We start from the raw sequence: 57671 nt of genomic DNA, 5'->3' as shown, positions 1-57671 counted from the left end.
CATCCAAATTTCAGGTTTTCTTGCCTTTACTGCCTCTATATATTGAGCACCTGTACGGATTCCCATAATCATTTCTCCTTATATGCGTATTTAATAGCATTGATACCTTTTGGTTTTCATTAGCATATCTTCACTATCTACCCATTTCTAAAACACGATGGACTTCATCGACATGTATTTCTTTAATTTTTTATCACTCTCCCTCAAAGTTATTTTGAATATCATCGTTATTGATTCAATCTCTTTAGTTGATAATAAGCCCAAATCAGTTGTATCCCTGTAAACCATTTAACATTTTTTGAATTTTTTATATATTCCTAAAAAAATGTTAAAAAAGGCATCCATGCTAAATTAACAGTAAAAATCCAGCTAATACAGGAGTTCCGACCATTGTCACTTTCAAAAATGATTGGGGTGCGAAGTTTGTAAATTTTGCTCCTACATAGGCTCCAAAAATGGTTCCTACTAAAACTTGAAACAATAATATTAAATCCAAATACCCTTCCGAGATGTACCCGACTCCTCCCCCTATTGCAATTGGAACAATCACTAACATCGTAGTGCCTACTGATTGACGAATCGATAGTCCTAGCAGCGTGTATAAGCCAATTTGAATAAAAGGAGCACAACCAATTCCAACTGTTCCGGATACTATTCCGAAAATTCCTCCTAATACTGCCGCCCTACCTAAAAGGAAAGAGAAATTCCCATTTGGATTTTCCTTCCTATTTTTCACCATGAATAAACGAGTTAACAGCAAGAAGGATGACAGGAATAACATACCTGCCGTCAACCACGGTAAAATGTAACTTGGAAAGATAAAAGCGATTTTGGATCCCATAAAAGCCCCTAAGGCCCCAAATCCACCTGTGATCAAACCGACCTTGAGCACAACATTTCCTTCCCTAAAATGGCTATAAGCACCTGACAAACTAGTAAAAATCATGGCCGCTAGAGAGGTCCCCAATGCTTGATAGATGGGAACTTTAAAAACTAACGTTAAAATAGCTATAATGAATCCAGCCCCGCCCGCACCGACAAACCCAAGTAAGGTCCCCAATGCAACCATCGTTAAAATAATAGCCAACTGAGCCCCTCCATTCACCTTAAACTTTTTGATAGTATCACAAATAGATTCATACTTTTCAGAAAAGTATGAATCTATTATTAATCTTAAATAAATTTATACTTAAACTAGTGTAAAGTATTTAACATTAAAAAAGCTTTTTCGTCGCTGCCATAAAAGAGTCCTAACTTAAAAAAGATCATTAATCAAACACCCGAAAAGAAAGCGCTCCCAATTATGTTTGAAGAAAATTCTTCATCAAACTATTAAACTCTAAGTAATTCCTCGTAAGAAAACATAACAAAGTTAATATAATCGTAACTATTCGGCACAGTGCTAGATAGTTTATGAGAAAGGCAACAAAAGGAGGCAAGTGACTATTGGTGCTGTTTTTTACCTTGTGCTTCGAATACGTGTCATCGCCATGTTTCACCTCCTGTCCTTTATGCTAGTACCATTCTTTACAGGAAAAGGAGGACTTTACTAACAGCCTTTCTAATGACTGTCTGCAAAGTACAGATAATTATTTTCGCTTTGTATTGTGAGGATGTGTGGTATAAGGAAAGACTTCCCGCTTTCCAACACATATCCGGAAGGTTTAACCTAGACTCAACGCAAACCGCGTTGGGCTAGGATCGGCAATACCGTGTCGCGGAAATAAGGAAACTCAGCGTTGTAATCAACAAAGGATAGCGTAGTTCCCCGAAAGCCGGCCTCGGCTAGTGAGATAATCCCGTCTGCCACTTGCTGCGGTGTGCCAACCAACGGAAACCCACCGTGTCCAGAAGCAAAACGATCACGGATTAATGCTAACAGATCATGAGGAAATGAATGAGCATGGGCGAACTGCAGCCTGACGAGGTTATCTACGGCTTCCCAGTCAGCATTGGTCTTGGCGGTGTGCTCCAAAAACTTGAGCGCCTCTTCTTCAGTAGGGCGACAAACAACGTGTGAAAAGGTAAGGACATCAACGCTATGACCAGAGCGCGTCGCCTGAGCCTTCAGATCGGAGACCTCGTCTTTAGATCGCGACACGTCGATTGTCGGAGTAAACAAGAAGTTAGCGTTGCGGACCGCGAATTCGCGCCCCTGGCTAGACCCAGCAGCATTTAGTATCGGTATATCGCCGGCGGGACGTGGTTCGCCCTTCACCTGCTTGAGTTTGAAATAGTCGCCATTCCAGTCAAAGCGGCTCTCTTCTTTCCAGAGTTTATTAACAATGTTGAACCACTCTTGTGCATAGGCGTAACGAGTTTCGTGATCGTTAGGTAAATTCAGGCCTAGTGCTTGATATTCCGGCTCGTTCCAACCGGCAACGATGTTTAGACCAGCACGTCCTTGTCCGATCTGGTCCAGGGTAGCGAGTTGTTTGGCCACTACAACCGGATGGTTAGCGACCGTATGGATTGTCGAAAAGATCGAGATATTTCGGGTTTGCGCCAAAAGACCAGCTGCCCAAGCGATTGGTTCAAGTACAGAACTATGAAAGTCGGTCTCGCCTCTATAGCCGATCCAACGCGCAATCGGCAGCATAAAGTCGATATCCGCGTCATCTAGCATCTTCGCCAGCTTAAGGTTGTTCTCCCATGAGTTTTCCCACCGCTCCGGTATCTTAGTAACTGTCATGCCCCCAGAGCAATTGGTAGCAAAGGTGCCGAGTAGGAAACGGTCTTTTTTAAACATTGTATTGATTGTATTGCTCATTGATATTCCCCCTATTTTTAACATTAATTATAGTCACGCGTTGTTTTGATCTGTCATCCAAGGAAATCTCTACCGCTTCCTATGGAAGATAGAGACTTCTTTTATGGATGAAATGAAACAACGCCTAAAACACAGAATTTTCAGTAAATTAAACTTACAACCCTTTTCTTTTTAGGGTGTAAGTTTAATTCGACTTTGTGCTTTCCATAGTTTTTCTATGCTAAACCCACTAAATCAATTTTTAGGTACTAACGCAATTACTCTAAGGGGGCTACCACTTCCTCCTGTGATTTTAAGAGGATTAGTAATAATAACAGCTCCTCTTGCTGGAAGTTTATCAACGTTTGCCAACTGCGCTAATCCGTATTTATTTGCTCCATGCATATAATGGTGATTAGGAAACATTGGATCAAACGTAGCTGCAATCCCGGCATCTGTTCCTACCGTTTCTACCCCTACACCTAGCACATCACGTTCTTCTGCTAAGAAAATTGATGCTTCTTTTCCAATACCAGGGGTATGAGACATTCCATCCTCGCCTACATTAAAATATTTTTCATGGTCTTTTGAATAATTTCCCCACCCAGTGTGCATGATGACCCATGAATGTGGCTGAATTTTTCCGAACTTTTCTTCATAGGCAAGAATATCTCCAATAGTTAAGCAGTAGTCTGCATTATTGAAGCTTTCCTGTGTTACATTGATGACACAAGCTTCAGCTATCATATTTTTCACCGGCATGGTATCCACACCATTTTTTCCTTTTCCAGAAACCCAATGATTTGGCGCATCGAAGTGTGTACCAACATGTTCCCCGGCTACGAAGTCATTCCAATACCATCCTAGTCCATCTTCATCATACTTTGATAAACGATTATACTTAAAGCCGCCTGTAGTTTTAAAAGGCTCTGGTAACGCAATAACTGGGGTTTCTTCGTTTAGCTCTTGAGACAGATCAACGACTTCAATATCACCGGTTACAATATTTGATATTAAATCCTTCAGCGTATCATTAACTTTTAAAGGCATTCTTTATTCCCCTTTTAACAACTTTAAATTTTCCCCTCTATTTCCATTTTGCGATTTACCGTTACTATTATTTCCAAGTGGGGTCATCTGTGTCCAAGACCATTTAGGAGTTGTCCCGCTTCGTTGAACACCAGTATTCATGTAAGATTCATTATCGTAGCAAAGATTAATGATGAGAACTAACTTTTTATTCAAACATAAGTTCTTTAAGCGACAGTTCGATTTTTGAAGTAGTCGAGGGACACTAATATCTTTTTAATCATCTGATTATACAAACCTCGCTAAATCCTCGCTCTACAACTTTCAACTTTTTTCTCAATAATTTTGATTATTTATAAAATCCAGCTGGTGGCAAATTGTATGCCGCAACAATCGTCTTCGATTGAGTATAGTTATCCAATGCTTCTTTACTATATTCTCTTCCAACACCACTGTTCTTAAAGCCACCAAATGATGCACCGGACTGAAAGTTAAAGTATTGGTTAATCCAAACACTTCCTGCCTGTAGTTTATTCGCAGTCTTTAAAGCGTTTTCGAGGTTGTCAGTCATGATACCAGCCGCAAGACCGTAGTCAACATCATTTGCCATCTTGATGACATCATCTACATCGCTCCAACGCGTAACAGTAGCTACAGGCCCAAAAATTTCCTCTTGAGCAATTCTCATGTCATTTGTAGCTTCAATGATGGTTGGTTCAATAAAATATCCATGTTCGTTACCCGGAACAGTGACACGTTTGCCTCCGTAAAGAATTTTAGCTCCTTCTTCCTTTGCGATATCAAAATATCCGAGAACACGCTTTCCTTGTTTATCATTAATGAGAGAACTTACTCTTGTGGATGGATCCATGGGATCACCAATTTTAACTTCTTTTGCTCTTGCAATTAATTTTTCAACGAACTCATCATAGATATCATCATGGATAAAGAGACGCGTTCCAAGAATACAGCTTTGTCCGTTAAAGAAAGTGTACCCGAGTGTCGCGTTTTCCACAGCACGATCAATATCTACGTCTGGGAAAACAATGTGTGGTGCTTTACCGCCAAGTTCCAGTGTTACGGGCAAGATTCTTTCCCCAGCTGTTTTACCAACCAAGCGTCCTACACCAACACTTCCTGTGAAGGCAAGCTTATGTACATCCGGATGATCGATAAGTGCTTGCCCTGCTTCTGTACCATAACCTGGAACAATGTTAACTACCCCTTTTGGTAGAATTTTTTGTAGCAGTTTAGCGAATTCCATAGTGGATAGGCTTGCATCTTCTGCAGGCTTTAATACTACTGTGTTACCTGCAGCAAGCGCCGGAGCCAGTTTAAAGGAAACCATAATCATTGGTACATTCCAAGGAATGATTTGCGCACAAACACCAAGAGGCTCTTTCTTAACAATCAGTTGGCCGTTCTGAACGGATCTAGAAGCACCCTCATAAGTTAAAATGGCAGAAGCGAAATAACGGAATTGATAAATAGCAAGCTGATAATCCAGGTCGAATTCGTGAATAGGGCGGCCTGTGTCTAAACATTCAATCTTTTTCAGACGGTCTTGGTTTGCTTCGAGTACATTAGCAATTTTATGAAGTAAAGCCGAGCGCTCTTCAATAGGAGTATTAGACCAACCTTCAAACGCTTCGTTGGCAGCTTTTACAGCAAGGCCAACATCTTCTTTTCCTCCTCTGGCAATTTTCGAAAGTAATTCCCCGTTTGCTGCGTTGATAGCATCAATATAGCCATTGGATGGTTCTACGAATTCACCATTAATAAATGGGCCGTAGCTTTCATCGAGCTTAAGGTCTATAACAGTTTTTTGACTAGTAGTTTCCATTAAATCTACCCCCAATTTACAATTTATGATATATCAATAAAATATTTATAGCTTGACTATTACAAAAATCATCGGCATCGAATCTCCTCCATCATGATCTCTACAGAGATTCAACGATTGGTACGTCAAAATGAGTTCCGCAATGTTCACCCGTTACAGAGTCATTACAATAAAAAATTGGTTCCTTTTCATTGTATTTTGACAATTGCTTAAACTTAAATCCTGCCGTATTCTAAAATGATTCTGGCGGCTTCATCACAAGGTGTTTCATCATTGAAAATCTAGGGCAGATCAATAATCTCTATTCGCTTGCTAATGGCTCCATTTAGCATTTCACCTAAAATATTTGTTTTAATACTCATTTTCCTATTTCCATTTTCACTTTTTTATTTTCATTTGAATAAACATGAGGAATGCAAACATCTATTACAGTAGAACGACCCTCTTTAACAAGTTTCATTCCTTCTTTTAGAGCATCTTTTAGTTCTGATCGTTGTTTTACCTTTATTGGATGAGCATCACCGGCGGCCTCAGCGATTTTAGATAAATCGGATGGTGGATCAAAATTCACCCAAAACTGTTCCGTTTCATTGGCAACACCATGCGGATGAACACCTAAAGTTGAAAGTTTTGGTGCCTTCCAGCCAGAATTATTGTAGACGACCTGTAAAAATGGGGTGTTATATCGTTTAGCAATCCAATGCACAGTAGAAGGAATACTAAAAAAATATGAACCGTCCCCAGTGAGACTGACAATCGTTTTGTCAGGCTTAGCTAATTTCATTCCTATTGCTGCGCCACCATTCCATCCTAAAGAACCGGCACCACTTCCATAATAAGAGCCTGGTGTATTTACTCCAATATGATTAGAAATTACTCCATAATTTGTAATACCTTCATTCAAAACAATCGTATTTTCATCGATAACTTCTCTAACACAAGCTGTCAGATACTCTGGTGTAATGACATCGCTCTCTGCTTGTTCGATACGGTATTTTTCTTCATTCTGTCGATCATGAATATCAGATAATTTTTCCCAGCGCTTCGATACCCTGTCTTTATCTATTGCGCTATTATCTTCTAGGTATTGATTTATCTGCTGAAGAGCTATATATGAGTCAGCTTTAAAGAAACGCTTTGAAGGTATATACCACAAAGGCATTTGTTCCTTTAACGGATCGACGTCTATATAATATATAGTTGTTTCATCCGACGGCTTGTTTTTCGTTGGTATCCATGGAACATCACTATCTAATACAAGTACAAAATCTGCTTCAGCAAGCAATTCGTTCTGCTTCGCAGTATTCCAATAGGAACCACAATGCATTGGGTGGTTAGCTGGAAAATTCATATGATGTGGTATCGATTCAATAACAGGAATTGCTAAATATTCACTTAAACGGATAAGTTCTCCGACAGCTTCAGTATTTCTACCCAGATAGGATGTTACAATAAGTGGATTTTTGGCTGATAACAAATCATTAGCTAATTCTGCAATATTTTGCGGCGGAACTGCCCCTGGTGAGATAGGTTTCCAAAGTTCGCTATTAATAGTGACAGGTTCAACCTTCTCTTCCATAGCTTCCCGAGGGCCCATCAAATAAACTGGTCCCATCGGATCGCTTTTCGCAATTTGCAGAGCACGATAAACAAGCTGCTTCACATTGGCACCTGTTCTAATTTCGTTATCATATTTTGTATACCCACGTACAATGCCGCGTTGATCAAAAACATCTTGAATCCAGTGGATGAATTCATTCCGGCTTCCGGCTAGCTCATTTTCTTGTGTGTATGGAGATGCACCAGCAAAAATTAAAACAGGAACCCTACTTTTAGCTGCGTTATGGATCGCTCCCCCTAGGTTTTGCGTTCCGCACTCCACATGAACCATTACTGCCTGAGGTTCACCCGTCGCTTGGGCGTAACCATGCGCAGCACTTAAAGCTACAAATTCGTGAGGGCACGTGATAACAGTTGGTAATTTCTTATTTTCTTTTTTAGCTACTGCCAAACTTTCGATGATAGCTGGATGATCACTCCCTAAATTAGCAAAGATATAGGAAACACCCGCTTCTTGTAATGCTTCTAAAAATGCAGTGCCAGTTGTATACAATACAAAACCCCCTTAATATTAGTTCCTTAATGAAATTTCTATTACCTTACAACTTATCTATCTTTTTACACCTTCATTTTAAAGTGAGTTAGTGATTAAATATATTGCATGGTTAACAAATATTCAAAAAAGTTATTCCGCCTCATTGTGCACTTTATTATTGATCTTTATCTAAATGAAAGAGAGGCTGAGCCCTTAAGTAAAAGTCTACTTTAAGCGTTCAACCTCTTTTAAAAATTAAATTTTGAATATGCACCTGTGAGTCGCCGGTGTTCCCATTTGAACGAATTTTGATTTCCCATACTGATCATGCCCTTTTTTAGAATAAAAGTATCAGTATGTCCAAGATTTATAGATTTCCAATATCCGGAATTTTTTGCTATGATAAAATACGTTCTTGAAAAAAAAATTAAAATACAATATAATTTCTCATTATTATTCTATATTTTCTGTTAATTACATCAATCATTTTCCTTAATTTTCTTTCGAAAGGGTGAAGAAATGGAATACCTACTTCGATATCAATGGAAACCTTATCTAATCTATGGTCAAAAGCGTGACCTTAAAAAAAATCACCTATTATATCAGCAAGGGGAGCGTGGAAAAGGTTTTTATTATTTAGCTGAAGGTAATATAAACATTAAAACTCTTTCTAATCAAGGATTTGAGAGAATCGTCGACTATATTCCTGAAGGTTTTCTGGTTGGTGAGCAGGGAATTGTAGAAAAGCCCTATATGACAACTGCCATTACTGAAACAAAGTCCGTCCTTTATTACTTTTCAAACGAAACCTTCCAGAAAATTTGCAAAGAGCACCGAGATATAGAAACACTGTTTATGAATTCGCTGATTCAAAAGATTCGTTTACTTGCAGAAACCGTCTCCTTATTAAACAGCTCCGTGGAACTGCAAATGGCACATTTTCTGCATAAGCTTTACAACAAATACGGAAGTTCCCTAATACCCATAAGTCAAACTTCTCTAGCCCAATACACTGGAGCTTCTCGTACCAGTATCTATAGGGTCCTGCAACAGTGGCGTAAAAAGGATTTAATTGACATCGGCAATCGATCCATATACCTTCTTGATATCAAGCAAATTGAATCTATTTTTAAGAATGATTCCATAGTATCTTTTTAAAGCAAATTTCTCTATCGAATCCTGATTCCTTTTTATACCGTGATATTCCACCAAAAATCCATATTGTTACAAAAAATCCAACTTATTATAATTTAATAATTATTTATTATTGCCCTAAATCTTACATAACAGTTCTGAAACAACAGACTAAGGAGGTTATATAGATGCATGCCATCCCGCAACAAAAAAGCTTGAGCTTACATTCCTGGGAGTCCTTTTTAAAATATGGGGAAAGGCACTTCCTAAAAAGAAAATCAATTCTATATAAGCAAGGTGATAAGGGAAAAGGTTTTTATTATATAAGTAAAGGACTAATCAAAATTATAAAGCCTACTTCAGAGAGAGGAGAAAGAATTCTAGATATTAAAGGATCAGGATTCTTGATTGGTGAGCAAGCAATCGACCAAATACCTTACTTTTCTTCGGCCATAGCCATGAAAGACTCAGTCGTCTATTATTTTTCATTTGATAAATACAAGGATTTAATGAAAAAGTACCCTGATTTCGTTCTTCTTTTTGCTAACTCAGCTATTCAAAAAGTACAAACGTTATTGGACGGAATAAATTTGAAAACGGTTACATCTGAACACCAAGTAGCTTTTTCACTTCTTCAGCTGATGGTTTCCTTACAAACGAATGAAATCTGCCTTACTCAACAGGAATTGGCTGATTATACAGGTTTGACTCGAATCACTATTTATAAAATTATTAAGAAATGGAAATATGATCAATTGATTGATGTTAATAGAGGAAGGTTTATCATCCTCAGGCCTGATATCCTAAATAAATACACACAATAGAAATCACCAAATAATTACATCGTATATCTAAATTAGAAATACAATTTTACTAGTCCATTTCATAATCATTTACTTGCATGCTATTTAAAACTAATGCTACTACTAGGGGCATTGATAATATTTTCAAGATTCCATCAAAAACTATTCATTGAAAATTACTATTCTAGGAGTGATTACTATGATTATTTTCCAATACACTTACATAAATTGGGAAAATTATTTAGAATTTGGAATCAGACAATTTTTCAAGGAAAAAACAGTGGTATATAAACAAGATACTATTGGAGATGGTTTTTATTATGTTCATAAGGGCTTAATTAAAGTTAGTACCTCAACAACAAAGGAAAAAGACCGTATGTTAAACATTGTCGTTCCTGGTCAACTATTAGGTGTTCAAACCATGGATCAACAAGTTCACTTTACAACGGCTGTAACAGCGAAAGACTCCATACTCTATTACTTTCCTTATAAGAAGTTTAAAGAACTCATAAGGTTACAACCAAAGTTTTTAAAACTTTTTACAAAAACAGTAATACAAAAAATACACGGGCTTGCTGGGCTAATTAATTTGAATTCTCACTCTGCAGAGAGTCAAATTGCCTTGATACTTCTAAATATTTGTTATGATTTTAAAGATTATGAAGTTCATCTAACCCAAAAAGATCTCGTAATGTGTACAGGCTTGACACGGATAACTATATATAAAATATTAAAACAATGGCAGGAAGAAAATTTAATCGAAATACAAAGTCGAAAGCTTTTAATTAAAGATCCCGATCTGTTAAAAAACTATGTTATTAATTCATAGAAGATGGTGCTTTAAATCTAATAAATATACCTTTAAGAAAAAACATATTATTTATCAGGAATGGTGATAGAATGTTAAATCTTCGTTATACATGGAGTCCATTTTTGACATATGGACAATTGATTAAGGTGAAAGAAAATACAGTTATTTATCACCAGGGAGAGGACGGAAAAGGGTTTTATTACTTAAGCAATGGAGAAATACAAATTACTATTCTATCCGATAAAGGAGAAGAGCGTACTGTTAATTATGTTCCGGAAGGTATGTTATTTGGGGAAAATGGAATTAATAACGAACCCTATTCCACTACCGCTATTACAGCCTCCCCTTCTGTTTTGTATTATTTCTCCGATGAAGCATTACTAAAAGTATGTAAAGAGCACCCAAATGCAGCAACCATATTTACAAATTCCCTAATTTATAAATTTAGATTATTGGCAGAAATAATTACTTTGCTTGATAGCCCTATTGAACAGCAAATGGCACACTACTTATTAAAGCTTGTTAACGAAAACGGTAAGTTTGCTATTAATCAAACAGCATTTGCCCGTTACGTTGGTACGTCCCGCATTACCGTAAATAAAATTATCCAAAAATGGGTTAAAAACGATATAATCAAACTCTCTAGTCAAACAATTGATATTATTGATATAAATAAGATTAGAGAAATCCAACGCTCTGATATAAAAAATTTGCCAAACTTGGACATGCTCATACTATCCTCATCTCAAAAACAATAAAAAAATGCTACCCTTTCTATATAATTCTACAGAAAAAGTAGCATTTTCTTCATTTTGAGTACAAATTCACCTTAGCTTGCTAGCGATGTGGTAGGACCTCTAAAAGAACTTGGATTTAATCCAAGTTCTCCCAAATTCAAATAATATCTGCTTCTAATGCTTCCGCTTCAGAATTATATTTTTCCTTATCTAAATCGCCAGTTATGCGACTAGTCAGTACACCTGATGTCATACTTCCGCTGACATTCAAAGCAGTGCGTCCCATATCAATTAGCGGTTCCACCGAAATTAATAAGCCAGCTAAAGCAACAGGTAAGTTTAATGCCGATAGTACGAGAAGAGCTGCAAAAGTTGCCCCTCCACCAACGCCTGCAACACCAAATGAACTAATGGCAACGACTACAATGACGGTCGCAATAAACGATGGTGTGAACGGATCGATTCCAACAGTCGGAGCAACCATAATAGCAAGCATCGCTGGATAAATACCCGCACAGCCATTTTGTCCAATAGACAAACCAAATGATCCTGAGAAGTTCGCAATCCCATCTGAAACACCCATTTGTTTCTGTGTTTTAATGTTCATTGGCAGTGCTCCTGCACTTGTTCTAGAAGTAAAAGCAAACACAAGAACTGGGAAAGCTTTCTTCAAGTACTTCATCGGGCTTAACCCACCGATGGCTAGTAAAATCAAGTGGATGAGGAACATCACAAGTAAAGCCGCATAAGAAGCAACAACGAATTTACCTAGTTTAACGATTGCATCAAGGTTACTTGTTGCCACCGTTTTAGTCATAATCGCTAAAATTCCGTATGGAGTTAATCGTAAAATTAATGTCACGACTCTCATAATAATCGAATAAAATGCCTCGACAATTTTAGCAAATAACTCCGCTTGTTCCGGTTGTTTTCTTCTCACACCAAGGTAAGCAAAGCCTAGGAAGGCAGCGAAAATCACAACTGAAATAGTCGATGTTGGACGAGCTCCTGTTAAATCCAAAAATGGATTCGCCGGAATGAGTTCAAGAATTTGCTGCGGCATCGTTTTCCCTTCCACAGTCGTACCATATTTCTCTTCAAGCTCTACGCCTCGTACATTTTCTGCTTCACCTTGTTCAATTTGAACAGCTTCTAAATCAAAAGCAAACGTAGCTGTAATTCCTACAGCAGCTGCAACCGCTGTTGTTCCAATTAAAATTGCAAGAATCAACGAACTAATCTTTCCAATATTGTTAGTCAGTTTTAATTTTGTAAACGCCGATAAAATCGAAATAAATACAAGCGGCATAACAATCATTTGTAAAAACTTCACATAACCGCTACCGACAAGATTGAACCAATCAACGGTCGTAAGCAGCGCTTCTGAATCAGGTTCAGTGAAATATTGAAGAATAAATCCGTAAATAACCCCAATTCCTAAGCCTGTAAACACCCTTTTTGTAAACGAAATATGTTTTCTCTGCATAATAAATAGAACAAGAATAAATATTAGCATTATAGCAACGTTAAATAAAACAAACCCTGTCATATCCACAATTTCCTTTCATTTTTAAAATATATTTTAAACTTATGTGTTAAGTCGGTTTTTATATATTACTATATTATTGTTTTTTTGTCACTGTGAACACATTATTAGTTTGTGAATACTTCCTCCTTCTATTCTTTAAATAAAAAATACCCTTGCAGAAAGCACTCCTTACAAGGGTTTGAATGTATATCCTCTTTAATTTACCCACAGTTTATCCACAACACCTAAAGTCACTGTGACTCCCATGTAATCCAATTTTGCACTTCAAGGATTTCTAGAAATTTAGCTAGGCGTGGTAGGGCTGGTTCAGCCGCTTCTCCAAAATGAGCAATCATCGCTTCAGAGATATCATGGACATTTTTACGTTGTTCGATTTGCTGAATAACAAAAGCCCCGAATTGATCAAGCTTAATTCGACGAACAGCAGGCTGTTTGAAGAAACGAATAGAAAATCGTTCCAAAGCATTTGTCCGCTGAATGATTAAATAACTCCCTTTAACATTATCTCGTTCTAGGCTAACGCTTTCTTTTAAAAGAGGAACCATTGTTAACAGGTTCCTCTTTTCAGATTGGCGCTTATGAAACATTTCGTTTTTTCCCTTTATTCGATATATACCAAAGCACTCCGGCGAGCACAAGGAATAATAAGAATGGGAATAAATCACTTGCAATCACAACGGCATCCGGCATTTGAAGACCAAACGCAATTAAAATTGCAATCAGAACACCAACTAACGATTCTCCAGCAATTAAACCTGAAGCAAATAATGTTCCTCTATCTACACGTTCTTTACGTACTTCTTCTGTTTTCGCACGACGTTCAACAAAGTAACGGACAAATCCACCAATCATAATCGGCGCACTCGTATGAACTGGCAAGTAGATACCAACTGCTACAACTAATGAATTTAACCCGCAAAATTCTAATGTAATCGCAATAGCTGCACCAATAAAGATTAACGTCCATGGTAAGTCTCCACCAAGAACACCTTCAGCCAAGATTTTCATAAGGGCTGCCTTCGGTGCAGGAAGTGCTGCAGAACCCATCGTGTAGGCTCTATCCATAAGAATTAAAATAAACCCAATAACAGAAGCAGAAGCCAAAACTCCAATCATCATAGCGATTTGCTGTTTCCATGGCGTTCCACCTACAATATAACCTGTCTTTAAATCTTGTGAGATATCCCCCGCTACCGCAAGTGCTGTACAGATGATAGCTGCAACTGTAATGGCAGCGATCATACCACTTGTCCCCGTAAAACCAGTTGCTTTATATGTAACAGCAACAATTAATAAAGTAGCGATGGTCATTCCAGATACAGGAGAAGATGAACTCCCAACAACCCCAACAACTCGAGAAGCAACCGTTACAAATAAAAATCCAAAAATAGCAATGGCAACTGCCCCAATAATCCCTACATCTGTTAGAGGGCTAAAAGCAATAACTAAAATGACAATAATTGTTCCCAACCAAACATATTTTGCTGGCATATCTTGTTCCGTACGAAGAGGACCTGCTGTCAATTTTCCTTTATTAGCTTGTAAACTTTTCGCAGTAGCAAACAAAGAACTAAATAGAATCGGTAACGTTTTAACAAGCGTAATTAATCCACCCGTTGCTACAGCTCCGGCCCCGATATAGCGGATATAGGAATCCCAAATCCCCCATGCATCTAATTCACCAATTGGTACATCAGAAGGGAAAATAGCGATCGCACTACTACCTCCAAAGAAACTAATCATCGGTATAATGACAATCCAAGCAAGCAATCCGCCACCAAGCATTTGTCCCGCAACACGAGGACCAATAATATAGCCTACTCCTAAAAGAGCCGGAAAGGCATCGAGTCCTACTACTGCATTTTTAAAATTCGTAATCCCTGTTTCCACTTCTGTTTTAAACAGTTTAAATCCATCGCCAAGCGCTTTAATAACCCCGCCGATTACTAAACCGATCCCAATTAATTTAGCACTCGTTCCACCCTTTTCACCTGATTTCAATACTTCAGCACACGCTGTCCCTTCAGGATAAGGTAATGTTTCATGCTCTCTTACAATTAAAAGCTGACGAAGAGGCACCATCATAAAGACGCCTAAAAACCCTCCGGTTAATACAATGAAAATAATAAACCCTTGCGTAATCTCCATATCCCACAAGAATAGTGCCGGAATAGTAAATACAGCACCGGCAGCAACTGCTTCCCCAGCAGTTGTCATCGTTTGTACGATATTATTTTCTAAAATTGATTTTCTACGAAAAATCCCTCTTAAAATCGCCATCGAAATAACTGCTGCGGGAATCGAAGCAGATACAGTTAAACCAATAAGCAAACCTAAGTAGGCATTCGCTGCACCAAATACAATCGCAAGAATAATCCCAAGAACAATAGCCGTAACCGTTAATTCTGGAAGAGATTTAGATGCGGGTACATAAGGTACAAATTTACTCTCTTTCGAATTATTTGACAACTTATTCACTTCCTATATTCACTTATAAAATCACGCATAATATTATATCACTGTAATTTAATAACTTACAAACACAACGGATTTTCCACTTTATTCGTACAATAACGAAAATTCAAACTGATAAATTATTTTATCGATATAATTAAGTGTATAGTTCATATACCTATCCATATAGACTGACTAATTCGCTTGTATACAAAGCCACTCATTGCTATCATTTCCTTCAGCTGTATAGAATGCTCCCCACTAAAATACAACAAGTTGTTCTATTTTCTCTCATCTAGCAACCTTTATGTATAAAGTGAAACTTCCATCAGTGGGGGGTTCCTTCATCCCCCACTGATGGTTAGTTGAACCAATCGGACCTTTACGGGCAGTTGTCCTCCACCTATCTTCTTTGTTTTCTCATAAACTTGAGGTGGGGGTCTTACTGCCCGTTAAGTGTGGGATAAAAATAAAAACAACAAAAAACGTATAGAAAACTAATGACAATCACTAGCTTCTATACGCCTTTTTCATTTTGATACTTTTTTATTCAACCTAAATCCATAATAGCATGCTACAAGCAAGATAATCCAAATTGGTCCAACAATCAGGGCAATTATTGTATTTTTAGAAAACGCCAGCAGAACAACGACAAGTGCTAAAAAGGCAAGGGCAAAATATGAACTGAATGGGAACCACGGCATTTTGTACTCCAACCGCTTCTTTTCTTCTTTTGCCATCTTTCCTCTATAACGAAGGTGGGAGATTAAAATCGTCGCCCATGTCCAAATAGCTCCGAATGTAGCAATACTCGTTACCCAAACGAATACCTTTTCCGACACAATATAATTCAAATAAACACCTATCAATAAAGCAACTGCGGATGCGATAATCGCAATTCCTGGGATGCCCCTTTTAGTTGTGCGACCAAAGCTTTTAGGTGCTTCATTTTGCTGAGCGAGATTAAATAACATTCTTGCTGTACTGAAGATTCCGCTATTACAAGAAGAAAGGGCAGCAGTCAAAACAACAAAATTAATGATTCCAGCGGCCTCTTTAATCCCAATCTGTTCAAATGTCATAACAAATGGGCTTTGTTTAGGACTTATCTCGTCCCAAGGATAAATCGACATGATTACCGTCAGTGAAAGAACGTAAAAAATCAAAATACGCCAGAATACCGTATTAATTGCACGTGACAACGCTTTTTTCGGATCTTTAACTTCTCCAGCAGTTATCCCAAGCATTTCAACTCCCAAATAAGCGAACATAACCATTTGGAAGGACATCAATAAGCCGCTAAATCCATTTGGGAAGAAACCGCCATGTTCAAATAGGTTCCCAAAACCAATGGCTACTCCACCATTTCCAATTCCCAAAAGAATGATTCCTAATCCAAGAACAATCATAAATATAATGGTAACGATTTTTATTAATGCAAACCAAAACTCTAATTCACCATAAGCTTTAACTGCTAAGAAATTCACAGACGCCATAATGACTAACGCTCCTAGAGCCCAAGCCCATTGCGGTGTACCAGGGAACCAGAACTGCATATAGATTCCGGCGGCTGTGATTTCCGCCATACACGTAACAATCCATAAGAACCAATAATTCCAGCCAGTAATAAATCCAGCAAGCGGTCCTATGTAATCTCTAGCATAGCGGCTAAATGAGCCAGCCACCGGATTTTTAATTGCCATTTCCCCGAGCGCTCGCATAATAATATAAATGACTAGACCGCCTAAAGCATAAGCTAGTAGAATACTGGGACCTGCAAGCTTAATGGCATCGGCAGATCCAAGAAAAAGGCCTACACCAATCGCCGCACCCAGTGACATTAAGGTAATATGTCTTTGTTCTAATCCTCTATGTAATTGTGACTCTTCTACACTGTTTTTCATACCGTTCTCCTTTGCTTTAGTAGTCAATGCCTAATCTGTATGTTACAAGCACAACAGAAAGCGTTTGCACTAATCTATTATACTAAAAAAAGGATTTTCACAAATAGTTTTTTTACTATTTGTAATATAAATAATATTAGTTAAGCTTTCCATTAGTAAAGTGCCTATAGATCGTTAGACAATTATCGAAGTTCCATGTAAAAGAAGCAGGAAATTTTAAAGATTTCCTGCTTCTTTTTTATATCAAAATGAATTGCACTACATACTGAACATTTCCTATATAGCAATAGATATGGTGTTTGCTATAACATCAATAAAATTTCCATGTCTACCTAAAGAACCTTACTTAAGAACGCTTTAGTCCGTTCATGTTGCGGGTTACCGAATAATTGATTCGGTTCATTCTCTTCAACAATATATCCCCCATCCATGAAAATAACACGATCCCCTACCTCTCGAGCGAAGCCCATTTCATGGGTAACAACCACCATTGTCATCCCTTCTTCAGCCAGCTGCTTCATTACTTCTAAAACATCTCCAACCATTTCAGGGTCTAGAGCTGATGTCGGCTCATCAAATAACATAATTTTAGGATTCATTGCCAGCGCTCTTGCTATGGCAACCCTCTGCTTTTGGCCTCCAGATAGTTCTCCGGGATAGCTATTGGCTTTTTCCCGTAGTCCTACTTTATCAAGTAGTTCTAACGCTAACTTTTCCGCTTCTGCTTTCCCAGTAGCGTGAATCTTGATAGGTCCTAAAGTGATGTTTTCTAAAACCGTTTTATGAGGGAATAGGTTAAATTGTTGAAAAACCATTCCAACCTCTTGTCTCACTTTGTTTATATCAACTTTTGGAGCGGTTATATCGTGTCCATTAATGATTACCTCACCACCTGAAATTTCTTCCAACCGATTTAAGCAACGCAGGAAAGTGCTCTTTCCTGAACCAGAAGGCCCAATTACACAGATTACCTCTTTTTCCTGGACTTCTGCATTAATGTCTTTTAAAACCTCTACGTTTCCAAATGATTTTTTTAAATTTTTTACAGTTATGATGCTCATCTGAGCTGAAACCTCCTTTCGATAAAATTAGCAAGCAGAGTTAATAAATAAATAACAACAAAGTATATAACACCAACAATTAACCAAATTTTAAAGGCTTCGAAAGTTGCAGAGGCTTGAATTTGCCCTTGCTGTGTTAAATCTGCTATCCCAATAACGGATAAAAGCGATGTATCTTTTAAGCTTATAATCGATTGGTTCGTAATCGTCGGAAGCATTCTTCTAAACGCCTGTGGTAGCACTACAAAACGCATGGATTGAACACTAGTCAATCCGATTGATCTTGCCGCTTCTGTTTGTCCTTTATCAATAGATTGAATCCCAGCTCTTATAATCTCAGAAAAATAAGCTCCAGCATTGATAGCAACGGTAATAATACCCGCAGTTGTATTATTAAGAGAAATTATTTGCAACGAATTGATTCCAAAGTAAATAAAAAATAATTGCACAATAAAGGGCGTTCCTCGAATAGCATCAACATAGATCTTTGCAATCCAGTTCAAAATCTTGAGTGGCGCCAATCTTAATAAGGCTACCGCTAGACCAATAATAAAGCCTAGTATAATCGCTATTATAAATATATATAGCGTTACTTTTAATCCTTCAAGTAATATAGGAAAAGCTGAAGTAATTACATCCACCCTGTTCATCCCCTTTAAGTAAAACTCACCGACCGCCAAGGCCTCGCTCATATAAAAGCACAGCTTTCGATACATTATTTATACTAAGAAGTACCCCTCCTGTGCACTGACAACCAATGCCCGGCGTATTCGACTGTTGTATTCGATTGAAAAGGTTGTAGCTCCAAAAGAAAGCGCGCTTTATGCGCGCTTTCCATCATGAAGCACTTACTCAGCAAGATAGGTTTTTAGTATTTTATCGTATGTTCCATCTTCCTTAAGCTCAGCAAGACCCTTATTAATTTTTTCTAATAGATCCTGGTTTTTCCCTTTTAATACAGCGATTCCATATTGGTCTCCATTCAAACGATCACCTACAATTTTTAAACCGAGGTCTTTTTGGGCAATTGCATAAGAAATAACAGGATAATCTTCTAATAGTGCATCTGCATTGCCGTTAGCTACTTCCTGGAACATGGCAGGACTATCGTTAAATTGAACGATTTTAAAACCGTATTTATCGACATTATCTTGTGCATATTTAGCCCCTGTTGTTCCTTTCTTAACTGCAATCGTTTTCCCTTTCAAATCATCAACAGATTTAATAGTTGTATTATCCTTTTCTACAACTACTGTTACTCCTGCATCAAAATATGGTTCTGAGAAGTCTACGATTTTTTTTCTCTCCTCGGTAATGCTCATACCTGCAATAGCTACATCAAGCTGATTAGCTTGCATCGCTGGGATAATTCCACCAAAGTCCATTGGCGAAAGTTCAATTTTAAAGCCTTGATTTTCCGCAATAGCATTGATTAAATCAATATCAATCCCCTTATACTCATTTCCTTCTTTAAATTCAAATGGAGGGTAAGTTGTATCTACACCAACTTTATATACCTTTTCACTTTTTTCTGCCTCGCCTTTCTCTTTATCACTTGCCGTATCATTGGAATTGGATCCACAAGCAGCGACAAAGAGAGAAAGGACCAAGAACAAACATAATAAACCAAGCTTCTTCATTCAAAACACCCCTATTTTAGTTTTTAAAACCACCAAAACAATTTATTACAATATTACCATAAATATGGTATATTGTTAAAATATTAAATTACTTTAATAGAAAACCAAATAGAAATTCTGATTACATTTTCGTCACAATAACATTAAGGTGATCGTTTTTGTTCCCTCCTCTGTATCAGAGTGACTGTTCTCTATTGCTTTTCATACAACTCACCTTTTCTTTAATAGTTAGCTACATAAAGTCCAGGTTAGCAATCGCCCAATTAGAAAGCGCTTACAAAACAAATTATACTTAAAAACATTTTTTGAAATACTTTCAATAAAATAACATTAGTTAATTATTACCAATTTAACAATAGCTTTATTATTTGTTTATAAAAAATCTGTAACCATTCTCTCTCTAGAAAATTTTTTATTCAGCCAAAACTATTTATCCACCAATAATTAAGTCATCGTTGCGCTAAATCCATTTTTTGTTAAGAATATTTTTTTTTAAACTAACCCCATTATGAGCAATTATTCACAAAGTAACAGCACCGTAAAATAGTGGACACACAAAAAGGGTCTTAATATTAGAACAAAGAAGGATGCTTACTCATCATGACCTAGGCTCTCCAATAGTTCTTTCAAATTGGAAAAACTATTGGAGAGAAGGTTTGACAATGAGCTAAGCACCCTTTTATTTGCATCACTGCTATATTTTCTCTGATACGTAGATATGACGACTCCTCCCATGATAAAGAATGAGCCTAATAATTCCACAGCAGTTACAATCAACAAAACCCAATCAAACATACTGCCATACTGCTAAAAAGCCTGTTAAAATAGGCGTTGTTGCCAAAATTAAAGCAGATGTTGTTGGATCAGTTGTTTGTAAGCCTCTAAAAAATGACCATTAGTTAATAAATACACCAAAAACACCAAGAAAAATAACTGCAGGAAGATCTGATTTATTTACACGCTTATTAGCAAACAGAGCCAGGCACTTTTCGCCATTAGTGATGGGTGGAAAAAATGTGTCAGTCCCCTGTCATTCTTATTATCTTTGGGCTAACGTCTAAATACGCATTAATGCTCCATTAGGCTTTGGTAACTCTTGATCTGTTATCTGATTCATTTTACAAAAATGCTCAAAAAATTGTTGTGCCAACTCTCGTTCCTTTGGGTCACTTTTCAACGAAACTATATCAAGCAAAATTTGAGCCATCCATGAATTATCAAAATAACGGTATTTACCTGTATTCCATGTTATTTTGTGGGGGAATTTTCCATTTATATAATATTCCCAGAAAAGCATCTGATCCGATTCCTGTTCTGTAAGTTGAAGTCTGTATTTTGAATGAGCAGGAATATATCCATCTTCACAAAGCTTACCGATAAAATCTTCATTCACCATATAGACACCTAAGATACGTCTGTCTTTTTCAGGCATGCTGGAATCTATTGCTGTTAACAGGACAGCGCTATTTTGGTGCAAGCGGATGGGTTTGTTTGGCTTCCCCTTGTTATTACCACTTTTTATTACGCCTGAAAAAACCTTCCACTCTGAAAAAGAACTATTCTGTTCTTCTGTGTCACACCAAAAAACCATTTGTGATTCGGGATGAAGTTTATGATTTTTCATAAGTTTTTCATGTTCCAAGCGAAGTTCCTGGTTTTTTCGTTGTAGTTTTTTTTCCTCTTCCTTCTTCCATTCTTCCTCCCTTCGTTCCATTTCCTTTTTTTGTATAATTTTTTCAAGTGAATTAGCAACACTTTTATCATGTAGTTTTAGGTGCTTTCCAAATACATCGGGGAAAACAAACTTTTTATTCTCCGATGCGAAATGTATTTCAATACTAGAATCATTATGTTTAACTATACTACCCATGCCAAAACGCTTGTGTGTAACTTTCTGATTGATTAGATTCATTATTCTAGTCCTCCTTGTAGAATAAAAACTCGGTTACTATTAGATAGTAAATTGATAATTTTATTCAACTAACTTACCTTTAAAGCTCACACAACTGTTTGAATTTTTCTTCGGTTTAAAAAAGGATATTAAAAAAACGTATCCATAATTCTATCTGCAAAAAAATACAGCGGAATTCGGAATACGATTGAAAAACAATTGTAAGACTATTATAACATTTTTTTGAAAATATTACAAATTTTTTATTGACAACATATTTTATTGTAAGGTAAAATAAAGTTTTATTCTCTGTACTCCCTTGAAATAGCTATGAAATAAAGGCCTCCAAAAAGTCGCGAAACTTCTGAAAAGTCCCTATAAATAACCACTTGATTACCGGTGATAAGTGGAATGATTCCACGATTAAACTAATCTTAACTAACCCTCATTACGTTGGAGACTTAGTTCAGGGGCGTACTACTACAGTAAGTGTTACAAGTAAAAAGCGTAAAAAGCAAAAGAAGAAAATATGAACATTATTAGTAATACACACGAAGCTATTATCTCAAGGGATATGTTTAATGCTGTACAAAATCAAATGAAACAAAGAAAAATGTTTATTCTTTTGCTCCTAAACAGTCATTTTCCAATTTGTTAAAGCCAACCAGTTTTCTTTTTCCTTATAGTCAGGCATTATTTTTCCAACAAGACGCCAGAAGGAGCGGTCGTGATTCAGATGGACCATGTGACACATTTCATGAACGACTACATAGTCAATTACCTCACGTGGCGCCATTGCCAGCCTCCAATTAAATGTTAGTTGTCGCTTTGAATCACAGGTTCCCCACGTACTTTTACTATCCGAAATACGTATAGAACGCGGTTTTGTTTTGAAGTTACTTTGATAAGAAGATATACTCTTCTCCACTAATACCTTACACTGCTGGTAATAAAATCGTTTTAATGCTTGTTTATTCTTTTCATCATCAAGCTGCTTCACATATACATACAGCTTTTCTCCTTCAAACACGACATGGTCTTGCATTATATGTATATCTTGGATGATCTTTATGGGATAAGTGTCTCCTAAATAAAGAAAGCTCTCATCATTCTCATAGACCTTTTCCTGCGGCCCATTCATCCTATCTTTCATTTCTTTTAATTTTTGCTGAATGAGATTCCATTTATCCTCTAATGCCTGAATCACTCTCTCATCAGGTGTCCTTTTCGGAGCCTGCACTTCAATTTTCCCATAGCTATCTATCGAAATTCCTATGGAAGTTCGATTTTTGTACTTTATCTCAAATTGTATTGTCTTACCTAAGTAGGTATGTATCATGTCATCACCTGTATCAACCTTTAATGCCATTATCCCCTGTATTTAATAGCTAGTTCTTTTAAGAAGTTTCTGGCGAATTTATCTCCGCACTCCTTATAATTCTGATGTCCTTCTTTTCGTAATAAGGCTCTAAGTTCTTCTTTTATTACCGTTACTCCTTATTTTCAAATATATCCATTATATCCTTATCAGTTAATGCCTTTGCTATTTTTACTCTCTTTAAAAGAAGATTAATAAATCTAACATACTGTTACTACATTTTATCTGATTGTCATTCTCATCTTCATAAATTAGGTGCCTGTCACTTCAAGCAACAGGCACCTAATTCAGTCTATCTCAATTCAATCTTCGCAACTGCCTCCACATGCGTCGTCATCGGGAACATATCTACTGGTTGTAAATCCGTTGTTTTATAACCACCATCTTCAAGGATTCGTAAGTCTCTTGCCAGCGTTCCTGGATTACATGAAACATAAACGACTTTCTTCGGTTTCATGTCTATAATCGTGTTTAATAAAGATTCGTCACAGCCTTTACGCGGTGGATCGACGACTAACACATCGGCCGTATTTCCTTCTTTATACCAATCGGTAATCACCGTTTCCGCTGCACCGACAGCAAATTCCGCGTTTGTGATTTCATTCAATTGCGCATTACGGCGTGCATCTTCAATTGCTTCTGGAACAATTTCAACACCGAACACTTTTTTCGCTTTTTGAGCTAAAAACAGTGAAATCGTGCCGATTCCGCAATATGCATCAATGACCGTCTCTTCACCTGTCAGCCCTGCGTATTCTAATGCTTTTTCATAAAGTACCTTCGTTTGGTCTGGGTTCACTTGATAAAATGATTTAGCGGAGATTGCAAACTTTACATCGCCAATAAAGTCATAAATCACTTCACTTCCCCATAGAATATTCATTTTTTCTCCTAAAATAACATTCGTTTTCTTCGAATTCACATTATGAACAATAGACTTCACATGCGGCAGACGTGCAATTATTTCTTTCACTACTGTTTCTACAAATGGGATACTATCTGTTCTTGTAACAAGAACAACCATTAATTCACCTGTTTGTTTTCCATAGCGAGCCATAATATGTCGAAGTACACCTTTATGTGTTTTTTCATTATAGGCAGGAATATGGAGATCGCTAAAGATTTCCTTCACTGCTTGTACGGCCTCATTAATCACCTGATGCTGAATAATACTTTCTTTCGTTTCCACAATATCGTGACTGCGCGGCTTAAAGAAACCGGCGATCAGCTTTCCATCCTTTTCACCGACAGGCACTTGAGCTTTGTTACGATAGTGGGTAGGTTCTTCCATCCCGATAATCGGGTGAATCGTCACATCTTCTAACTTACCGATTCTAGTCATTACTTCACGTACTTGCTTCTCTTTGAATGTAAGTTGCCCTTTATAGCTTAAATGCTGAATTTGACATCCACCGTATCGATTCTGATCTTCCATTGATAGATCGACGCGCTCTGGACTTTTCTCAAGAAGTTCAGTTAGGCGACCAAACGCGTAGCCATTATTTGTTTTCGTTACTTTAATTACCGCTCGCTCCCCTGGCAAAGCGTTAGCAACAAAAATCGGATAGCCTTCAACTTTAGCTACCCCCGCTCCATCATGGGTTAAATCTTCGAATGTTGCTTCTATGTACTCATTTTTCTTTACCGGAATAGTTTTCTTCATGATTTACCTTCTCTTTTCCTTTTAACTAGCAGTATTTTATCACATCTAGCACTATTCACCAAACAGTTCCTTTTTTCATAAAAATAATATAGAAAGAAAAACTCTCGTACATGATGCATAAAAAAATCGTTTCTTAAGAAAAATAAGGTAAAAAGAGGTGAGTATAATGGGATTGTTTAGTGGAATTTCAGCATGGAACGCAAATCGAATTGAAAAACATCGCGCTAAAATGGAGGAGAAAGGGTTTTGCCCAGATTGTTACGGACGCGGTTACAGCTCCTTTGTGCCGACGGAGTATCATTTTTCTGATATTCATGACTGTCCCGGCTGCAACGGTAGCGGCACTTATTCAGATTGGGCAGCAATGAATGGACAAAATGAACAGCAATTGTAACTAGTCCATTCTACTATCTATCATTTATCTATCGATTACTATAAATAAAACCAATAAAAAATACGGTTTCAAACCGTATTTTTTATTGCAATATTTTTACCCGATATTGATATTGATGATGATGAATCGTAATCCGATCAGCAATCTTATAGCCTATTTTGGTATAGAGCTGTTGTGCTTTTTTATTATCTTCTTCAACAGCTAAAGAAATACGCTTGTACCCTTTTGCTTTGGCATATTGTTCCGCAACCTGAAGGAGTTTCGTTCCGATTCCCTTTCCACGGAAAGCAGAATCCACACATAGTGTGTCAATATAGAAATCCCCTTCTTTTGCTTCCTTCTCCAGCTTAAAGGTTGGGTTGTTTTTCAACACTCGTAAACGAGCAGCTAATGGTTCATCCAATTTCTCTGCATCTCCGCCATCATAGCCTAACAGTACCCCAGCAACTGAACCATCTATTTCACATACGGTACAATTCTCATAACTAAGTCTATTTCCTTTTTGTGTAAAGAAATCAGCTAGTACAGCCAAAACTCTTTCTTCCTCTTTTTCGCCTGTTAATGCTTCCGCAATATCTTTAATCGCATCACGAAATAACCTGACAGCCTTTTTAGCATCCGCTTGAACAGCTTGTCTAATTAACATAGCACATCCCCTTTATTGATTCTCTGGATCATCTGCTAACGTATTACGAGGAATAAACACTTCAAAATGGCGATATTGATTAACAAATTCTGCCGGAGTCACTCCGCCAAATTCACCGTCTAGATTCAACATCATTTTTTCTTTTGTTGTTACTTTAATTCGATTAGCCTTAACATAAATTACATTTTTATCATGAACATGCTCACCGCGTATCGCCAGCGTCACTATTCGCACAAAATCAGCAAGATTAGCTTTTTTTAGAATGAGCAGTGTAAACATGCCATCATTCAAAGAAGCATCAGGTGCTAACTTTTCAAAACCGCCAACTGAGTTTGTATTCGCTACCAAAAATAGCATAATTTCGCCTTCAAAAAGCTTTCCGTCATATTCAATCGTTACTTCACTCGCTTTAAATGAAGGCAGCATTTCAATTCCTTTTATATAATAAGCAAGTTGTCCAAGCATCGTTTTGAGCTTGCTTGGTACTTCATATGTTAGCTCAGTTAGACGACCTCCACCAGCAATATTAATGAAGTATTTATCATTCATTTTACCAATATCAATCGGCATCGTATGTCCATCTGCAATGATATCAGCTGCACCTTCAATCGACTTCGGTAAATGCAAGGCCCGTGCAAAGTCATTCGTTGTGCCAGTCGGAATAATACCAAGCTTCGGACGTTTCTCCGCTCGAGCTAATCCATTGACAACCTCATAAATCGTTCCGTCACCACCTGCTGCAATTACCACATCATAACCCCGCTCAATCGCAATTTCAGCCGCTCGTGTTGCGTCACCTTCGCCTGTCGTCATATGACAGGAAGCTTCATATCCAGCTGCCTCAAGTCTCGCTAGCACTTCAGGTAAACCTTTCTTCATCGCTTCCCGTCCTGATGTCGGGTTATAGATTAATCTTGCTCTTTTCATTTCCCATCATCCTTCAAATAGATTCCACAAATTACATGTTAACGTTCCTTTTTGAAAAAAGCAACGTAGCTTTTTTTCGAAAAAACAAGGACCATTATACCGATTCTCTAGTAATCAACTTCAAGAAGAAATTATATAGCAATTTATTCTAAAACTCTAGTTTTAATAACAGAGTAGACATGATTATCCCAAATATCTACCATAAAAAGCAAGATATCTTTGAGTTTCTTATTTTAACTAAACAAAAAGAGGATGTTCATAAGCGTTTAACTCATAGGACATCCCCTTTTATACATCAATTAACTATTCTACTATTCTGCTGGATTCAACTAGCAGACTCTTTTTCCTCTAATGTCAGAACACCATCTGTCATCTTATACACTTTATCAAAATAACCAATTAAGCGCGTATCATGAGTGACAACAATGGTTGTTGTATTCTTATTCTTTGTTTCATTCTTTAAAAGTTCCATCACTTCGTACGCACGATCTGAGTCAAGCGATGCTGTTGGTTCATCTGCCAAAATAATTGATGGGTTACTATACAACGCTTTCGCTATCGCCACCCGCTGACGTTGGCCTCCAGATAAATCCGATGGGTATTTATTACGAAGACCTTCAATTCCTAGGTCATGATAAAGCTGTTCTAATTCGGTTTTTGTCATGTTTCCCTTTTTTACTTTATCCAGCAACTTCATCTGTTTATCTACCGTCAAAAAGGGAATTAAATTAGAAGCTTGCAAAATAAAGCCAATCTCTTGTAGTCGAATCTTTGAGCGCTTCTTCTCATTTAATGACGTAAGCTTTTGGTTATTAATAATAACATCACCTGTAGAAGGAGTGAGTAATCCACCCACAATCGTTAAAAAGGTACTTTTGCCTGAACCGGATGGACCGATAATCGCGATAAGCTCTCCCCTATCAGCCTGAAAGTTTGTTTCCTTCAGTGCATTAACTTTTGTATGCCCTGTACCGAAAGACTTCGTTACATGACTCAATTCTAAAGCCGTCATTCCTTACCCTCCTATCGCTTTTAAAGGATCAATTTTTACAATGGTACGTACGGAAAATAAAGCGCCTAATACAGCAACAACAATTAATAGTATGCCATATACAATCATGGTTACTATATCAAAAGACACTGGCACTGCACTTGGCAAAAAGGCACCGGAAATAAGAGTTAATAGAAAACCTACACATACACCAATAGCTGCTAAAATGAAAGTTTGAGCCACAACTGATCGAGATAAATAGCCATTAGAAATCCCTTGTGCTTTCATGACACCAAACATACTAATCTTTTGAACCGTTAACACGTACAAGAAAATAGCGACAATAACGGCGGAAATAATACATAAAAAGTAAATCATAAAGTTTAACGTTAAATTTTGTTCCGTATAACCCGGCAAATTTTCGATAAACGTCTCAATTTCAATTGCCTCTAATTCATCATCTTTCGTGAGAGTAGATACATCATCTGTGCGTACAACAATCCCATTTATTTGATCTTTATTCATCTCTGCCGCTTCGCCATATTTTACTTTATGAAAGGTCGATAATTCACCATAGAGAACAGGAGCTGCATTAAATCGTCCTTCATCTGTAAAACCAACAATTGTAACCGTTTCCTCCGTGGAAGATAAATCTAATTCATCTCCTATTTGAAAACCTTCTTCTTTTAATGCATCACTAGCAATCACTTCATTACTTTTTGAAAAAGCTTTACCTTCCGTCACATTAGGCATAATAAATTCATCTTCACGGATACCAAAAATCGCTATATTTTTCTTTGTATCACCGTTGCTAGCAATCGCATTAATCTGACTGATTACTGCCATTTCTTCAGCTTCGACACTCTCTGCATCATCGAGAGTCAACGATGATTGAAGCAAACTTTTATCAGATTCTTCCGTTAGAACAATACCCGTTGTGTCCCATTTGTCTACTGATTCTCTATTCAGGTTAGCAAGCCCCGTTGCCAAACCAGATAAAAAGAAAACCAAGTAAGAAATAAGCATTAACACACTCATAATTAAAGCAAATCTCAATTTATTCTTCTTGATTTCATTCCAGGCTAAAAACATTCCTTCACATCCTTTTAACAAAAATAATACAACGTTGTAAAATGTTTGTATATAGTTTATTCACAAACCTTATACAAAGTGTTAATTTTTTTATGAATTTTAGAAAGGGATGTATCTAAAACCCATTAACTTAAAAGTTCATATTACCTCTTTCCCTAATAAAAAACCTCACATCCACATTTAATTCCAATGTCAAAGTATTGTATAATGTTATATCATTAACATTGTACATTGAGGAAATATTCGTTATACCTTAAATTAGATAATAAGATCTTAGGATTCGAGTAACTTGTTGAAAGGATGAGAAACATGAGTGAACCTGATATCAGCGGGATGTACTATATACAACAAGTCGCGGATCTTACAGGACTATCTAAGCAAGTGATCCGCAAATGGGAAGAGAGATATGAACTTGTTCAACCGAAGAGATTAGAAAATGGATATAGAATATATAGCAAACAAGATGTAAACATCATTTTAGAAGTTAAAGCACTATCAGAGCAAGGATGTCCTATTAAACAAGCTGTTGCCCTGGCAAAAGAGAAAAGTGGGTCGAAAGATGATATCTTTCTTAAACAGGAAACTATCCAACATCATAAAGGGTTGAACAACTATGTCTTTCAACTGCTCGAAAAAGGGAACCATTGTAATGAATTAGAACTAAATCTTATATTACAACAAGCCTACCATCGCGTTGGATTGGATATGTTTTTAACATCCATCGTTATCCCTTTTTTAAAAGAAGTCGGGAGGAAATGGGAGAAAGGAGAATGGAGTGAATATCAAGAGGCCATCTCAAGTCTTGCTGTACGAGACTTCTTAGTACAAATTCGTCGAAGCTACCAATGTAAAGATGACGCTCCTTTAATTATAGGTGCATGTCTCCCATATGAACAGCACGAAGTACCTTTGCATATTCTATTGCTTCAATTTATGGTAAGAGGTTGGAAAACGATATTAATAGGGGCCTCACCCGCTCCCGGCTCAATTGAATCATTAGTGAGCAAACTAAAGCCTGCTAAAGTTCTGCTCTCTGCTACAACGACGCTTCCTTTCAAACAAAATCCTTCTCTGCTGCAAACTCTTGATCGATTCGCTGCAGAAAATAGAAAGATTGATTTTTATCTTGGAGGCAACGGCTCAATCGAGTATACAGCCGCAGATGACATCACGCTACGTGCAATTCATCTTACAAACTCCATTGAAGAAATTATGAATGATAACGATTTAAGTTAATTTCACTGAATTACATGAAAAAAACAGGAAGTCGTTACCTCCCTGTTTTTTTCATGTATAACGTCTTCAAACACTACTTCATTTCTACTTCCCAACCATTTAATCAAACGTTTGATTAAATCGTTCCGCCCTACTCATGACGGGATTTTCGAGCAAGTACAATCATACAAACCGTAATCATCAAGAAAGCGACAAAAGCTAGAAAAGGAATCGTAATAAACCCTAACCAATTAATATATTCCCCCGAACATGGAACACCGCTTGTACATATTTCAAATTGTTGTAGAGACGGCACTTTTTGCAGACTATAGTGATAGCCTGACACGAGTAGACCTAAAATCGCTAGAGGAAGAATATAGCGATACACCTTCTGATCTTGATCGTAGAAAGCCCTGCCTAACAAAATCACTAACGGATACATCAAAATTCTTTGATACCAACAAAGCGTGCACGGTACATAATGAAGAACTTCACTAAAGTACAAACTTCCCGTTGTCGCAATAATGGCGATAATCCAAGAAAACAGCAGTGATTTATTCATTGCTTACTTCTCCTTTGCGGCTTCATCTACCATCTTTTCTAAGTCCTCAAGCGTATTTCCTTCAAACTTTTTACCATCTACAAATATCGCCGGAGTTCCTGTTACTCCTAATTCACTTGCAGCGTCCATATCCACCTGCCATGCTTCTTCAGCCGATTTCGCCTTGAAAGTCTTCACTACTTTAGCAGCATCACTTTTGCTCACAATTTCTTTCAATGTATCTTCTAAAAATTTATCAGTATAAACGTCCACTTTTTCATATTTAAGGTCATCAGGCTGTTTAGTAAATAATAGCTCATGGAATTTCCAGAACGTCTCGTTCCCTAACTCCTGATAAACCGCCTCAGCAAATTTAGCCGAACGTTCTGAATCAACGTTAATAAACGAGTAATTCATAAAATAAAATTGAGCCTTTCCGCTATCAATCAATGCTTCTTTCATTAGAGGAAAAAATCCCTTTTCAAAAGCCTTACAAGCTGGGCATTTATAGTCACCAAACTCAACAATTTGAACAGGAGCGGACTCTTCCCCTAAATAAGGCTGTCCTTGATAATCCATTTCAAAAGTGGACTCTTGATCTTTTCCTTGTGCTAAAAATATAAAGCCGATAATAATAACTGCAACTAAGCCAATAATCCAAAAAGTAAATGTTGAAGATTGATTCTTTTTATTTTTCTTATTCGCCATTATGTACCTCCATCCTTTATTTTGCTAATCGTCCTCCATATCATACTATTAATAGTGCAATTACTTAAATAGAAAGTACTACACATTTTAAATGCGTAATCAATCAGATTTTCTCACCTATAAAAAACCGCACCACTTGTAAAAAGTGATACGGTTTTTGCATTATAGTTTGTTTAACTCTTGTACTAATAATTTATTTACAAGCTGTGGATTCGCTTGTCCTTGTGTTGCTTTCATCACTTGACCAACAAGGAAGCCCACTGCTTTTTTCTTACCAGCTTTAAAGTCTTCAACCGATTGAGGACTATTAGCAATCGCTTCTTCAATCGCTTTAAGAAGAGCACCTTCATCCGAAATTTGAACAAGACCTTTTTCTTTAACGATTGTTTCAGCATCTCCGCCATTTTCAACAAGCTCTTTGAAAACCGTTTTGGCGATTTTAGAAGAAATCGTCCCGTTTTCAATAAGCTTAATCATTCCAGCTAATGCCTCAGCTGTTAATGCTGTATCATGTAACTCTTTGTTTTCCGTCTTTAAGTAAGCAGAAAGTTCACCCATAATCCAGTTCGAAGCCTGTTTTGCTTCTGCACCTGCTAATACCGAAGCTTCAAAGAAGTCCGCTGTTTCTTTCGTCACCGTTAAAACGGCAGCATCGTAAGCTGGTAACCCTAGCTCTTCCACATAACGTTTTTGACGTGCATCTGGAAGCTCTGGAATTTCTGCCGCAATGCGTGCTTTCCATTCTTCATCGATATGAATCGTTAACATATCTGGCTCTGGGAAATAACGATAGTCATCAGAACCTTCTTTAACACGCATAAGAAGCGTTTTTCCTGTCGCTTCATCAAAACGACGTGTTTCTTGCTCAATAACGCCGCCTTCGCTCAATACTTCTGCTTGACGAATTTCTTCGTACTCTAAGCCTTTACGAACGAAGTTAAAGGAGTTCAAGTTTTTCAATTCTGCTTTTGTACCGAATTCCTTTTGACCAACTGGACGTAATGAAATGTTCGCATCGCAGCGAAGAGAACCTTCTTCCATTTTACAATCCGAAACACCTGTATATTGGATGATTGATTTTAATTTTTCCAAATATGCATATGCTTCTTCTGGAGATGAAATATCCGGTTCAGAAACGATTTCAACAAGCGGTGTTCCTTGACGGTTGTAATCACAAAGAGAAACACCATAGTTTGTATGTGTTAGTTTACCCGCATCTTCTTCCATATGAATACGCGTAATACCAATTCGTTTTGTTTTTCCATTTACTTCAATATCAATCCAGCCATGTTCACCAATCGGTTGGTCGAATTGAGAGATTTGATACGCTTTCGGATTATCCGGATAAAAGTAGTTTTTACGATCGAATTTTGTAATCGGCGCAATTTGACAGTTTAACGCCATTGCCGCTTTCATTGCATAATCAACCGCTTTTTTGTTCACAACAGGCAGCACACCAGGATATCCAAGGTCAATAACTGTTGTGTTGCTATTTGGAGCGGCACCGAAGTGGTTCGGACTGCTTGAGAAAATTTTTGAATCTGTTTTTAATTCTACGTGCACTTCAAGACCAATAACCGTTTCAAATTCCATTGTTTTTCACCCCTTACAGTTTAGGAAATTGTTTATGAAAATCTGTTGCTTGCTCAAATGCATGAGCTGTGCGATAAACTGTGCTTTCATCAAAATGCTTACCGATAATTTGTAGGCCTAGTGGTAATCCCTCTTTAGAGAAACCACATGGAATCGAAATGCCTGGTACCCCTGCAAGGTTTACTGGAATCGTTAAAATATCGTTCGCATACATCGTTAATGGGTCCTTTACCTGCTCACCAATTTTGAACGCTGGTGTTGGCGCAGTCGGTCCAATAATAACATCGTATTTTTGGAAAACGTCTTCGAAATCTTTTTTAATTAATGTACGTACCTTTTGTGCTTTTTTGTAATATGCATCGTAATAACCAGAGCTTAAAGAGAATGTTCCAAGCATAATACGGCGTTTTACCTCGGCTCCAAAACCTTCTGCACGTGTTTGCTTGTACATATCAATTAAGTTTTCTGCATTATCTGTACGATAACCGTAACGAACACCGTCAAAGCGAGCCAGGTTTGCCGAAGCTTCCGAAGAAGATAATAAATAGTAAGCAGCTAGGGCATATTTAGAATGTGGAAGAGATACTTCCTCCCACTCTGCACCTAAGCTTTCTAATACTTTTAATGCCGCTAATACAGAATTGCGCGCTTCTTCTCCAACACCTTCACCAAGATATTCTTTTGGAACGGCAATCTTCAAGCCTTTTACATCACCTGTTAATGCGTTCACAAAACTTGGTACGTCAACATTCGCCGATGTTGAATCCATTGGATCAAGTCCAGAGATGGCCTCAAGTAAGTATGCATTGTCTTCTACTGTTCTTGTAATCGGACCAATTTGGTCAAGAGATGACGCAAACGCAACTAAGCCAAAGCGAGAGACACGGCCATATGTAGGTTTTAAACCAACTACGCCACAGTAGGCAGCCGGTTGACGAATGGAACCACCTGTATCAGAACCAAGCGAGAATAATACTTCTCCTGCAGCTACAGATGCAGCTGAACCACCTGAAGATCCACCTGGTACATGGTCTGTATTCCATGGATTCTTTGTTGCTTGGAATGCTGAGTTTTCATTAGAAGAACCCATTGCGAATTCATCCATATTTAATTTCCCAATTGTAACCGTTTCTACTTGTTGCAGCTTCTGTACAACGGTTGCATCGTAAATTGGGTCAAAGTTCTCCAAAATTTTGCTTGCACAAGTTGTACGTAAATTTTTTGTAACGATATTATCTTTCACACCAATTGGCAACCCAAATAAAGGATTTGTTGTTTCGCCTTTCGCTAACTTTTCATCCAATTGTTTCGCTTGTGTACGCGCATTTTCTTCGTCTAATGTTAAAAATGCTTGTACTTGACCTTCCACCTGTCCGATTCGCTTATACGATTCGTCAACAAGGTCTGTGACGCTAATTTCTTTATTATGTAAACGTTGATGAAGCTCTGAAACCTTTTGTTCGAACAACGACATCATATTCCCTCCTTATTCAATAATAGATGGCACACGAATATACCCATCTTCATGATCCGGGGCATTCTTCACGACCTCTTCAATTGGTAAACCTGGTTTAGCTACATCTTCTCGCATAACATTTTTCATATCTAATACATGAGAAGTCGCAACTACTTGATCTGTATCTAATTCATTTAATTGCTCTGCAAATGAAATCATTTTATCTAGTTGATCTTGGAATTGCTTTGCTTCCTCTTCCGTAATCGCAAGACGAGCCAAATGAGCAACATGTTTAACTTGTTCCATAGAAATACGTGACATTCTCTTCACCTCCGCTAATTTTAAAAAAGCGCAAACGACTGAATCAGCTCGTTGGGAAATAGACATTAACTCAACAGGCACTTTCGACCTTTAAGGATCACCATCTTTTTCATACCGAGCTAGCCGCTAGACACTAAAATATCTTGAAAATTTTTAGACTTTTTTATTTTGTAAAACCGCTAAAATCATCCTTTAAATCATATCAAACTATTGCAGAATAAAGCAACATCGGAAACGTTGTCGAAATTCAAAACATCTACAAATATTTTCTGGGAAATAACAGAATCATGGCGAAATTTCCGAGAAAAAAGGATGAAGCTATAATCAGCTTCATCACTTTCCTACTCATAAATATGGACCGTTGGTTCATCCTGATTCGTTTCGCGAACAATTAACGCTTCTGGTCCGTTCACAGAAGTAATCGATACTTGAATGGAAATATATTTCGGGAATCGCTCCATAATCAAACCAGCTACATATTGTGTAAATCCAATCGCTTCAGAATTCCCATAAAACTGAATCGGAATGTCGATATTTAAACTTTGTAGTTGCTTATCTATATAAAAAGCTCGTCCAATGACACCATTAAAGTTAGGGAAATATTGCTCTACATCTTCTTTAAAATTCGTAAAGGTATTCACATCATCACGATATTTCTTTTCGGCAGTTGAAGAAGGAAATAAGTAATATTCTTCATCCACATCGACCCATTTACTAATTTCACTCGATTTATGATTAATATTTGTATAGGAAATAAAATTCCCCGGCACAACGGATGATTTTTCTTTTTGTTCAAATAAAGCAATTGTAATCGGAATATCTTTCATTTCGTCCATTGAGCGTAGTCGCTTCAATACTTGCCCAGCAATTTTCTTCCCTTCCTTTTCTAATTCAGAACTGCTAATATCCGTCTCGTACGTAGCACCATATGCTTCTTTCTGATAATAATGAACCGAATTCAGTGCCAAACCAATTACGACACCACCAAGACTTACTTTATTGTTATCCGATTTGACCAGATAGTTGTGCTCTAAAATATGTGCTAAGTAAATGGGGTTTTCTTCATTTCGTTTAGCAATATCGCCTGTTCCCGGATCAACCGGATTTAATCCTAGATTCTCGGATTCTTTTCGATCTTTTTCCTTTAGCTGTTCTTTCGTATATTTACGTTCTAACCACCTAGAAATCGTTTTATTGTCCAATAGTTGTCCTTCTTGAAACAAGTAGTCATCCGGGTCAAATTGAGTTTGAGCAATTCGCATTAAACCATTTTCAAATTCCTCAATGTCGTATCTAGTATTCAAATTGGAGACGACAAGACCGCGGGCTTTCGATGGCTCAAATGGTAGAATCGTTTGATAGTACTCATCTGAAATTTTATATTTCGGGATGATTGCTGTTTCCTTTTTATCTTCTGAATCTTGGACCACCTCTTGTTCTTTATCAAAACTTGGGGCACACCCAGCAAGCAGCAAAACAAGAACCATTCCGAGAATGGAGTGTTTCTTCATCATGTACACCTCTTATTTATTTAGTTCTTCAATGAGTTGCTCCTCATCCCATACGGTAATTCCGAAGCTTTCTGCTTTCGCAAGCTTAGAGCCTGCATCTTCACCAGCAATCACTAAATCTGTTTTTTTACTTACACTGCCCGCTACGTTTGCGCCTAGTGCTTCTAACTTCTCTTTTGCTTCATTCCTCGTTAATTGTACTAGTTTTCCCGTTAAAACAACCGTTTTACCAGCAAAAATAGAATCTACTTCATCTGCCGCTACTGGTTTAGCCCCTTTATAAGCAAGGTTCACACTCACTGCCTCTAATTCATCGATTAATGCAGAAACTTCGTCTAATTCGAAGTAAGTCACAATCGAATCTGCCATCTTTTCGCCAATTTCATTAATAGCAGTTAGTTCTTCAACAGTTGCCTGACACAGGGCATGAAGTGTCCCAAATTGCTGAGCTAATGTTTTCGCTGCTTTTGCACCAACATGACGAATACCAAGACCAAACAGTAATTTTTCAAGTGAATTATCCTTCGACGCTTCAATCGCTTGAAGTAAATTATTAACGGATTTTTCTCCCATTCTTTCTAAGCCAATCAGTTGCTCATACGTTAGCTTATAAATATCCGCTACATCCTGAATGAGTTGCTCCTTGAACAATTGACTAATGACTTTTTCTCCAAGACCATCGATATTCATAGCCGTTCGTGAAACAAAGTGAATAAGTCCTTCTCGAATTTGAGCCGGACATTTTGGGTTGATGCATCGTAATGCCACTTCCCCTTCAAGTCTAACTAGCTCGCTATCACATTCTGGACATTCTGTTGGCATACGAAATTCTACTTCGTCTCCTGTTCGACGATCTACTAAAACATTCACCACTTCTGGAATAATATCTCCCGCTTTTTTTACAACGACTGAATCACCTATTCGAATATCCTTTTCACGAATTAGGTCTTCATTATGAAGCGAAGCACGTTGAACTGTTGTTCCAGCTACGCGTACAGGATCAAGAATTGCCGTAGGAGTTAACACGCCGGTACGACCAATTGATAATTCGATATCACGAAGAATTGTCACCACTTCTTCTGCGGGAAATTTATAAGCAATCGCCCAACGTGGACTTTTCGCTGTATAGCCTAATCGCTCTTGCTGCTCCAAAGAATCCACCTTAATAACAATTCCATCAATCTCATACGCTAAATGTGGCCGTTTTTCGGTCCAGCCTTCAATAAAAGCCAGTACATCTTCAATCGTCTCACAGCGTTTTCGTTCCTGATTCGTTTTAAAGCCAAGTTGATCGAGCAAGTCTAATCCTTCACTATGTGACTGGACACCTGTTTCTCCTATATCCGCAATGGCATAAAGAAAAATCGCTAAATTTCGCTTCGCTGCAATTTTAGGGTCAAGTTGTCGCAATGAACCAGCAGCTGCATTTCTCGGATTAGCAAAAGGCTCTTCTCCATTTTCTTCTTTTAATGTATTCAACGCTTCAAATGATTTTTTTGGCATGAACGCTTCACCGCGAACTTCGATAGTAAGGGGCTCGTTCAATTTTAACGGAATGGACTTAATCGTTTTTAAATTAGCGGTTATATCCTCTCCTATTGTACCATCTCCACGTGTCGCACCTTTAACGAAATAACCATTTTCATACTGAAGTGTTACAGCTAGTCCATCAATTTTCAGTTCACACACATAAGAAAAATCATCGCCTACCGCTTGTCGCACTTTTCGATCAAAGTCCCGTAAGTCTCCTTCATTAAAGGCATTCCCCAGACTAAGCATCGGCGAAGTATGTTCTACTTTCTGAAACATGCTCAACACTTCACCGCCTACGCGCTGCGTTGGTGAATCAGATGTTTTTAGTTCTGGAAACTTTTCTTCATATTCAATCAGTTCTCGTAAAAGTCGATCATATTCTGCATCTGGAACAGATGGCTTATCGAGGACATGATATTCATAGTTGTATTGGTTTAATAAAGCTTGTAATTCACGAACTATCTTTTCAGTTGGTACAGCCATAAATTCAGTCCTTCCTTTAATAAGAAGGTAACAGCGTAATTTACATACTGTTCCTTCACCTTATACTTTTTCAACTGGAGCAAATTTAGCAAGCAGACGCTTAATACCCGTTGGACTTGGAAAGGCAATATCCAGCTCTTTTCCTTCTCCTTCACCCTTCACACTAACAACCGTGCCAATTCCCCACTTTTTATGGGACGCTTTATCACCGACTGCCCAATCGATTCCATCGCCTCCTGTCGCAGATGGAGTTGAAACTGCGCGACCAAATGAAGCTGGTGCTTTGCGCTGTGTCGTCGCTGACGTTCGTGCTGTTGAACTAAAGGACGTTTTACTTTTAGGAGCTGGTTTTAGATCTTCCAATAGCTCTGCTGGAATTTCACTAACAAAACGAGAAACAGGATTCATATTCGTCCGACCAAATAATGTCCGCATTTGAGCATTCGTAATAAATAATTGCTCCTCAGCACGAGTGACACCAACATACGCCAAGCGCCGCTCTTCTTCCATTTCTTGCTCATCTGCCAATGAACGGCTATGCGGGAAGACACCTTCTTCTAGGCCTAGTAAAAAGACAATAGGGAATTCAAGGCCTTTTGCAGAGTGAAGTGTCATAAGCGTTACTTGATCTTGTTCTTCAACTTTTTGTTCATCTAGTTGATCGATATCTGCTACTAACGCTAAGTCTGTTAAAAAGCCGATAAGCGACTTGTCTTCATTATTATCTTCAAATGCTTTTGTTACTGACAAAAATTCATCAATATTTTCTAAACGACTTTGCGCTTCGATTGTATTTTCTGTTTGAAGCATATCACGATAACCCGTTTTATCAAGCACTTCTTCTACAAGCTCTGTAACAGACAAGTATTCTTGCTGATTCGTATAATTTCTAATTAAATTAGCAAATTCACGTGCCGATTTTGTTGCTTTGGCACTTATACCAATCATCTCTACAGACTCAAGAGCTTGATAGATGGAAAGATCATACTGCCGCGCATAATCCGCAACCTTATCCATCGAAGTAGCCCCAATCCCGCGCTTCGGCACATTAATGATACGGCGTAAACTAATATCATCGTCCGGGTTTGAAATCAGACGTAAATAGGCCAGTAAATCCTTAATCTCTTTACGATCATAGAATTTTGTCCCGCCAACAATGGTATAGTTCAGATTCGATTTTAGTAAAACTTCCTCCATTACCCGCGACTGGGCATTGGTACGATATAAAATCGCAATATCAGATAATGTTTTTCCATTCCTTGTGAGCTCATTAATTTTTCCAGCTACAAACTGTGCTTCTCCTTGCTCACTATCTGCACGATAATAGAAAATTTTCTCGCCTTCTAGATTTTCTGTCCAAAGATTTTTTGGTTTACGGTTACGATTATTCTCAATCACCTTATTGGCAGCTTCCAAAATTCGTTTCGTTGAACGATAGTTTTGCTCCAAGAAAATCATCGTGGCATTCGGATAATCTTTTTCGAAAGATAAAATGTTCGCGATATCCGCGCCACGCCAGCGGTAGATGGATTGATCCGAATCTCCCACTACACATAAATTACGAAAACGTGAAGCTAATAGCTTTACAAGCATGTATTGTGCGCGATTCGTGTCCTGATACTCATCAACGTGAATATATTGAAATTTCCGCTGATAATATTCAAGCACTTCTGGAACACGTTGAAATAATTGAATCGTCATCATAATCAAATCGTCGAAGTCGAGGGCTTGATTTTTACGAAGTCGTTTTTGATATTCGGTATACACATCAGATACAGATTGCGTATAAAAATCAGCCGCTGTTTTCGCATATTCCTCCGGCGTAACCAGCTCATTTTTCGCCGAACTGATGCTTCCTAAAATCGAGCGGTAATCATTTTTCTTTGGATCCATATTGCGATCTTTTAAAATTTGTTTAATCACAGATTGTTGATCCGTTGTATCTAATATTGAAAAATTGCGGCTAAAGCCCATGCGATCGATATCCCGGCGTAAAATTCGAACACACATCGAGTGAAACGTTGAAATCCAAATCTCATCAGACGTTCCCCCTAAAATGCTGCGAATTCGTTCTTTCATTTCGCGCGCGGCTTTATTTGTAAACGTAATGGCTAAAATATTCCACGGCGCGACTTGCTTCTCTACCATTAAATAAGCAATTCGATGAGTCAGCACACGTGTCTTTCCGCTTCCTGCCCCTGCCATAATTAATAGAGGACCTTCTGTTGCTTTAACTGCTTGTTGCTGCTGTTGATTCAACCCGTTTAATAATTTCTCTACTAAAAATTGCATCATTGCACCACCTAACGAACATTTGTTCTTAAATTATACTACATCTATAGCTATTTAACAGCCTTAACTGTCTCTAAAGCAGCTTGTAAATCGTCATAGACAATATTACCAACAACGACAACATCAGCAAATTGAGCCATTTCGCTTGCTTGATGAGCTGACGTAATACCTCCACCATAAAAAAGAACCGTATTTTCTAGGTTCTCTTTAGCCGCTTGAACAACCGACACATCTCCATAGTTCCCACTGTATTCCAAATAGAAAATTGGCAAGTTAAACATCTTTTCAGCCACCATCGCATAGGCTGCCACATCCTCCTCATCAAGCATTGTATTCGCCTCAGTTAATTGTGCAGCTTTGCACTCTGCGTTTAAAATACAGTACCCTTCAACAAACACTTCATCCCAATTCATCAGTAACCCATATTCCTTGACCGCTTTTTGATGCAGCCCCATCATCCAGTCCGGATTCTTACTATTGAGTACACTCGGAATAAAATATAAATCAAATCCCGGTGTAACGGTTTCAATAGATGAAACCTCCAGCACACATGGCACAGTATAGCGGCGAACACGAGCCATTAAATGCAGAACATTTTCTAACGTTACTCCATCTGTCCCACCAACCAATATGGCATCTGTCCCCGATTCGCACACTTTTTCAAGATCTTCATCTGTTATTTCTTTATTAGGATCGAGCTTAAACACATGTTTCCACTCGCGAAAATCGTACATAGTTATCCTCCATTCTCTTCTGCCATTACACCATTATAGCACTAAGATTTTTTAGAACTCAAAGAAAAGCCGGGAACGATTCCTCGGCTTTTTCTAGTCCTTTTATTATCATTCAGTTGGTTCCTCTTTAATACGGTTAAGCGCCATTGAGTACGCATCATTTCCATAATTTAAACAACGTTTCACACGAGAAATCGTCGCTGTACTAGCTCCCGTTTCTGTTTCGATTTTATGATACGTTTTCCCTTCTTCAAGCATACGAGCTACCTCAAGTCGCTGCGCTAAGGATTGGATTTCATTTACCGTACATAAATCATCGAAAAATCGATAGCATTCATCAAGATCACGTAAGGACTGGATCGCTTTGAATAACTGATCGGTTTCCTTTCCTCTTATCTTATCGATTTGCATAATACTTCCTCCTCAATTTCCAGCAGCATTCAATGTTACGTTTTGGGTCAACCCTGGTTGGTTCGGTATAATGTTAACCCACGTTTTCCCTGGAATCAAGCCAACATCTACCCCATTTGAAACTGGAACGATTCTTCCGTCTTTATTTATCCATTCTACTTCCTTCACTTTCCCTTTTTGAAGCAGATAGCCTTTTCCTCCACTTTGCAGGTCAATATCGCGGCGGCCAACTTTATCTATTACTCGATGTGCTGTCTCAATAATCAAGACATTATCGACAAGTACAGGAACAGATGTCGTTGCCTCCTTTGTTTGCTCACCGTTTGAATATCTTTTATATTTTCCTTGTTGTACATCATACTCAAACTGCGTATTATAGGCGGGGAATCCATAGTTAATACTAACTTTTGTCACGGAATCTCCTTCTAACCTTTTTATCTCTTCTTTATTTAAAAAAACGAAAGAGGCTGGAGCACCAGTCAAATTATACCCCTTTTCCATTGCTCCCTTTTCAATATTTTCAAAACTAATATAAGAATTATGTGGAGCTTTTCGTTCACTCGAACGCTTAAATAGCGTACCATCATAATACAAACCATTCAAATGATCGATATATCCTTGTTTAAGCATACTCTCAGCATCTGGACTATTTCCATGACAAACATAAATACAATCTAATCCTTTAGCAAGCTCTATATAATAGTCACGTGCACTACGAATTGGGCCTACTTGTTCTGGTTTTTCGCTTTGATATACCGCTAATAATCGTGTAACTTCGCCTTCCGCCAGCATTTCATAAACAATATCCGCTTTGGTAAGACCGGACTGTGGACGAGCTTTCGTATGATTATTTACCATCACTGCAACCGCGCGCTGGTCGATCGAATCATTTGTACCGACACCAGTTAATGGGTAAGTATGAACGAATTCGGGAGCTTCAGCTTCTTCCTTTGGTACATCCTCTTCTACTGGAACCGGCTCCTGAACTTCTTCCTTTTTTGAACAACCCGTTATCAATACCCCTGCAACCAATAGACACAGCACGATGTTACGTTTCATCATCCCACTCCCTTGGTTTCTTTTATATTTTAACGCATTATAGTAGGAAAGAGTACAGTTTTATTCATAACATCATAAAGCCCTCTTTGCGTAACACGAATATAAGGCAAATGAGTCGTCGAGAAAAATTGCAGCGTATAAATCGGATCTGCAAACCGATAGCCTCTTTCCCTTAATAATTGTTTAATCCAATTTTCCTCTTGAATCAATTCAGGAACAGATTTATCAGACATTACTCCTCTTAATACAAGAGGCAGCTCGCCAATGATTTCTCCGTATTCTGCAATAACGATACCACCACCTAATTCTTTCATACGATTAAAAGCAGCAAGCATATCTTTTTTCCGTTTCCCAATCAAAATAATGTCGCCTGTACTAGTGTATGACGCTGCAAACCCGCATAGTCTATTAGCAAACCCTTTTAGAATTGTATTAATTCTCCATTTCCCTTCTCGGTCAATCAGCATAAAAAAGCACTCATCATGATCAAAAGGCAATTCTTCGTTTCCAACATCACAAACAATTGAATAAGGCTTCGTAATTACATTATTCATCATTTCAATTCCAAATGGCATCGAAAATTCAAAGTCCTCTGCAAGATCTAATTGCCAATCTAATTCAAGTCGGTCAAAACCGAACTCTTGCCAACTAATTGGTCGGTCCAGCTCCATAGAAATACCATCTCGTTTCACCCATTTTCCTTTCGCCAGTACAGACACAGGTGCTGGGTTCATAGCATCCGTTAAAAAGTTAATATTCGCTACTCGCCCCGTTGCAATATTGCCATGCAAATAATCAATATTATAATAGCGAGCAATATTCACAGTGGCCATATTATAAGCATCGATAATAGGAACGCCATTCTCAATCGCTAGTTTAATTAATACATCCATACACCCCTGCTCATAAAAAGAAGGCGGGGAACCATCTGTTGTTAAAAAAAGATGATCATATTGATCAATACCCAATTCATGAATTTCCTGTAGTAATTTAGGTAAATCCGGTCGAATCGATGAATATCTTAAAGATACAGAATAGCCCTGCAGCAGACGATTCATCACTTCGTCCCCCGTCATCGCCTCATGATCACTATCTACCCCAAACAGCATCATTTTCGCTAATGTTTTCTCAGATGCTCCTGGAAAATGCCCTTCAATTTTTTTGCGCATTCGTTTTGCTTCTTGAATCCAGTGAAGCATCATGTCATCCCCCGCTAACAATCGCGGCCACCCTGTTAACTCTCCCCCTTGAAGAACAGCATCATGCTCAAGCCAAGACTTTACAGCACTATGAGAAATAAAGCTCTCCTCCTCATTTAATTCTGTTTGGGAGTCAAAGCGCATCCACCAATACATTGATGTCGGGATATTTCGAAGTTCCCCCAGAAAAGAAAACGCTTTCTTTTTATTCAATTGAAGGAGTAATAGCAAGTTGTCATTGATAAGCGTTGTCGTTCCAAAAGATGATGTATAGTGGCTAAAAGAATGGGGATTATATAACTGAAATGGATGTGCATGTGGTTCAATATATCCCGGTACTAAAACTTTTCCGGTACAATCTACCACTTCGCAACCATCTGTAATCTCAGGAAGGTTATTTCCAACATAGACAATTCGGTCATCGTAAATCCAAATGTTTGCTGTAACCCATTGTCGCATTGTTTGATTTAAATACGTAGCATTTGTTAATAAAAGATATGGTGCACGCTGACCATCCAGTACTTCAATATGCTCTCGCAGATGTTTATTTTTCCACCTATAGCGTTGTTCTAACATGAACATCCCCCCATAAAGTATCTGAAACAAAGTGTGGTAACATCCGATTAATTGTATGTTTATAGTATCACATTTATTTAGCTAAACACAGTAAACTTATCTCCTATTACTGTTAAATTTTTATGAAGGGAAGATGGCAAAATGAAGTTTGAACGGAATATCGGTATCCTTAACTCTTTATTACGTATTACTTGTGGTTTTACAGTATTAGCTTGGGCAATCGCTAAAATGGCAAAAAAACCATGGAAAGAATCGTATTTATTCGTTGCCATGATGGCTGGCATGAAAATTGGGGAAGGGATTCTTCGCTATTGTCCAATCGTCGACTTAATGCAGCAAAGAGACTCTGTTGACTCATCTGAACCAAAAGACTCTCAAGTAGCAGATGCTATAAAAAACTTTCTTCCAGAAGATATTACTGAAAAAGATGAGCAATCTAATCATCACAATGAAGCCTCACACTAAATCATGTAAAAGACGAGCATCACCATTCGATGCTCGTCTTTCTGTTTATATGGATTATGCTTTGATACCAATCGCACGATATCCGATATCACTGCGCCAAAATAGGCCATCTTTTGAGATGTTCTCAACTTGTTGATATACTTCTTGTTGAGCAGATAATAAGTCCTTACCTTTTGCTGCTACAAGCAATACACGACCACCATTCGAAACAAATTGGCCATCGCTATTTTTCGCTGTTCCAGCATGATACACATGGGCCTTATTACTAATTTTGTCCAGACCAGTAATAACTGATCCTTTCTTTACATCACCAGGATAGCCTTCTGCTGCAACAACAACCCCAAGGACTGCTTCCTCATGCCATTCAATCGCAATATCTTCACCAGCTAATACAGCTTGTAATACTTCTACGAAATCCGTTTTCAAACGCGGAAGCACCACTTGTGTTTCTGGATCTCCGAAACGCGCATTGAATTCAATAACCTTTGTACCTTTTGCCGTATGAATAAGTCCTGCATACAAAATACCTGTAAAGCTGCGTCCTTCAGCTACCATCGCATTCACTGTTGGCTGAAGAATTGTTTCAACTGCTTTTGCTACTACTTCATCAGAAATTTGCGGCACAGGAGAATACGCACCCATCCCACCTGTGTTTGGACCTTTATCTCCATCAAACACACGTTTATGGTCTTGAGCGATTACCATTGGGTACACTTTTGTATCGTTTACAAAAGCCATTAATGAGAATTCTTCACCGTCCAAAAATTCCTCCACTACAACTTTTGCACTTGCTTCACCAAATTTTGCATCAACAAGCATATCATGAACTGCTTCTAATGCTTCCTCAAGAGTCATCGCTACGACAACACCTTTACCAGCTGCTAAGCCGTCCGCTTTAATTACGATTGGTGCACCGACTTTTTCAATATATGCTTTCGCACTTTCATAATCGGTAAACGTTTCGTAAAATGCTGTTGGAATGTCATATTTTTTCATTAAATCTTTGGCAAATGATTTACTGCCTTCAATGACCGCCGCTTTGCTGTTCGGACCATATACAGTTAAACCTGCTTCTGTAAAATCATCTGCTAACCCATTTAATAATGGAATCTCAGGACCAATAAATGTTAGTCCAATGTTTTGCTCTTTTGCAAATGCAACAAGTTCTGCATGATTTGTTTCGTCAATCGCAACAAGCTCTGCTACGTCTGTCATACCTGGGTTACCTGGTGCAACAAACACTTTTTCTACAGACTTACTTTCAGAAAGTTTGCGAGCAATCGCATGTTCACGACCGCCTCGACCAATAACTAATACATTCATAAACAAACCTCCTTATTTATTAATGTTTAAAGTGACGAACTCCTGTGAATACCATCGCAATACCATACTCATCTGCTTTTTTAATAGAATCTTCATCTCTGATTGATCCGCCTGTTTGGATAATAGCTGTTACACCAGCTTGTGCTGCTGCTTCTACTGTATCATCCATTGGGAAGAATGCATCTGAAGCAAGTGCACTTCCTTTTGCTTTTTCTCCTGCTTGCTCTAAAGCAATTTTTGCTGCACCAACACGGTTCATTTGACCAGCACCAACCCCAAGAGTCATTTGATCGTCTGTTACAACGATAGCATTTGATTTCACATGTTTTACAACTTTCCAACCAAGTTCAAGTGCTTTCCACTCTTCAGCTGTTGGTTCGCGTTTTGTGACAACTTTCACATCTGCATCCTTCAAGCTGTATGCATCACGGTCTTGAACTAGCACGCCGCCTTCGATAGAAGTAAGTTTACGTTCTGGTTTTTTCGCTGCTTCAAAATCTACCGTTAACAAACGAATATTTTTCTTGCTTGTTAATACTTCAATCGCCTCGTCAGAGAAGCTTGGCGCAATAATAATTTCTAAGAAGATTTCATGAAGTTTTTCTGCTGTTGCTTTATCTACTTCACGGTTTAACGCGATAATGCCGCCAAAAATAGAAGTTGAGTCAGCTTCGTATGCTTTTTCATATGCTTCAAGAATAGTTTCACCAGTTCCTACACCACATGGGTTCATATGTTTCACCGCTACCGCTGCTGGCTCCGTGAATTCTTGAACAATTTGCAATGCAGCATCTGCATCATTAATGTTGTTATAAGAAAGTTCTTTACCGTGCAATTGTTTTGCCTCCGCAATAGAGAAAACCGAACCAAGTGGCTTTTTATAAAAAGCTGCTTTTTGGTGTGGGTTTTCACCATAACGTAAAGATTGCTTTAACTCATAAGTAACTGTTAACGATTCTGGATTTTCTTCTCCAGCAAGCTCTGTCATGTATTCAGAAATAACTGCATCATATGCTGCTGTATGACGGAACACTTTTGCTGCTAAGCGACGATTCGTTGCTTTTGATACTGCACCATTCTCTTTTAATTCTGCTAAAACTGTATCGTAATCTGCTGAATCTACAACAACTGTTACATACTCATGGTTTTTAGCAGAAGAACGAAGCATTGTCGGTCCACCGATATCGATGTTTTCAATCGCATCTTCTACTGTTACGTCTGGTTTAGCAATTGTTGCTTGGAAAGGATATAAGTTTACACATACTAATTGAATAGGCTCAATATTATGCTCTTTTAATTGAGCTGCATGATCAGCATCACCGTGCTTCGCTAATACTGCTCCGTGAACATTCGGATGTAGAGTTTTAACACGACCATCTAAAATTTCTGGGAATCCCGTTACTTCACTAATTCCGATTACTTCAATTCCGTTTTCTTGAAGTGTTTTACTTGTACCACCTGTTGAGATAATGTCAAAACCAGCTTCTTTTAACCCTTTTGCGAACTCTACAACTCCTGTTTTATCCGATACACTAATTAAAGCACGCTTTGTCATTTGTGTTTGTCCCTCCATATGTAGCATTATTTTTGAAATAGTTCCGCTAAAACAGCAGGATACATCTCATGTTCCGTTTCTTGTATCCGTGTTTGCAGCGTTTCTCTTGTGTCATCATCAAGTACTGGTACAGCTCTTTGGGCAATGATTGGCCCTGTGTCCATTCCTTCATCTACATAATGAATGGTCACTCCGGTTAATTTCACGCGAGCTTGAAATGCTTGTCCAATCGCATCCTTACCTGGAAAAGCAGGCAAAAGAGACGGATGAATATTAACCATTCGATGTGAATATGCCTGTAGAAGAGTTGGGCCAATTAAACGCATATAGCCTGCTAGAACAATAAAGTCAATATCCCGCTCATGCAGTTTTCCCAAAATTTCCATTTCAAAGGCCTCTTTGCTCGGATAATTTTTCGGTAAAAAGCTAAACGCTTCTACCTGTTCGGCCTTTGCGCGATTAAGCACAAAAGCTTCTTCTTTATCACAGACAACGAGGCCAATTTCAGCTGCAAGTTTCCCTGCTTTAATGGCGTCTATAACGGATTGAAAGTTCGATCCATTCCCTGATGCAAAAACCGCAATTTTTTTCATCAGCTGAAGGACACTCCTTCACCAGCAACAACTGTCCCAATAATAGAAGCTGTTTCTCCACATTGTTCAAAATGAGCAAGTACTTGTTCTGCTTCTTCTTTTTTCACGACAGCAACCATACCGATTCCCATATTAAAAATATTAAACATTTCTTGTTGTTGTAATTGCCCTTTTTCTTCAAGGTAATTGAACACAGTTGGAATAGTCCAGCTTCCTAGTTGAATGTCAACACCTGTTCCTTCTGGAAGCATACGTGGAATATTCTCGATAAAACCGCCACCAGTAATATGAGCAAGTCCTTTTAATTCGTATTTTTCCAATGTTGATAAGATGGAACGAACATAAATTTTTGTTGGTGTTAATAATTCTTCACCTAATGTACGATCAAACTCTGGAACGAAATCTTGTAACTTCATTCCGGCATCTTCAAGAAGAACTTTACGTACAAGAGAATAGCCATTACTATGAATACCACTTGAAGCAAGACCTATTAACACATCGCCCTCTACAATATTTTCTCCTGTTATTAAACGTGATTTTTCACAAGCACCTACTGTAAAGCCTGCTACATCATACTCTTCAATCTCATACATACCTGGCATTTCTGCTGTTTCGCCGCCAATTAATGCACAACCAGCTTGCTCGCAACCTTCTGCTACACCTTTAACAATCATTTCAATTCGAGCAGGATCTGCTTTTCCACAAGCGATATAGTCAAGGAAGTAAAGAGGAGCAGCGCCTTGTACCACTACATCATTGACACACATCGCTACAGCATCAATTCCGATTGTATCGTGCTTGTCCATCATGAAAGCAAGCAATAATTTTGTGCCGACTCCATCCGTACCTGAAACAAGAACAGGCTCTTTTAATCCTAAAGAAGATAAATCAAACATGCCTCCAAAACCGCCCAGACCGTTCATTACTTCAGGGCGCATCGTGCGTGCTACATGTTTTTTCATCCGATTTACTGCCTCATAGCCAGCTTCGATATCCACACCAGCTTGCTTATATGCGTTAGCCATCAAGAAACCTCCTAATTATTAGAAAAGCTTAAGACGCCCGGCTATCAGCTTATGACCTCAAGCCGAGGGCGCCTGGAGCTAAATGTTGATACTAGTTAAAAATTATCTAAAGTAAAGCTTCACTTATTAGTCCCCTCTAATCGGGACCTAATAAGTGTTAGCATTTAACTGTTTCAAGCTCGTAATCATAAACCTCTGTTGGATAGTTCCCTGTGAAACAAGCAAGACAAGAACCACCTGTCTCTCCAGCAAATGGACGACCAATTGCTTCGACCATTCCTTCCACACTTAAAAACGTTAAAGAATCCGCACCAATTAGTTCACGAATTTCTTCGATTGATTTAGAACTAGCAATCAATTCTGATGTTGTCGATGTATCAATTCCGTAAAAGCAAGGATTCTTAATCGGTGGTGAGCTAATAACCACATGTACTTCTTTCGCACCGGCATCCTTTAACATATTTACAATACGACGGCTTGTTGTTCCACGTACAATTGAGTCATCAACCATAACAACACGTTTTCCTTCTACTACTCCACGAACAGGAGAAAGTTTCATCTTTACCCCTTGTTCACGAAGAGACTGAGAAGGTTGAATAAATGTTCGACCGACATAGCGGTTTTTAATTAAGCCCATTTCGTATGGAATGCCGGTTGCCTCAGCATATCCAATCGCTGCTGAAATACTTGAATCCGGTACACCAGTCACAACATCCGCCTCGATTTTTGCTTCTTTTGCTAACTGTTTACCAAGATTTTTTCGAGCTGTATGAACATTAATTCCATCAATATTACTATCAGGACGAGAGAAATATACATACTCCATTGCACACATCGCACGTTGACTAGACTTGGAGAAAAATTCTGATGTAATTCCTTCATCATTAATCACAACAAGCTCTCCAGGCTCAATATCACGAACAAATTCAGCTCCAACAATATCCAGCGCACATGTTTCAGAAGCTGCAATATAGGCATCGCCAATTTTTCCAAGTGAAAGTGGACGAAGACCGTGTGGATCCAACGCTAAAATCATTTCTGTTTCCGTTAAAATAATGAATGCATAGGCACCTTTTATTAAACTTAAGCTATTTTTTACCGATTCCTTCAAAGTCGGAAAACCTGAGCGCTTAATTAAATGTGCTAATACTTCTGTATCGGAAGTTGTTTGAAAGATACTGCCTTGACCCTCTAACTGGGCTTTCAATTGAGTTGCATTCACTAAGTTTCCGTTATGAGCAAGTGCCAATCCGCCTGTAATCGATTGGAACAAAAACGGTTGGACATTCTGATAACCGCCGCCGCCTGCTGTTGCATACCGCACATGACCAATTGCTGCTTTACCAGAGCCAGATAGTTCTTTCATTTTCTCCGCTGTAAAAATCTCCGTAACAAGTCCCTCGCCTTTTGAAATCGAAAGCGTAGAACCGTCTGTTGTGACGATTCCCGCTCCCTCTTGACCACGATGCTGCAAGCTATGAAGCCCGTAATAAGCTAATTGAGCTGCATCTGGATGTCCCCAAATCCCGACAACACCACACTCTTCGTTTAAGCCTTTTATTTCAGCAAGCATGGGATAGCTCCTTTCCAAGCTGTTTGTAATTCTTGTACATTCGCTTCTACTAGCGTTGTTTCTTCTGCAGAAATACGTAATGTTGCATCATTTGTTACCGTACCGATTTGTACTGCATCTTTCACAGCTGCTTCAAATGCAGCTTGGTTTTCAGGACTTACAGATATTAAGAAACGTGATTGTGTTTCACTGAAAAGAGCTGCTACTGCTTCACCAGTCACAGTAACTGATGCACCAAGCTCTTTTTCACCAAATAATGATTCAGAAAGAGCTACAGCCAAACCACCTTCAGCAACATCATGAGCTGACTTGATTAGTCCTGCTTGAATAGCTGCTAAAATTTGTTGCTGGCGTGCTTGTTCTACGTCTAAATCGATTTCTGGTGCGCGACCGAAAATTTCACCTTCAGTCAATTTTTGAAGCTCACTTCCTCCAAATTCAGGCTTCGCTTCGCCTACTACATAGATGAAGTCACCTTCATTTTTGAAAGACTGTGTAGTAATATGTTTTACATCTTTCACAAGACCAACCATTCCAACAACTGGAGTTGGGTACACAGCTTCACCGTTTGTTTCGTTATATAATGAAACGTTTCCGCCGATAACAGGCGTGCTTAATGTACGGCAAGCATCGCTCATGCCGTCTGCTGCTTTTTCTAATTGCCAGAAAATTTCTGGTTTCTCTGGATTACCAAAGTTTAAGCAGTCTGTAATTGCAAGTGGCTCAGCACCAGAACAAATAATGTTACGCGCTGCTTCCGCTACCGCAATTTTCCCACCTGTTTCCGGATCTAAGTATAAATAGCGAGAGTTACAATCTGTTGTCATCGCTAATGCTTTATTTGTGCCGCGTACACGTACAACTGCTGCGTCAGAACCTGGTGCAATAACTGTATTTGTACGAACCATATAATCATATTGATCATATACCCACTCTTTGCTTGCAATCGTTGGTTGTTGTAAAAGAGCAAGTAACGTTTCTTTATAATCCGTAACAGCTGGTACTTTTGGTTCCATCGCTTGGAAGTCACGGAATCGTTGCGGTTCGCTTGATGGTTTATGATAAACCGGTGCATCTTCGGCTAATGCATCAACTGGTACTTGTGCAACAATTTGGCCTTGGTGATATAGCGTTAAGTTTTTATCATCTGTTACTTCCCCAACAGATACCGCTTCTAAATCATATTTCGTAAATAGATCGACGATTTCTTGTTCGCGACCTTTTTTCACAACAATTAACATACGTTCTTGTGATTCAGAAAGCATCATTTCGTATGCTGTCATGCCTGTTTCACGTTGTGGAACAAGATCAAGATTCATCGTAATCCCAGAACCTGCTTTACTTGCCATTTCAGCAGATGAACTTGTTAAGCCCGCTGCACCCATATCTTGAATTCCAACTAAGGCATCTGATTGAATCAATTCAAGACATGCTTCAAGAAGTAGTTTCTCCATGAATGGGTCCCCAACCTGAACCGCTGGACGCTTCTCATCCGAATCCTCTGAAAGTTCTTCAGAAGCAAATGTAGCACCGTGAATACCGTCACGACCTGTTTTCGCTCCTACATACATAACCGTATTACCAACGCCGTGTGCTTGACCTTTTTTAATATCTTCATGATTAATTAAGCCCACACACATCGCATTGACAAGCGGGTTTCCTTCATAAGATGGATCAAATTGAACCTCACCGCCGACTGTCGGAATTCCGATACAGTTTCCATAGCCTGCAATTCCAGCTACTACTTCTTTGAATAAATATTTTACACGATCATTATCTAATTCACCGAAACGTAATGAGTTTAGCATCGCAATTGGACGTGCACCCATTGAGAAAACGTCACGAATGATTCCGCCGACTCCTGTCGCAGCTCCTTGATATGGTTCAATTGCTGATGGGTGGTTGTGACTTTCAATTTTGAAAACAACTGCTTGGTTATCGCCAATATCAACGATTCCCGCACCTTCACCAGGTCCTTGAAGCACTTTTTCCCCTGTAATTGGGAACTTCTTTAAAATAGGCTTAGAGTTTTTATAAGAACAATGCTCTGACCACATAACTGAAAACAATCCTGTTTCCGTGTAGTTTGGCAGTCTGCCTAAGATTTTCTCCACCATGGCAAATTCCGAGTCGGAAAGTCCCATTTCTGCGTAGATGCGTTCGGATTTAATCATCTCCGGATTTGGTTCAAGCTGTAACAACATGTGTTTCCCTCCAGTTTTTTACGATGGATTGAAAAATCTTTAAGCCGTCTGTGCTGCCAAGCAACTCATCAACGGCACGTTCAGGGTGTGGCATCATGCCAAGTACATTCCCTTGTTTATTTGTAATACCTGCAATATCTTCAAGACTTCCGTTCGGGTTTGTACCCGCATACGTAAAGACGATTTGTTTGTTTTCTTTTAATTCAGCAAGTGTTGCTTCGTCACAGTAGTAATTTCCCTCACCATGTGCAATTGGCACAGTAATAGTTTCATTCGCCTCGTAGCTTGTTGTGAACATGGTTTCATTGTTCGCTACTTGAAGTTCTACATTACGGCAAATGAATTTCAAACCGTCATTGCGACGCATCGCACCTGGAAGCAATCCTGCCTCAAGTAAGATTTGGAATCCGTTACAAACGCCAAGAACTGGTTTGCCAGCCTCTGCTGCCTTTACTACTTCCGCCATGACGTTAGAGAAACGAGCAATCGCTCCACAACGCAAGTAATCCCCATACGAGAAACCACCTGGTAGAAGAATGCCGTCGTATTCATCAAGATTGTCAGCTGAATGCCAAACATATTCTACTTCTTCTCCAAGAGCATCTTTAATTGCATGGAACATATCAACATCACAATTTGAGCCTGGGAAAACAATTACGGCAAACTTCATTGAGCGACAACCTCCTCAACTTCATAACGATAGTCTTCAATAACCGTATTCGCTAATAACTTTTCACACATTTCTTTAACCAATTGATCTAAATCACGTTCTGTTTTATCAATTGTTAGCTCGATGTATTTCCCGATACGTACATCGCTTACTTCATTGTACGTTAATGTATGAAGCGATTGTTGAACAGCCGCTCCTTGAGGATCTAGTACGCTTTCTCTTAGTGTGATATATACTTTAACCTTATACATGTTGAATACCCTCCAGCTTAGCTAAAATTTTCTTATATGCGTCTGTTAAATTCCCTAAATCTCGACGGAATACGTCTTTATCCATTTTCTCGTTTGTTTTAGCATCCCAAAAGCGGCAATTATCTGGAGAAATTTCGTCCGCCAATAAAATCGCGCCATCTGATGTTTTCCCAAACTCTAATTTAAAGTCAATTAATTTTATTCCCAATTCTTCGAAAAATACGGATAGAACTCGATCTACTTCTAATCCTTTTTCTTTTAAAATCGCAATTTCTTCACGACTTGCAATCTCTAGCTCTTCAATATGGTCTTCAGTTAACAGAGGATCACCAAGTGAATCGTCTTTATAATAAAACTCCACTAACGGTTTTTTAAATGGTGTACCTTCTTCAACACCTAAGCGTTTTGAAAAACTACCAGCAGCTGTATTACGGATGACTACTTCAAGCGGAATAATCTCAACCTTTTTTACAAGCTGTTCTCTTTCAGAAATCTTTTCAATAAAGTGAGAAGGAATATTTTCTTCCTTTAGCTTCGCAAATAATAAACTTGTAATTTGATTATTTAAAGCCCCTTTACCTTCGATTTCTGATTTCTTTTCTCCATTAAAAGCTGTTGCCGAGTCTTTAAACTCCACCCATACAACCTCATTATTATCCGTTGCATAAATTCGTTTGGCTTTTCCTTCATAAAGCAATTCTCGTTTCTCCATCTGTCTGTCCTCCATATTGAATATTGGGAATAATACAATTAAGTATTTTCGTGATAACAAGCGTTTAATTCAGTTTCGATTAAACGCTTGTTTGTTTCTTACAATCCTAAACGATCAAAAATTACATCGACATTTTTCAGATGATATGTTGGATCGAAACAATCATCTAGTTCTTCTTTTGTCAATAAGCTCGTAATTTTATCATCTTTTTCGATTAAGCTGCGGAACGGAACTTGTAATTCCCACGCTTGCATCGCTTTTGGTTGTACAGTATCGTAAGCTTCTTCACGAACAAGTCCTTTATCAATTAAAGCAAGCAGTACTCGCTGAGAGAAAATAAGACCTAGTGTACGGTCCATATTGCGTTTCATATTTTCCGGATAAACTGTTAAGTTTTTAACAATGTTGCTAAAACGATTTAACATGTAGTTCAAAGCAATCGTTGCATCTGGTAAAATAACGCGCTCTGCAGATGAATGAGAGATGTCACGTTCATGCCATAATGACACATTTTCGTAAGCTGTCATCATGTATCCACGAATAACACGTGCCATACCTGTCATATTTTCAGAACCGATTGGATTACGTTTATGCGGCATAGCAGAAGATCCTTTTTGACCTTTTGCGAAGAATTCTTCTACTTCACGTGTTTCACTTTTTTGTAATCCGCGAACTTCTGTTGCAAATTTTTCGATTGATGTTGCAATAAGGGCTAATGTACTCATATAGTGCGCATGACGATCACGTTGTAGCGTTTGTGTAGAAATTGGTGCTGCCTGTAAGCCTAATTTCTCACATACATACTGCTCAACGAATGGATCGATGTTTGCGTATGTTCCAACAGCTCCAGACATTTTCCCGAACTCAATTGTCTTTCTAGCTGCTTCAAAACGTTCTACATTACGTTTCATTTCTTCATACCAAAGACCAAGCTTTAAGCCAAATGTAGTTGGTTCAGCATGCACACCGTGCGTGCGCCCCATCATAACAGTATATTTATGTTCTTTTGCTTTATTTTTTAAGATTTCAACAAAATTATTTAAGTCTTTCGATAGAATATCGTTTGCTTGTTTAATTAAATAAGAAAGAGCTGTATCGACAACATCTGTTGACGTTAAGCCATAATGAACCCATTTACGCTCTTCTCCAACTGTTTCCGATACTGCACGTGTAAATGCCACCACGTCATGGCGAGTTTCTTTTTCAATTTCATTAATGCGATCAATATTAAATGTTGCATTTTCACGAAGAAGTTTCACATCTTCTTTTGGAATAACACCAAGTTCAGACCAAGCTTCACACGCCAAAATTTCTACTTCTAACCACGCCTTAAAGCGGTTTTCTTCCGTCCAAATTGCTCCCATTTCTGGGCGAGTATAACGTTCAATCATTATTTCATCCTCCGTTTCAACTAATTACTGCCATATCCCACTCTGATTACTTTCGTGCAAAGCTTCCTCAACCGTTGAGCGCAAAATATTCACATGCCCCATTTTTCTCTTGGTCTTAGCTTCCGCTTTACCGTACAAATGAACTTTCCAATCCTTACGCGTTGGAATTTCCTGCAAGAGTGGATCGAGGTGTTCACCTAAAATATTAACCATCACTACCGGCTTTAATAATTCTGTATTGCCTAATGGCCAGTTGCAAACCGCACGAACATGTTGTTCAAACTGCGACGTTTCACAAGCCTCCATTGTATAATGCCCAGAATTATGTGGTCGTGGTGCTAATTCATTAATAATAATATTATCATCTTCTGTCAAAAACATTTCCACTGCTAGCGTACCTACTAATTCAAATGCTTCAGCAAGCTTAGATGCCTGCTCAATCGCACGTTGCTCAGCCATTTCACTAATGCGCGCTGGAACAATACTTTTATGTAAAATATTGTCCACATGAATATTTTCAGCAACGGGGAACTGTTGACAATCACCAGATGCATTTCGCGTCACAATGACAGAAATCTCTTTCGTAAAAGGAATCCAAGCTTCTAGCACGCACACACCACTTTTTAATAATGGTTCAGCTTGAGGAATATCAGCTTCTTCTCTAATAACAAGCTGTCCTTTTCCGTCATAGCCTCCGCGTGTCGTTTTTAATACACTTGGATAGCCTAATTCTTCTATATATTGATGAATATCTGATATCGTTTGAATTTCATGATAAGGAGCCACCATTGCTCCTGCATCGGCAATAGCTTTCTTTTCCGTTAACCGATCTTGCGTTAACTTCAACAATTGTGAACCTTGTGGAAGATACGCATGATCCTTCAACCAATCTAATGCTTGAAAGCTAATATTTTCAAATTCATACGTAATCACATCACTAACATCCGCCAGCTTCTTCAACGAGGCAATATCATTGTACCCCCCATTTATTTCAATATCAGCGACTTGAGCACATGGACCATCTGCAGCTGGTTCAAGCACAGCAATTTTAAATCCTGATGCTTTAGCCGACAACGCCATCATTCTGCCAAGTTGCCCGCCGCCAATAATTCCGATTGTCTGCCCTGGTAAAATTACTCGATTATTTAAGCTGTTCACTGCTCGCTAACACCTTTTCCTTTGATTCGTTTCGCAAACCTTCTAATCTATCAGCAATAGTTGCATCCGTCGTACCAAGAATCTGAGCCGCAAGTAAACCAGCATTGGTCGCTCCAGCCTTTCCGATTGCTACTGTAGCTACTGGCACGCCGCCTGGCATCTGAACAATTGATAACAAAGAATCCATGCCATTTAGCGCTTTCGATTGAACAGGCACACCAATAACCGGCACAATCGTCTTCGCTGCTGTCATCCCTGGAAGATGAGCTGCTCCACCTGCACCTGCAATAATAACCTTCAAGCCTTTTTCTTTAGCACCTTCGGCATA

General features: G+C 38.4%; 51 protein-coding genes and 3 pseudogenes (2 of these 54 running past the window's edge). 8 read left to right on the top strand and 46 right to left on the bottom strand.

Going from position 1 to position 57671, the window contains the following annotated elements; genetic code table 11:
• From BAOM_RS02310 to BAOM_RS02280, 6 genes are all read right to left on the bottom strand, one after another.
• On the bottom strand, nucleotides 1–66 hold the start of the coding sequence (locus tag BAOM_RS02310; protein ID WP_127758887.1) for a 4-hydroxyphenylacetate 3-hydroxylase family protein. Its footprint begins 1410 nt before the window's first position; only the first 66 of its 1476 coding nucleotides appear in the window; it begins with the start codon at nucleotides 64–66; its stop codon lies beyond the left edge, outside the window.
• 280 nt (nucleotides 67–346) lie between these two features.
• Nucleotides 347–1087, bottom strand: coding sequence for a sulfite exporter TauE/SafE family protein (locus BAOM_RS02305; protein ID WP_127758886.1), 741 nt, complete (start codon nucleotides 1085–1087; stop codon nucleotides 347–349).
• A gap of 588 nt (nucleotides 1088–1675) precedes the next feature.
• On the bottom strand, nucleotides 1676–2770 hold the full coding sequence (locus BAOM_RS02300) for an LLM class flavin-dependent oxidoreductase (protein ID WP_127758885.1): 1095 nt from the start codon (nucleotides 2768–2770) through the stop codon (nucleotides 1676–1678).
• A gap of 234 nt (nucleotides 2771–3004) precedes the next feature.
• Nucleotides 3005–3799, bottom strand: a complete 795-nt coding sequence (locus BAOM_RS02295; protein WP_127758884.1) for a cyclase family protein — start codon at nucleotides 3797–3799, stop codon at nucleotides 3005–3007.
• Between the two features lie 328 nt (nucleotides 3800–4127).
• Nucleotides 4128–5621: an aldehyde dehydrogenase family protein gene (locus BAOM_RS02285; protein WP_127758882.1), complete on the bottom strand. Its 1494-nt coding sequence runs from the start codon at nucleotides 5619–5621 to the stop codon at nucleotides 4128–4130.
• A gap of 358 nt (nucleotides 5622–5979) precedes the next feature.
• Nucleotides 5980–7734, bottom strand: a complete 1755-nt coding sequence (locus BAOM_RS02280; RefSeq protein ID WP_127758881.1) for a thiamine pyrophosphate-requiring protein — start codon at nucleotides 7732–7734, stop codon at nucleotides 5980–5982.
• Between the two features lie 501 nt (nucleotides 7735–8235).
• Between BAOM_RS02280 and BAOM_RS02275 the strand changes: the two genes are divergently transcribed.
• The 4 genes from BAOM_RS02275 (at nucleotide 8236) to BAOM_RS02260 (ending at nucleotide 11222) form a co-directional block, all read left to right on the top strand.
• Entirely contained in the window at nucleotides 8236–8874 is a 639-nt protein-coding gene (locus tag BAOM_RS02275; RefSeq protein WP_127758880.1) for a Crp/Fnr family transcriptional regulator, read from the top strand.
• A gap of 164 nt (nucleotides 8875–9038) precedes the next feature.
• Nucleotides 9039–9674 (top strand): Crp/Fnr family transcriptional regulator, encoded by a 636-nt coding sequence (locus BAOM_RS02270; RefSeq protein ID WP_127758879.1) that lies wholly within the window; start codon nucleotides 9039–9041, stop codon nucleotides 9672–9674.
• Between the two features lie 178 nt (nucleotides 9675–9852).
• On the top strand, nucleotides 9853–10482 hold the full coding sequence (locus tag BAOM_RS02265) for a Crp/Fnr family transcriptional regulator (protein WP_127758878.1): 630 nt from the start codon (nucleotides 9853–9855) through the stop codon (nucleotides 10480–10482).
• A gap of 71 nt (nucleotides 10483–10553) precedes the next feature.
• Entirely contained in the window at nucleotides 10554–11222 is a 669-nt protein-coding gene (locus tag BAOM_RS02260; protein ID WP_127758877.1) for a Crp/Fnr family transcriptional regulator, read from the top strand.
• Between the two features lie 136 nt (nucleotides 11223–11358).
• On the opposite strand, the gene BAOM_RS02255 is transcribed toward BAOM_RS02260, so the two are convergent.
• The 9 genes and pseudogenes from BAOM_RS02255 to BAOM_RS02215 form a co-directional block, all read right to left on the bottom strand.
• Nucleotides 11359–12750 carry an L-cystine transporter gene (locus BAOM_RS02255; protein ID WP_127758876.1) on the bottom strand — a complete coding sequence of 464 codons (1392 nt, stop codon included), beginning with the start codon at nucleotides 12748–12750 and terminating at the stop codon, nucleotides 11359–11361.
• A gap of 230 nt (nucleotides 12751–12980) precedes the next feature.
• Nucleotides 12981–13337 (bottom strand): PqqD family protein, encoded by a 357-nt coding sequence (locus BAOM_RS02250; RefSeq protein WP_127758875.1) that lies wholly within the window; start codon nucleotides 13335–13337, stop codon nucleotides 12981–12983.
• A complete protein-coding gene (locus BAOM_RS02245; RefSeq protein WP_127758874.1) occupies nucleotides 13327–15219 on the bottom strand; it encodes an OPT family oligopeptide transporter in 1893 nt (630 codons plus the stop codon). Before BAOM_RS02245 ends, BAOM_RS02250 begins: the two co-directional genes overlap by 11 nt.
• A 515-nt stretch (nucleotides 15220–15734) precedes the next feature.
• Nucleotides 15735–17108, bottom strand: a complete 1374-nt coding sequence (locus BAOM_RS02240) for an amino acid permease (protein ID WP_127758873.1) — start codon at nucleotides 17106–17108, stop codon at nucleotides 15735–15737.
• Between the two features lie 332 nt (nucleotides 17109–17440).
• Entirely contained in the window at nucleotides 17441–18169 is a 729-nt protein-coding gene (locus tag BAOM_RS02235; protein WP_127758872.1) for an amino acid ABC transporter ATP-binding protein, read from the bottom strand.
• Nucleotides 18166–18810 carry an amino acid ABC transporter permease gene (locus BAOM_RS02230; protein ID WP_127758871.1) on the bottom strand — a complete coding sequence of 215 codons (645 nt, stop codon included), beginning with the start codon at nucleotides 18808–18810 and terminating at the stop codon, nucleotides 18166–18168. Before BAOM_RS02230 ends, BAOM_RS02235 begins: the two co-directional genes overlap by 4 nt.
• A gap of 207 nt (nucleotides 18811–19017) precedes the next feature.
• Nucleotides 19018–19809, bottom strand: coding sequence for a transporter substrate-binding domain-containing protein (locus tag BAOM_RS02225; RefSeq protein WP_127758870.1), 792 nt, complete (start codon nucleotides 19807–19809; stop codon nucleotides 19018–19020).
• 799 nt (nucleotides 19810–20608) lie between these two features.
• Nucleotides 20609–20791 (bottom strand): annotated as a pseudogene (locus BAOM_RS25425) (EamA family transporter); the annotation flags it as partial.
• Between the two features lie 75 nt (nucleotides 20792–20866).
• A complete protein-coding gene (locus BAOM_RS02215; protein WP_127758869.1) occupies nucleotides 20867–21721 on the bottom strand; it encodes a malate synthase in 855 nt (284 codons plus the stop codon).
• A 368-nt stretch (nucleotides 21722–22089) separates the two neighbouring features.
• Here BAOM_RS02215 and BAOM_RS25420 point away from each other — a divergent pair.
• Nucleotides 22090–22358, top strand: a pseudogene (locus tag BAOM_RS25420) (recombinase family protein).
• On the opposite strand, the gene BAOM_RS02205 reads toward BAOM_RS25420, so the two are convergent.
• The 3 genes and pseudogenes from BAOM_RS02205 to rlmD all read right to left on the bottom strand — a co-directional run bounded on the left by BAOM_RS02205 (nucleotide 22332) and on the right by rlmD (nucleotide 24741).
• On the bottom strand, nucleotides 22332–23039 hold the full coding sequence (locus BAOM_RS02205; RefSeq protein ID WP_127762414.1) for a M48 family metallopeptidase: 708 nt from the start codon (nucleotides 23037–23039) through the stop codon (nucleotides 22332–22334). The pseudogene BAOM_RS25420 and the gene BAOM_RS02205 sit on opposite strands and share 27 nt — an antisense overlap.
• A 29-nt stretch (nucleotides 23040–23068) precedes the next feature.
• Nucleotides 23069–23271 (bottom strand): annotated as a pseudogene (locus tag BAOM_RS02200) (DUF1456 family protein); the annotation flags it as partial.
• Between the two features lie 99 nt (nucleotides 23272–23370).
• Nucleotides 23371–24741, bottom strand: coding sequence for a 23S rRNA (uracil(1939)-C(5))-methyltransferase RlmD (gene rlmD, locus BAOM_RS02195; protein WP_127758868.1), 1371 nt, complete (start codon nucleotides 24739–24741; stop codon nucleotides 23371–23373).
• Between the two features lie 166 nt (nucleotides 24742–24907).
• Here rlmD and BAOM_RS02190 point away from each other — a divergent pair, with 166 nt between their 5' ends.
• On the top strand, nucleotides 24908–25135 hold the full coding sequence (locus BAOM_RS02190; RefSeq protein ID WP_127758867.1) for a methionine aminopeptidase: 228 nt from the start codon (nucleotides 24908–24910) through the stop codon (nucleotides 25133–25135).
• An 82-nt stretch (nucleotides 25136–25217) separates the two neighbouring features.
• Here the strand turns inward: BAOM_RS02190 and BAOM_RS02185 are convergent, their stop codons facing one another.
• The 4 genes from BAOM_RS02185 to BAOM_RS02170 form a co-directional block, all read right to left on the bottom strand.
• Entirely contained in the window at nucleotides 25218–25781 is a 564-nt protein-coding gene (locus BAOM_RS02185) for a GNAT family N-acetyltransferase (RefSeq protein WP_127758866.1), read from the bottom strand.
• A 12-nt stretch (nucleotides 25782–25793) separates the two neighbouring features.
• Nucleotides 25794–26708: a diacylglycerol kinase gene (locus BAOM_RS02180; protein WP_127758865.1), complete on the bottom strand. Its 915-nt coding sequence runs from the start codon at nucleotides 26706–26708 to the stop codon at nucleotides 25794–25796.
• 325 nt (nucleotides 26709–27033) lie between these two features.
• Nucleotides 27034–27720, bottom strand: coding sequence for an ABC transporter ATP-binding protein (locus BAOM_RS02175; RefSeq protein ID WP_127758864.1), 687 nt, complete (start codon nucleotides 27718–27720; stop codon nucleotides 27034–27036).
• Nucleotides 27721–27723: 3 nt separating this feature from the next.
• Entirely contained in the window at nucleotides 27724–28791 is a 1068-nt protein-coding gene (locus BAOM_RS02170; RefSeq protein WP_127758863.1) for an ABC transporter permease, read from the bottom strand.
• 309 nt (nucleotides 28792–29100) lie between these two features.
• Here BAOM_RS02170 and BAOM_RS02165 point away from each other — a divergent pair, with 309 nt between their 5' ends.
• Entirely contained in the window at nucleotides 29101–30027 is a 927-nt protein-coding gene (locus tag BAOM_RS02165; protein WP_257467568.1) for a MerR family transcriptional regulator, read from the top strand.
• Between the two features lie 130 nt (nucleotides 30028–30157).
• Here BAOM_RS02165 and BAOM_RS02160 read toward each other — a convergent pair whose 3' ends face one another.
• The 12 genes from BAOM_RS02160 to BAOM_RS02105 all read right to left on the bottom strand — a co-directional run bounded on the left by BAOM_RS02160 (nucleotide 30158) and on the right by BAOM_RS02105 (nucleotide 44423).
• Nucleotides 30158–30568 carry a disulfide oxidoreductase gene (locus tag BAOM_RS02160; RefSeq protein ID WP_127758862.1) on the bottom strand — a complete coding sequence of 137 codons (411 nt, stop codon included), beginning with the start codon at nucleotides 30566–30568 and terminating at the stop codon, nucleotides 30158–30160.
• A 3-nt stretch (nucleotides 30569–30571) separates the two neighbouring features.
• A complete protein-coding gene (locus BAOM_RS02155; protein ID WP_127758861.1) occupies nucleotides 30572–31255 on the bottom strand; it encodes a DsbA family protein in 684 nt (227 codons plus the stop codon).
• A 162-nt stretch (nucleotides 31256–31417) separates the two neighbouring features.
• Entirely contained in the window at nucleotides 31418–32848 is a 1431-nt protein-coding gene (gene gatB, locus BAOM_RS02150) for an Asp-tRNA(Asn)/Glu-tRNA(Gln) amidotransferase subunit GatB (protein ID WP_127758860.1), read from the bottom strand.
• Between the two features lie 13 nt (nucleotides 32849–32861).
• Complete coding sequence (gene gatA, locus BAOM_RS02145; protein WP_127762412.1) at nucleotides 32862–34322, bottom strand: Asp-tRNA(Asn)/Glu-tRNA(Gln) amidotransferase subunit GatA; 1461 nt, start codon at nucleotides 34320–34322, stop codon at nucleotides 32862–32864.
• Nucleotides 34323–34334: 12 nt separating this feature from the next.
• Nucleotides 34335–34625, bottom strand: a complete 291-nt coding sequence (gatC, locus tag BAOM_RS02140; RefSeq protein WP_127758859.1) for an Asp-tRNA(Asn)/Glu-tRNA(Gln) amidotransferase subunit GatC — start codon at nucleotides 34623–34625, stop codon at nucleotides 34335–34337.
• Between the two features lie 341 nt (nucleotides 34626–34966).
• Nucleotides 34967–36136, bottom strand: coding sequence for a CamS family sex pheromone protein (locus BAOM_RS02135; RefSeq protein ID WP_127762411.1), 1170 nt, complete (start codon nucleotides 36134–36136; stop codon nucleotides 34967–34969).
• 12 nt (nucleotides 36137–36148) lie between these two features.
• On the bottom strand, nucleotides 36149–38152 hold the full coding sequence (gene ligA / locus BAOM_RS02130; protein WP_127758858.1) for an NAD-dependent DNA ligase LigA: 2004 nt from the start codon (nucleotides 38150–38152) through the stop codon (nucleotides 36149–36151).
• A 60-nt stretch (nucleotides 38153–38212) separates the two neighbouring features.
• Complete coding sequence (pcrA, locus tag BAOM_RS02125) at nucleotides 38213–40444, bottom strand: DNA helicase PcrA (protein ID WP_127762410.1); 2232 nt, start codon at nucleotides 40442–40444, stop codon at nucleotides 38213–38215.
• 50 nt (nucleotides 40445–40494) lie between these two features.
• Nucleotides 40495–41178 carry a heptaprenylglyceryl phosphate synthase gene (locus tag BAOM_RS02120; protein WP_127758857.1) on the bottom strand — a complete coding sequence of 228 codons (684 nt, stop codon included), beginning with the start codon at nucleotides 41176–41178 and terminating at the stop codon, nucleotides 40495–40497.
• A 108-nt stretch (nucleotides 41179–41286) separates the two neighbouring features.
• Nucleotides 41287–41589: a YerC/YecD family TrpR-related protein gene (locus BAOM_RS02115; protein ID WP_119118632.1), complete on the bottom strand. Its 303-nt coding sequence runs from the start codon at nucleotides 41587–41589 to the stop codon at nucleotides 41287–41289.
• A 12-nt stretch (nucleotides 41590–41601) separates the two neighbouring features.
• Entirely contained in the window at nucleotides 41602–42651 is a 1050-nt protein-coding gene (locus BAOM_RS02110) for a DUF3048 domain-containing protein (RefSeq protein WP_127758856.1), read from the bottom strand.
• Between the two features lie 26 nt (nucleotides 42652–42677).
• Nucleotides 42678–44423 (bottom strand): adenine deaminase C-terminal domain-containing protein, encoded by a 1746-nt coding sequence (locus tag BAOM_RS02105; protein WP_127758855.1) that lies wholly within the window; start codon nucleotides 44421–44423, stop codon nucleotides 42678–42680.
• Between the two features lie 141 nt (nucleotides 44424–44564).
• Between BAOM_RS02105 and BAOM_RS02100 the strand changes: the two genes are divergently transcribed.
• The gene (locus tag BAOM_RS02100) at nucleotides 44565–44888 is read left to right on the top strand and encodes a YgaP family membrane protein (RefSeq protein WP_127758854.1); all 324 of its coding nucleotides are present in this window, start codon (nucleotides 44565–44567) and stop codon (nucleotides 44886–44888) included.
• A 54-nt stretch (nucleotides 44889–44942) separates the two neighbouring features.
• Here the strand turns inward: BAOM_RS02100 and purD are convergent, their stop codons facing one another.
• The 12 genes from purD to purE all read right to left on the bottom strand — a co-directional run.
• Nucleotides 44943–46211 carry a phosphoribosylamine--glycine ligase gene (gene purD, locus BAOM_RS02095; protein WP_127758853.1) on the bottom strand — a complete coding sequence of 423 codons (1269 nt, stop codon included), beginning with the start codon at nucleotides 46209–46211 and terminating at the stop codon, nucleotides 44943–44945.
• A gap of 19 nt (nucleotides 46212–46230) precedes the next feature.
• Nucleotides 46231–47766 carry a bifunctional phosphoribosylaminoimidazolecarboxamide formyltransferase/IMP cyclohydrolase gene (gene purH, locus BAOM_RS02090; protein WP_127758852.1) on the bottom strand — a complete coding sequence of 512 codons (1536 nt, stop codon included), beginning with the start codon at nucleotides 47764–47766 and terminating at the stop codon, nucleotides 46231–46233.
• A 26-nt stretch (nucleotides 47767–47792) separates the two neighbouring features.
• Nucleotides 47793–48359 carry a phosphoribosylglycinamide formyltransferase gene (purN, locus tag BAOM_RS02085; protein WP_127758851.1) on the bottom strand — a complete coding sequence of 189 codons (567 nt, stop codon included), beginning with the start codon at nucleotides 48357–48359 and terminating at the stop codon, nucleotides 47793–47795.
• Nucleotides 48359–49384, bottom strand: a complete 1026-nt coding sequence (purM, locus tag BAOM_RS02080) for a phosphoribosylformylglycinamidine cyclo-ligase (protein ID WP_127758850.1) — start codon at nucleotides 49382–49384, stop codon at nucleotides 48359–48361. The genes purN and purM overlap by 1 nt, the downstream gene beginning before the upstream one ends.
• 157 nt (nucleotides 49385–49541) lie before the next feature.
• A complete protein-coding gene (gene purF, locus BAOM_RS02075; RefSeq protein ID WP_127758849.1) occupies nucleotides 49542–50957 on the bottom strand; it encodes an amidophosphoribosyltransferase in 1416 nt (471 codons plus the stop codon).
• A complete protein-coding gene (gene purL, locus BAOM_RS02070; protein WP_127758848.1) occupies nucleotides 50942–53161 on the bottom strand; it encodes a phosphoribosylformylglycinamidine synthase subunit PurL in 2220 nt (739 codons plus the stop codon). Before purL ends, purF begins: the two co-directional genes overlap by 16 nt.
• Nucleotides 53145–53831, bottom strand: coding sequence for a phosphoribosylformylglycinamidine synthase subunit PurQ (gene purQ, locus BAOM_RS02065; RefSeq protein ID WP_119118622.1), 687 nt, complete (start codon nucleotides 53829–53831; stop codon nucleotides 53145–53147). Before purQ ends, purL begins: the two co-directional genes overlap by 17 nt.
• Nucleotides 53828–54082 (bottom strand): phosphoribosylformylglycinamidine synthase subunit PurS, encoded by a 255-nt coding sequence (gene purS, locus BAOM_RS02060; protein WP_119118621.1) that lies wholly within the window; start codon nucleotides 54080–54082, stop codon nucleotides 53828–53830. The genes purQ and purS overlap by 4 nt, the downstream gene beginning before the upstream one ends.
• Nucleotides 54075–54794, bottom strand: a complete 720-nt coding sequence (gene purC / locus BAOM_RS02055) for a phosphoribosylaminoimidazolesuccinocarboxamide synthase (protein WP_127758847.1) — start codon at nucleotides 54792–54794, stop codon at nucleotides 54075–54077. Before purC ends, purS begins: the two co-directional genes overlap by 8 nt.
• Before the next feature lie 98 nt (nucleotides 54795–54892).
• Entirely contained in the window at nucleotides 54893–56185 is a 1293-nt protein-coding gene (gene purB / locus BAOM_RS02050) for an adenylosuccinate lyase (protein ID WP_127758846.1), read from the bottom strand.
• A gap of 24 nt (nucleotides 56186–56209) precedes the next feature.
• Nucleotides 56210–57343 carry a 5-(carboxyamino)imidazole ribonucleotide synthase gene (gene purK / locus BAOM_RS02045; protein WP_127758845.1) on the bottom strand — a complete coding sequence of 378 codons (1134 nt, stop codon included), beginning with the start codon at nucleotides 57341–57343 and terminating at the stop codon, nucleotides 56210–56212.
• Nucleotides 57327–57671, bottom strand: partial view of a 5-(carboxyamino)imidazole ribonucleotide mutase gene (gene purE / locus BAOM_RS02040; protein WP_127758844.1) — the 3' portion only. It continues 144 nt past the right edge of the window; only the last 345 of its 489 coding nucleotides appear in the window; the start codon falls outside the window, past its right edge; it ends in the stop codon at nucleotides 57327–57329. The genes purK and purE overlap by 17 nt, the downstream gene beginning before the upstream one ends.

The organism is Peribacillus asahii, from assembly GCF_004006295.1.
Taxonomy (GTDB): domain Bacteria; phylum Bacillota; class Bacilli; order Bacillales; family DSM-1321; genus Peribacillus; species Peribacillus asahii_A.
The sequence above is the reverse complement of the archived record's forward strand: the minus strand, read 5'-3'. Positions and strand labels throughout refer to the sequence as shown.

What these genes read in the sequence shown, in the direction of transcription:
- BAOM_RS02300 (WP_127758885.1), bottom strand. Translation starts at nt 2,770, where the DNA reads ATGAGCAATACAATCAATACAATGTTTAAAAAAGACCGTTTCCTACTC.
- BAOM_RS02255 (WP_127758876.1), bottom strand. Translation starts at nt 12,750, where the DNA reads ATGACAGGGTTTGTTTTATTTAACGTTGCTATAATGCTAATATTTATT.
- BAOM_RS02165 (WP_257467568.1), top strand. Translation starts at nt 29,101, where the DNA reads ATGAGTGAACCTGATATCAGCGGGATGTACTATATACAACAAGTCGCG.
- purC (WP_127758847.1), bottom strand. Translation starts at nt 54,794, where the DNA reads ATGGAGAAACGAGAATTGCTTTATGAAGGAAAAGCCAAACGAATTTAT.
- BAOM_RS02160 (WP_127758862.1), bottom strand. Translation starts at nt 30,568, where the DNA reads ATGAATAAATCACTGCTGTTTTCTTGGATTATCGCCATTATTGCGACA.
- BAOM_RS02135 (WP_127762411.1), bottom strand. Translation starts at nt 36,136, where the DNA reads ATGAAGAAACACTCCATTCTCGGAATGGTTCTTGTTTTGCTGCTTGCT.
- purH (WP_127758852.1), bottom strand. Translation starts at nt 47,766, where the DNA reads ATGACAAAGCGTGCTTTAATTAGTGTATCGGATAAAACAGGAGTTGTA.
- BAOM_RS02115 (WP_119118632.1), bottom strand. Translation starts at nt 41,589, where the DNA reads ATGCAAATCGATAAGATAAGAGGAAAGGAAACCGATCAGTTATTCAAA.
- rlmD (WP_127758868.1), bottom strand. Translation starts at nt 24,741, where the DNA reads ATGAAGAAAACTATTCCGGTAAAGAAAAATGAGTACATAGAAGCAACA.
- pcrA (WP_127762410.1), bottom strand. Translation starts at nt 40,444, where the DNA reads ATGCAATTTTTAGTAGAGAAATTATTAAACGGGTTGAATCAACAGCAG.
- BAOM_RS02225 (WP_127758870.1), bottom strand. Translation starts at nt 19,809, where the DNA reads ATGAAGAAGCTTGGTTTATTATGTTTGTTCTTGGTCCTTTCTCTCTTT.
- purL (WP_127758848.1), bottom strand. Translation starts at nt 53,161, where the DNA reads ATGTTGTTACAGCTTGAACCAAATCCGGAGATGATTAAATCCGAACGC.
- purN (WP_127758851.1), bottom strand. Translation starts at nt 48,359, where the DNA reads ATGAAAAAAATTGCGGTTTTTGCATCAGGGAATGGATCGAACTTTCAA.
- BAOM_RS02265 (WP_127758878.1), top strand. Translation starts at nt 9,853, where the DNA reads ATGATTATTTTCCAATACACTTACATAAATTGGGAAAATTATTTAGAA.
- gatC (WP_127758859.1), bottom strand. Translation starts at nt 34,625, where the DNA reads ATGTCACGTATTTCTATGGAACAAGTTAAACATGTTGCTCATTTGGCT.
- BAOM_RS02185 (WP_127758866.1), bottom strand. Translation starts at nt 25,781, where the DNA reads ATGTTAATTAGACAAGCTGTTCAAGCGGATGCTAAAAAGGCTGTCAGG.
- BAOM_RS02110 (WP_127758856.1), bottom strand. Translation starts at nt 42,651, where the DNA reads ATGATGAAACGTAACATCGTGCTGTGTCTATTGGTTGCAGGGGTATTG.
- purF (WP_127758849.1), bottom strand. Translation starts at nt 50,957, where the DNA reads ATGCTTGCTGAAATAAAAGGCTTAAACGAAGAGTGTGGTGTTGTCGGG.
- BAOM_RS02285 (WP_127758882.1), bottom strand. Translation starts at nt 5,621, where the DNA reads ATGGAAACTACTAGTCAAAAAACTGTTATAGACCTTAAGCTCGATGAA.
- BAOM_RS02295 (WP_127758884.1), bottom strand. Translation starts at nt 3,799, where the DNA reads ATGCCTTTAAAAGTTAATGATACGCTGAAGGATTTAATATCAAATATT.
- purQ (WP_119118622.1), bottom strand. Translation starts at nt 53,831, where the DNA reads ATGAAGTTTGCCGTAATTGTTTTCCCAGGCTCAAATTGTGATGTTGAT.
- BAOM_RS02205 (WP_127762414.1), bottom strand. Translation starts at nt 23,039, where the DNA reads ATGATACATACCTACTTAGGTAAGACAATACAATTTGAGATAAAGTAC.
- BAOM_RS02155 (WP_127758861.1), bottom strand. Translation starts at nt 31,255, where the DNA reads ATGGCGAATAAGAAAAATAAAAAGAATCAATCTTCAACATTTACTTTT.
- BAOM_RS02180 (WP_127758865.1), bottom strand. Translation starts at nt 26,708, where the DNA reads ATGAAAAGAGCAAGATTAATCTATAACCCGACATCAGGACGGGAAGCG.
- BAOM_RS02190 (WP_127758867.1), top strand. Translation starts at nt 24,908, where the DNA reads ATGGGATTGTTTAGTGGAATTTCAGCATGGAACGCAAATCGAATTGAA.
- purD (WP_127758853.1), bottom strand. Translation starts at nt 46,211, where the DNA reads ATGAATGTATTAGTTATTGGTCGAGGCGGTCGTGAACATGCGATTGCT.
- BAOM_RS02170 (WP_127758863.1), bottom strand. Translation starts at nt 28,791, where the DNA reads ATGTTTTTAGCCTGGAATGAAATCAAGAAGAATAAATTGAGATTTGCT.
- BAOM_RS02275 (WP_127758880.1), top strand. Translation starts at nt 8,236, where the DNA reads ATGGAATACCTACTTCGATATCAATGGAAACCTTATCTAATCTATGGT.
- BAOM_RS02270 (WP_127758879.1), top strand. Translation starts at nt 9,039, where the DNA reads ATGCATGCCATCCCGCAACAAAAAAGCTTGAGCTTACATTCCTGGGAG.
- purM (WP_127758850.1), bottom strand. Translation starts at nt 49,384, where the DNA reads ATGGCTAACGCATATAAGCAAGCTGGTGTGGATATCGAAGCTGGCTAT.
- BAOM_RS02175 (WP_127758864.1), bottom strand. Translation starts at nt 27,720, where the DNA reads ATGACGGCTTTAGAATTGAGTCATGTAACGAAGTCTTTCGGTACAGGG.
- BAOM_RS02235 (WP_127758872.1), bottom strand. Translation starts at nt 18,169, where the DNA reads ATGAGCATCATAACTGTAAAAAATTTAAAAAAATCATTTGGAAACGTA.
- BAOM_RS02100 (WP_127758854.1), top strand. Translation starts at nt 44,565, where the DNA reads ATGAAGTTTGAACGGAATATCGGTATCCTTAACTCTTTATTACGTATT.
- BAOM_RS02250 (WP_127758875.1), bottom strand. Translation starts at nt 13,337, where the DNA reads ATGTTTCATAAGCGCCAATCTGAAAAGAGGAACCTGTTAACAATGGTT.
- BAOM_RS02215 (WP_127758869.1), bottom strand. Translation starts at nt 21,721, where the DNA reads ATGAATCTAATCAATCAGAAAGTTACACACAAGCGTTTTGGCATGGGT.
- BAOM_RS02120 (WP_127758857.1), bottom strand. Translation starts at nt 41,178, where the DNA reads ATGTACGATTTTCGCGAGTGGAAACATGTGTTTAAGCTCGATCCTAAT.
- BAOM_RS02240 (WP_127758873.1), bottom strand. Translation starts at nt 17,108, where the DNA reads ATGAAAAACAGTGTAGAAGAGTCACAATTACATAGAGGATTAGAACAA.
- gatA (WP_127762412.1), bottom strand. Translation starts at nt 34,322, where the DNA reads ATGTCGTTGTTCGAACAAAAGGTTTCAGAGCTTCATCAACGTTTACAT.
- BAOM_RS02105 (WP_127758855.1), bottom strand. Translation starts at nt 44,423, where the DNA reads ATGTTAGAACAACGCTATAGGTGGAAAAATAAACATCTGCGAGAGCAT.
- gatB (WP_127758860.1), bottom strand. Translation starts at nt 32,848, where the DNA reads ATGGAATTTGAAACGGTTATTGGTCTTGAAGTGCACGTAGAATTAAAA.
- BAOM_RS02260 (WP_127758877.1), top strand. Translation starts at nt 10,554, where the DNA reads ATGTTAAATCTTCGTTATACATGGAGTCCATTTTTGACATATGGACAA.
- purS (WP_119118621.1), bottom strand. Translation starts at nt 54,082, where the DNA reads ATGTATAAGGTTAAAGTATATATCACACTAAGAGAAAGCGTACTAGAT.
- ligA (WP_127758858.1), bottom strand. Translation starts at nt 38,152, where the DNA reads ATGGCTGTACCAACTGAAAAGATAGTTCGTGAATTACAAGCTTTATTA.
- purB (WP_127758846.1), bottom strand. Translation starts at nt 56,185, where the DNA reads ATGATTGAACGTTATACTCGCCCAGAAATGGGAGCAATTTGGACGGAA.